This window comes from Pseudoalteromonas sp. MMG007, assembly GCF_018100985.1.
In the GTDB taxonomy this organism is placed as follows: Bacteria; Pseudomonadota; Gammaproteobacteria; order Enterobacterales; family Alteromonadaceae; genus Pseudoalteromonas.
This window is the reverse complement of record NZ_JAGJEI010000001.1, coordinates 345,368-403,038: the sequence shown is the minus strand read 5'-3', so window position 1 is coordinate 403,038 and position 57,671 is coordinate 345,368. Positions and strand designations below refer to the sequence as shown.

At 40.2% G+C, this 57,671-nt stretch carries 54 protein-coding genes (2 of these 54 running past the window's edge); 19 read left to right on the top strand and 35 right to left on the bottom strand.

Annotated features, from left to right (window positions below):
• On the top strand, nucleotides 1-234 hold the 3' portion of the coding sequence (locus J8L71_RS01915) for a hypothetical protein (protein WP_210999022.1). Its footprint begins 915 nt before the window's first position; 234 of the gene's 1,149 nt are visible here — the last part of the coding sequence; its start codon lies off the left edge, out of view; the stop codon is at nucleotides 232-234.
• 705 nt (nucleotides 235-939) lie between these two features.
• On the opposite strand, the gene J8L71_RS01910 is transcribed toward J8L71_RS01915, so the two are convergent.
• The 7 genes from J8L71_RS01910 to J8L71_RS01880 form a co-directional block, all read right to left on the bottom strand.
• Nucleotides 940-1,836 carry a hypothetical protein gene (locus tag J8L71_RS01910; RefSeq protein ID WP_210999021.1) on the bottom strand — a complete coding sequence of 299 codons (897 nt, stop codon included), beginning with the start codon at nucleotides 1,834-1,836 and terminating at the stop codon, nucleotides 940-942.
• A 3-nt stretch (nucleotides 1,837-1,839) separates the two neighbouring features.
• Nucleotides 1,840-2,745, bottom strand: coding sequence for a hypothetical protein (locus J8L71_RS01905; RefSeq protein WP_149593548.1), 906 nt, complete (start codon nucleotides 2,743-2,745; stop codon nucleotides 1,840-1,842).
• 722 nt (nucleotides 2,746-3,467) lie between these two features.
• Nucleotides 3,468-3,752: an addiction module antidote protein gene (locus J8L71_RS01900; RefSeq protein WP_007579952.1), complete on the bottom strand. Its 285-nt coding sequence runs from the start codon at nucleotides 3,750-3,752 to the stop codon at nucleotides 3,468-3,470.
• 305 nt (nucleotides 3,753-4,057) lie between these two features.
• On the bottom strand, nucleotides 4,058-6,949 hold the full coding sequence (gene gcvP, locus J8L71_RS01895) for an aminomethyl-transferring glycine dehydrogenase (protein ID WP_210999020.1): 2,892 nt from the start codon (nucleotides 6,947-6,949) through the stop codon (nucleotides 4,058-4,060).
• A 153-nt stretch (nucleotides 6,950-7,102) separates the two neighbouring features.
• Complete coding sequence (gene gcvH / locus J8L71_RS01890) at nucleotides 7,103-7,492, bottom strand: glycine cleavage system protein GcvH (protein WP_138684047.1); 390 nt, start codon at nucleotides 7,490-7,492, stop codon at nucleotides 7,103-7,105.
• A 73-nt stretch (nucleotides 7,493-7,565) separates the two neighbouring features.
• Entirely contained in the window at nucleotides 7,566-8,648 is a 1,083-nt protein-coding gene (gene gcvT, locus J8L71_RS01885) for a glycine cleavage system aminomethyltransferase GcvT (protein ID WP_210999019.1), read from the bottom strand.
• 98 nt (nucleotides 8,649-8,746) lie between these two features.
• Nucleotides 8,747-9,346 (bottom strand): hypothetical protein, encoded by a 600-nt coding sequence (locus tag J8L71_RS01880; RefSeq protein ID WP_210999018.1) that lies wholly within the window; start codon nucleotides 9,344-9,346, stop codon nucleotides 8,747-8,749.
• Nucleotides 9,347-9,472: 126 nt separating this feature from the next.
• Between J8L71_RS01880 and J8L71_RS01875 the strand changes: the two genes are divergently transcribed.
• Together J8L71_RS01875 and J8L71_RS01870 are read left to right on the top strand one after the other, a co-directional pair.
• Nucleotides 9,473-10,318, top strand: a complete 846-nt coding sequence (locus tag J8L71_RS01875) for a LysR family transcriptional regulator (RefSeq protein WP_210999017.1) — start codon at nucleotides 9,473-9,475, stop codon at nucleotides 10,316-10,318.
• 203 nt (nucleotides 10,319-10,521) lie between these two features.
• Nucleotides 10,522-12,678 (top strand): TonB-dependent receptor, encoded by a 2,157-nt coding sequence (locus J8L71_RS01870; protein WP_210999016.1) that lies wholly within the window; start codon nucleotides 10,522-10,524, stop codon nucleotides 12,676-12,678.
• Nucleotides 12,679-13,086: 408 nt separating this feature from the next.
• On the opposite strand, the gene rlmB is transcribed toward J8L71_RS01870, so the two are convergent.
• The 5 genes from rlmB to J8L71_RS01845 form a co-directional block, all read right to left on the bottom strand.
• A complete protein-coding gene (rlmB, locus tag J8L71_RS01865; protein ID WP_210999015.1) occupies nucleotides 13,087-13,830 on the bottom strand; it encodes a 23S rRNA (guanosine(2251)-2'-O)-methyltransferase RlmB in 744 nt (247 codons plus the stop codon).
• Nucleotides 13,827-16,286 carry a ribonuclease R gene (rnr, locus tag J8L71_RS01860; RefSeq protein WP_210999014.1) on the bottom strand — a complete coding sequence of 820 codons (2,460 nt, stop codon included), beginning with the start codon at nucleotides 16,284-16,286 and terminating at the stop codon, nucleotides 13,827-13,829. Before rnr ends, rlmB begins: the two co-directional genes overlap by 4 nt.
• A gap of 185 nt (nucleotides 16,287-16,471) precedes the next feature.
• Nucleotides 16,472-17,206: an enoyl-CoA hydratase/isomerase family protein gene (locus J8L71_RS01855; protein WP_210999013.1), complete on the bottom strand. Its 735-nt coding sequence runs from the start codon at nucleotides 17,204-17,206 to the stop codon at nucleotides 16,472-16,474.
• Between the two features lie 203 nt (nucleotides 17,207-17,409).
• Entirely contained in the window at nucleotides 17,410-18,024 is a 615-nt protein-coding gene (locus tag J8L71_RS01850) for a response regulator transcription factor (RefSeq protein WP_210999012.1), read from the bottom strand.
• Nucleotides 18,021-19,124, bottom strand: coding sequence for a histidine kinase (locus J8L71_RS01845; RefSeq protein WP_210999011.1), 1,104 nt, complete (start codon nucleotides 19,122-19,124; stop codon nucleotides 18,021-18,023). Before J8L71_RS01845 ends, J8L71_RS01850 begins: the two co-directional genes overlap by 4 nt.
• Before the next feature lie 324 nt (nucleotides 19,125-19,448).
• Here J8L71_RS01845 and J8L71_RS01840 point away from each other — a divergent pair, with 324 nt between their 5' ends.
• The 4 genes from J8L71_RS01840 (at nucleotide 19,449) to queG (ending at nucleotide 23,476) form a co-directional block, all read left to right on the top strand.
• Nucleotides 19,449-20,315, top strand: coding sequence for a DMT family transporter (locus J8L71_RS01840; protein WP_210999010.1), 867 nt, complete (start codon nucleotides 19,449-19,451; stop codon nucleotides 20,313-20,315).
• On the top strand, nucleotides 20,312-21,007 hold the full coding sequence (locus J8L71_RS01835; protein WP_210999009.1) for a glycerophosphodiester phosphodiesterase family protein: 696 nt from the start codon (nucleotides 20,312-20,314) through the stop codon (nucleotides 21,005-21,007). The genes J8L71_RS01840 and J8L71_RS01835 overlap by 4 nt, the downstream gene beginning before the upstream one ends.
• Before the next feature lie 48 nt (nucleotides 21,008-21,055).
• On the top strand, nucleotides 21,056-22,276 hold the full coding sequence (locus J8L71_RS01830) for a methyl-accepting chemotaxis protein (RefSeq protein ID WP_210999008.1): 1,221 nt from the start codon (nucleotides 21,056-21,058) through the stop codon (nucleotides 22,274-22,276).
• Nucleotides 22,277-22,342: 66 nt separating this feature from the next.
• The gene (queG, locus tag J8L71_RS01825) at nucleotides 22,343-23,476 is read left to right on the top strand and encodes a tRNA epoxyqueuosine(34) reductase QueG (protein ID WP_210999007.1); all 1,134 of its coding nucleotides are present in this window, start codon (nucleotides 22,343-22,345) and stop codon (nucleotides 23,474-23,476) included.
• A 34-nt stretch (nucleotides 23,477-23,510) separates the two neighbouring features.
• Here the strand turns inward: queG and J8L71_RS01820 are convergent, their stop codons facing one another.
• The 3 genes from J8L71_RS01820 to J8L71_RS01810 form a co-directional block, all read right to left on the bottom strand.
• Complete coding sequence (locus tag J8L71_RS01820; RefSeq protein ID WP_210999006.1) at nucleotides 23,511-24,638, bottom strand: response regulator; 1,128 nt, start codon at nucleotides 24,636-24,638, stop codon at nucleotides 23,511-23,513.
• Nucleotides 24,639-24,692: 54 nt separating this feature from the next.
• Nucleotides 24,693-26,687: an ATP-binding protein gene (locus J8L71_RS01815; protein WP_210999005.1), complete on the bottom strand. Its 1,995-nt coding sequence runs from the start codon at nucleotides 26,685-26,687 to the stop codon at nucleotides 24,693-24,695.
• A 124-nt stretch (nucleotides 26,688-26,811) separates the two neighbouring features.
• A complete protein-coding gene (locus tag J8L71_RS01810; RefSeq protein ID WP_210999004.1) occupies nucleotides 26,812-27,297 on the bottom strand; it encodes a GNAT family N-acetyltransferase in 486 nt (161 codons plus the stop codon).
• An 81-nt stretch (nucleotides 27,298-27,378) separates the two neighbouring features.
• Here J8L71_RS01810 and J8L71_RS01805 point away from each other — a divergent pair, with 81 nt between their 5' ends.
• The 6 genes from J8L71_RS01805 (at nucleotide 27,379) to J8L71_RS01780 (ending at nucleotide 32,883) form a co-directional block, all read left to right on the top strand.
• Nucleotides 27,379-27,945, top strand: a complete 567-nt coding sequence (locus J8L71_RS01805) for a glutathione peroxidase (RefSeq protein WP_210999003.1) — start codon at nucleotides 27,379-27,381, stop codon at nucleotides 27,943-27,945.
• Nucleotides 27,946-28,023: 78 nt separating this feature from the next.
• Entirely contained in the window at nucleotides 28,024-28,305 is a 282-nt protein-coding gene (locus tag J8L71_RS01800) for a peptidylprolyl isomerase (protein WP_058547036.1), read from the top strand.
• Between the two features lie 57 nt (nucleotides 28,306-28,362).
• Nucleotides 28,363-28,941, top strand: coding sequence for a glutathione S-transferase family protein (locus J8L71_RS01795; RefSeq protein WP_210999002.1), 579 nt, complete (start codon nucleotides 28,363-28,365; stop codon nucleotides 28,939-28,941).
• Between the two features lie 17 nt (nucleotides 28,942-28,958).
• Nucleotides 28,959-29,309 carry a DUF2750 domain-containing protein gene (locus tag J8L71_RS01790; RefSeq protein WP_058547034.1) on the top strand — a complete coding sequence of 117 codons (351 nt, stop codon included), beginning with the start codon at nucleotides 28,959-28,961 and terminating at the stop codon, nucleotides 29,307-29,309.
• A 160-nt stretch (nucleotides 29,310-29,469) separates the two neighbouring features.
• Nucleotides 29,470-30,150 (top strand): hypothetical protein, encoded by a 681-nt coding sequence (locus tag J8L71_RS01785; protein ID WP_210999001.1) that lies wholly within the window; start codon nucleotides 29,470-29,472, stop codon nucleotides 30,148-30,150.
• 159 nt (nucleotides 30,151-30,309) lie between these two features.
• Nucleotides 30,310-32,883 (top strand): M1 family metallopeptidase, encoded by a 2,574-nt coding sequence (locus J8L71_RS01780; RefSeq protein ID WP_210999000.1) that lies wholly within the window; start codon nucleotides 30,310-30,312, stop codon nucleotides 32,881-32,883.
• Between the two features lie 105 nt (nucleotides 32,884-32,988).
• On the opposite strand, the gene J8L71_RS01775 is transcribed toward J8L71_RS01780, so the two are convergent.
• Nucleotides 32,989-33,354 (bottom strand): hypothetical protein, encoded by a 366-nt coding sequence (locus J8L71_RS01775; protein WP_210998999.1) that lies wholly within the window; start codon nucleotides 33,352-33,354, stop codon nucleotides 32,989-32,991.
• A 64-nt stretch (nucleotides 33,355-33,418) separates the two neighbouring features.
• Nucleotides 33,419-34,291, bottom strand: a complete 873-nt coding sequence (locus J8L71_RS01770; RefSeq protein WP_210998998.1) for a hypothetical protein — start codon at nucleotides 34,289-34,291, stop codon at nucleotides 33,419-33,421.
• 117 nt (nucleotides 34,292-34,408) lie between these two features.
• On the opposite strand from J8L71_RS01770, the gene J8L71_RS01765 reads away from it, so the two are divergent.
• The 3 genes from J8L71_RS01765 (at nucleotide 34,409) to yjjG (ending at nucleotide 36,605) form a co-directional block, all read left to right on the top strand.
• Complete coding sequence (locus tag J8L71_RS01765) at nucleotides 34,409-35,308, top strand: phosphoribulokinase (RefSeq protein ID WP_210998997.1); 900 nt, start codon at nucleotides 34,409-34,411, stop codon at nucleotides 35,306-35,308.
• 64 nt (nucleotides 35,309-35,372) lie between these two features.
• The gene (yjjX, locus tag J8L71_RS01760) at nucleotides 35,373-35,912 is read left to right on the top strand and encodes an inosine/xanthosine triphosphatase (protein WP_210998996.1); all 540 of its coding nucleotides are present in this window, start codon (nucleotides 35,373-35,375) and stop codon (nucleotides 35,910-35,912) included.
• Between the two features lie 18 nt (nucleotides 35,913-35,930).
• Complete coding sequence (yjjG, locus tag J8L71_RS01755; RefSeq protein WP_210998995.1) at nucleotides 35,931-36,605, top strand: pyrimidine 5'-nucleotidase; 675 nt, start codon at nucleotides 35,931-35,933, stop codon at nucleotides 36,603-36,605.
• 83 nt (nucleotides 36,606-36,688) lie between these two features.
• Here the strand turns inward: yjjG and lpxC are convergent, their stop codons facing one another.
• The 16 genes from lpxC to mraZ all read right to left on the bottom strand — a co-directional run bounded on the left by lpxC (nucleotide 36,689) and on the right by mraZ (nucleotide 54,429).
• Entirely contained in the window at nucleotides 36,689-37,600 is a 912-nt protein-coding gene (gene lpxC, locus J8L71_RS01750; protein WP_058547027.1) for a UDP-3-O-acyl-N-acetylglucosamine deacetylase, read from the bottom strand.
• A 106-nt stretch (nucleotides 37,601-37,706) separates the two neighbouring features.
• The gene (gene ftsZ, locus J8L71_RS01745; RefSeq protein ID WP_210998994.1) at nucleotides 37,707-38,954 is read right to left on the bottom strand and encodes a cell division protein FtsZ; all 1,248 of its coding nucleotides are present in this window, start codon (nucleotides 38,952-38,954) and stop codon (nucleotides 37,707-37,709) included.
• Nucleotides 38,955-38,975: 21 nt separating this feature from the next.
• The gene (ftsA, locus tag J8L71_RS01740; protein ID WP_058547025.1) at nucleotides 38,976-40,208 is read right to left on the bottom strand and encodes a cell division protein FtsA; all 1,233 of its coding nucleotides are present in this window, start codon (nucleotides 40,206-40,208) and stop codon (nucleotides 38,976-38,978) included.
• Nucleotides 40,205-40,981, bottom strand: a complete 777-nt coding sequence (locus J8L71_RS01735; protein WP_210998993.1) for a cell division protein FtsQ/DivIB — start codon at nucleotides 40,979-40,981, stop codon at nucleotides 40,205-40,207. The genes ftsA and J8L71_RS01735 overlap by 4 nt, the downstream gene beginning before the upstream one ends.
• A 1-nt stretch (nucleotide 40,982) precedes the next feature.
• On the bottom strand, nucleotides 40,983-41,903 hold the full coding sequence (locus J8L71_RS01730; protein WP_210998992.1) for a D-alanine--D-alanine ligase: 921 nt from the start codon (nucleotides 41,901-41,903) through the stop codon (nucleotides 40,983-40,985).
• Nucleotides 41,900-43,351 (bottom strand): UDP-N-acetylmuramate--L-alanine ligase, encoded by a 1,452-nt coding sequence (gene murC, locus J8L71_RS01725; protein WP_210998991.1) that lies wholly within the window; start codon nucleotides 43,349-43,351, stop codon nucleotides 41,900-41,902. The genes J8L71_RS01730 and murC overlap by 4 nt, the downstream gene beginning before the upstream one ends.
• A complete protein-coding gene (gene murG, locus J8L71_RS01720; RefSeq protein ID WP_210998990.1) occupies nucleotides 43,352-44,428 on the bottom strand; it encodes an undecaprenyldiphospho-muramoylpentapeptide beta-N-acetylglucosaminyltransferase in 1,077 nt (358 codons plus the stop codon).
• Entirely contained in the window at nucleotides 44,425-45,600 is a 1,176-nt protein-coding gene (ftsW, locus tag J8L71_RS01715) for a cell division protein FtsW (protein WP_210998989.1), read from the bottom strand. Before ftsW ends, murG begins: the two co-directional genes overlap by 4 nt.
• Nucleotides 45,597-46,931, bottom strand: a complete 1,335-nt coding sequence (murD, locus tag J8L71_RS01710) for a UDP-N-acetylmuramoyl-L-alanine--D-glutamate ligase (protein WP_210998988.1) — start codon at nucleotides 46,929-46,931, stop codon at nucleotides 45,597-45,599. Before murD ends, ftsW begins: the two co-directional genes overlap by 4 nt.
• Nucleotides 46,932-48,014 (bottom strand): phospho-N-acetylmuramoyl-pentapeptide-transferase, encoded by a 1,083-nt coding sequence (gene mraY, locus J8L71_RS01705; protein WP_210998987.1) that lies wholly within the window; start codon nucleotides 48,012-48,014, stop codon nucleotides 46,932-46,934. It lies immediately after the preceding gene.
• Nucleotides 48,008-49,396, bottom strand: coding sequence for a UDP-N-acetylmuramoyl-tripeptide--D-alanyl-D-alanine ligase (gene murF, locus J8L71_RS01700; protein WP_210998986.1), 1,389 nt, complete (start codon nucleotides 49,394-49,396; stop codon nucleotides 48,008-48,010). Before murF ends, mraY begins: the two co-directional genes overlap by 7 nt.
• A complete protein-coding gene (gene murE / locus J8L71_RS01695) occupies nucleotides 49,393-50,871 on the bottom strand; it encodes a UDP-N-acetylmuramoyl-L-alanyl-D-glutamate--2,6-diaminopimelate ligase (RefSeq protein WP_210998985.1) in 1,479 nt (492 codons plus the stop codon). The genes murF and murE overlap by 4 nt, the downstream gene beginning before the upstream one ends.
• The gene (locus tag J8L71_RS01690) at nucleotides 50,864-52,684 is read right to left on the bottom strand and encodes a penicillin-binding transpeptidase domain-containing protein (protein ID WP_210998984.1); all 1,821 of its coding nucleotides are present in this window, start codon (nucleotides 52,682-52,684) and stop codon (nucleotides 50,864-50,866) included. The genes murE and J8L71_RS01690 overlap by 8 nt, the downstream gene beginning before the upstream one ends.
• Complete coding sequence (ftsL, locus tag J8L71_RS01685) at nucleotides 52,681-53,007, bottom strand: cell division protein FtsL (RefSeq protein ID WP_058547014.1); 327 nt, start codon at nucleotides 53,005-53,007, stop codon at nucleotides 52,681-52,683. The genes J8L71_RS01690 and ftsL overlap by 4 nt, the downstream gene beginning before the upstream one ends.
• Nucleotides 53,004-53,942, bottom strand: coding sequence for a 16S rRNA (cytosine(1402)-N(4))-methyltransferase RsmH (rsmH, locus tag J8L71_RS01680; protein WP_210998983.1), 939 nt, complete (start codon nucleotides 53,940-53,942; stop codon nucleotides 53,004-53,006). Before rsmH ends, ftsL begins: the two co-directional genes overlap by 4 nt.
• 28 nt (nucleotides 53,943-53,970) lie before the next feature.
• Complete coding sequence (gene mraZ / locus J8L71_RS01675; protein WP_210998982.1) at nucleotides 53,971-54,429, bottom strand: division/cell wall cluster transcriptional repressor MraZ; 459 nt, start codon at nucleotides 54,427-54,429, stop codon at nucleotides 53,971-53,973.
• 858 nt (nucleotides 54,430-55,287) lie between these two features.
• Here mraZ and J8L71_RS01670 point away from each other — a divergent pair.
• Genes J8L71_RS01670 through J8L71_RS01660 form a run of 3 tightly spaced genes read left to right on the top strand, consistent with a single transcriptional unit; the run spans nucleotide 55,288 to nucleotide 56,347 of the window.
• The gene (locus J8L71_RS01670) at nucleotides 55,288-55,638 is read left to right on the top strand and encodes a DUF883 C-terminal domain-containing protein (protein ID WP_210998981.1); all 351 of its coding nucleotides are present in this window, start codon (nucleotides 55,288-55,290) and stop codon (nucleotides 55,636-55,638) included.
• 6 nt (nucleotides 55,639-55,644) lie between these two features.
• Entirely contained in the window at nucleotides 55,645-56,094 is a 450-nt protein-coding gene (locus J8L71_RS01665; protein ID WP_210998980.1) for a hypothetical protein, read from the top strand.
• Nucleotides 56,095-56,104: 10 nt separating this feature from the next.
• Nucleotides 56,105-56,347 carry a hypothetical protein gene (locus J8L71_RS01660; RefSeq protein WP_210998979.1) on the top strand — a complete coding sequence of 81 codons (243 nt, stop codon included), beginning with the start codon at nucleotides 56,105-56,107 and terminating at the stop codon, nucleotides 56,345-56,347.
• A 5-nt stretch (nucleotides 56,348-56,352) separates the two neighbouring features.
• On the opposite strand, the gene J8L71_RS01655 is transcribed toward J8L71_RS01660, so the two are convergent.
• Together J8L71_RS01655 and J8L71_RS01650 are read right to left on the bottom strand one after the other, a co-directional pair.
• Complete coding sequence (locus tag J8L71_RS01655) at nucleotides 56,353-57,333, bottom strand: glutathione S-transferase family protein (RefSeq protein WP_210998978.1); 981 nt, start codon at nucleotides 57,331-57,333, stop codon at nucleotides 56,353-56,355.
• 10 nt (nucleotides 57,334-57,343) lie between these two features.
• Nucleotides 57,344-57,671, bottom strand: partial view of a pirin family protein gene (locus J8L71_RS01650; RefSeq protein WP_210998977.1) — the 3' end only. Its footprint extends 515 nt past the window's final position; only the last 328 of its 843 coding nucleotides appear in the window; the start codon falls outside the window, past its right edge; it ends in the stop codon at nucleotides 57,344-57,346.

Sequence of the window (57,671 nt, the reverse complement as noted above, 5' to 3'; positions counted from 1 at the left end):
AAAGCGCCTTCGTACGGCGATCTTAAAAATAGTATTGCGGTTAATGGCGGCGGCGGTGGCTACTTATCTAACGAAATATCGTACCGAAGTATTCGCCTGCGCGATGCGCTTAATTCAAGTATACCTACAGGGCATATTCATACCCCACGTATACAACAATTCGAACCTGAAACAGAAGCTAAAATAGTAAAACAAATAAAAGCAATGCTAGCGCAAAGCTTAGTCGCGCTATAGTTCAGAGCTACTAGTTTAAGCATGTAATAAAGGGCAATAACATTGCCCTTTTTTCTCATGCACTCTCCCACTGTTAATCACATGGTAAACGCATTCTTAAGCTTTATTCGTCGTGGTCTAGACAGAGTAATTGACTCTATAAGCAATTAACTAAAAAGCTAGGTAATTGGTATGTAGTCAAAATTTACTGCCTTTGGTTCCACTAGAAAGTCGACTTGCTGCACAAATGTTATGGGGCTTTGGGGATCTGCATGAAGGCTAAATCCTTTTACCATACTATAGAAATAATTAACCCCTCGCAGGGCGCTGAGCTTACGGGTAGCGGGAGGGGTGTTGTTACGGGTAATTATAGGGCTTAAAAGTATAACTTCAAGATATTTGTAGCTTGGCTGATATTGGCACTAAACGATGAGTGAGAGGTAAGCCAATGACCTTAATTAATCATCAATAATGCTTAATTAAACTGCCTAAATTCATATGGCGCTCTTTATTCAAGCCACGGTGAATATTCACACCAATCGACGTCATTACTCGCTGTATAAGGTACAGTGCGTAGTCATATTTACATTGAGTTTAAATAATAAAAACACTTGGTTTTTGAATAAAAAAGATCAAGAAAATATAGCTTCCAACTTGATCGGAACTTTCTAATGGGTGACCCTTTTGATTCACATTTATTGTATATTTCTTGTATTGTTAGTTTATCTATTCAAATTTAAAAGCAATAAATTCACTCGCTTTTTCATATAAACCTATATACGGTTTGTTATTTTTAGAGCTGTTGTAATAACCATACACTAAGAAGCTTGCTCCATGTAATAGTGGATAAGTATTTTCATTCTCTTCAAGCTGAGGGTGGCGAGATTTCAAACTTTCCAAAACTGTTTTAGGTATCATGATGGATAGCTCATTTTTGTTATCTCCAATGTTTAACCATATAGCACCGTCATGTATTACTTTAGTTGATACGATCATGCCGTAAAAAAAAGCTGGGATAGATTTTGGCTTGAGATATTTAACGACTCTTTTTGCATGATAGAATGCTTTATTTATAGGTTTAACGTATCCCATAACTTTTATTTTGTCATTACTCTTAACGAAATCATCACTTTCACATAGAGTTCTAAGTATCGTACTTAGCCTTCTTGACCATTCACTTTTACCTATTTGATTAGCTTCGCCAAATTTACGATATGTACCAGGCTTTTTTCTATAAAGCTTTTCAACATCTTTACTAGATTTAGCTGGTTTTACAACTTGTTCAGATGCTCCAAAATTGAAATCAACAACAAAAATGTTATCATCATTTTTTAATTCATTAACTGATTTATATGTATTTGGATCAATATGAATTGTATCGGCACTCTTTCGATCACAATCTTTACCATTTACCTGCCTATGAACACTTTTAAAATGTGGAGCTCTCCCGTCTTTACCTCTTGACACAAAAGCGGCTTGAGAAAAGCAACCAGGACAAAAAATATGATGCCTAACTTTTTGAAATTGAATTTCAGGTAAATCTTCTAGTCGAGTAGCTCGATAATAGTTTTCACTCGGCTCAACTTCAGGCGTATTGTCTTCTGAGTAAATTACAACTTCCATTTTTTATCCTTTATTCCTAAATTTAGAACTGCTTTCTTTAGCTAAGTTTGCGTAACATTCTAATTTGTCATCTTGGTTTTCACGGATTATCATTTTAATTAAATCATTTAAAGTATCATCTTTTGACAACGTATAAATTTCAGATAATGAAGCAACTAACCGTTTATATCTACCGCCACCAAGAAAACAACCATTTATATTCATGAGATCGAATGTAAGCATAATAAATTCATGTAAATAGGTCGTTTTTAAAGATTTAACACTACATTCAGCCATTAAAATTTTCATTATTTCTGCATAATGTAAAGCGCAGGTTTCTACTGAGTGTGCTCTTAGTTTTATTTCATGAGGGAGGGGTCTGTTCATGAAGTAAAATACTTCAATGGATACTAATAGGGAAAACGTACGGGAATCTCGAACAGATAACGGCTGTTTATGAAGTAACTCAATTAACTTGCTGTTCTGCCGTTCGACTAAATCACAAACAACCTTATTATTCTCTTGTGTTAAAAGGTGCTCTAGCTGTTTCTTTGCTATTTTAGATTGCTCAGCAGCATGACTTTCTGTTTTACTAAGAGCTGCAGAAGATTTAGCTAATTCTTCACGTGTTAATCTTAGCTCTTTTCGTTGGTAAAAAAGAGAGACCAACAAAAGTAAAATTGTTACAAAAGAGAAGATTGGGTTCAATATCCCACCAAAATAATCACCGAGAGCACCAAGACTACCTCTAATCTGGCTCTCATTTGGCGTAAAATCCTGCTGTGGAATTACTGAATCAAATGTACCTGTGTATGCAGTAGTAAATAACCACAAAATTGAACACACTATTAATATGCAAGTTATAATTAGCAATAGCGGAAAATATTTACTTATACCTAGAAGATATTTATTTTCCTTTTTATTTTTCATTAAAAATCCTTTATCTATAAATTACCCACATAAAAAGTAGAGGAACATATTAGAAACGTTTCAAACTCCGCCTCCAGCTTATCTAATACCACACTTGTAACAGTCACGCGACCAAAACACTGCATAAGTGCTTAGGAAGCGTTGGAAAATGCAGAGGTGAGATTTTGCATCTTGCCAAGACCAAGCACCAATATCACGTTTAACACCCCTCCCCGTCATCACGCCCTGAAAATAAGCAATTGATAAGTAATGCATTTCATGGATGAAATGAAAGCCATGCTTGCACATGGATGTGCTTTCATGGCGTTTACGTTCACATCAATTGTGGTTTGAAGGATTAAGCGTGATGCTCGGGTGCGCTGAGAGGTGACGAATAACCGAAGCGCAGCTTCGCAGTATGAGGAAGTGAAGGCATGGATGCCGACAGTAACCCAGCTTCAAGGATGAATTACTTGCAGCAGAGTTAAGTTTGAAAATCTATAGCCGCCCCTTGGTTGCCGCCAGCAATCTGGCAAAAAACCTTGAATAAGGTTTCTAATTTCTAGAAGTATCAAACGTATTCGCGTTATCGTTGATGATAACCTCACCCCCCTATTCAAATACTTATTCGAGCTGCCCGCGCGTCAGCAAGCTAAACCCCTACAACTAATAGCACATACTCTTGGCTTTTAAGCGAGTAAGTATATTTGGAGTTTGTTGGGTTTCATTGCATACTACCTAGCCTATGCAACTTGTGTTGTAAGGCGAAAGTTAAGTGCTTTCATCACTTTAAAAATAGTTTCCCAACGTGGCTTGGTTTTACCGTTAACTGCCTTATATAAGCTTTCACGGTTTAACCCCGTTGCTTTAGCAATATCACTCACGCCATGTTTTTTAACTAATAAGCCAAGTGCTTCAATAAAGGTATTTGGATCATCATCAGCTAAACACTCTTCTAAAAATGTATTAATTTCTTGTTGTGTTTCCATATAGTCAAACGGGTTAAAATCTGATGTTTGTAGCGCCATAATAATTACTCTAATTTATTCAACTTGCTAAATTAATGTAGCCTAAAAGCTACAGTCGCACAATGTTATTTATAGCTTTAAGGCTGCCGCCAGCGCGTCAGCAAGCTTAACGCCTACAACAATTAAACACCTTTTGGGCTGCGCCCAACACGCCAGCAAGCTGTGCGTCTACAATGTTTAAACACACACAAAAAAGCCGTTGCATTGCTGCAACGGCTTTTATAATTTTGATAAATTCCCAAACTATAATGGAACTTACTACCCATTGAAGGTCAAAAATTAGTCTCAGCTCTTAGTCTCAGCTCTTAGTCGCGGTAAGTCTCAACCGCTGGGCATGAACATACTAAGTTACGGTCGCCGTATACGTCATCTATTCGTGTAACGGTTGGCCAAAACTTGTCTTTAGCAACGCTTGGTACTGGGAAGGCTGCGTAAAAACGGTCGTACGCACGGTCCCACTCGTTACCTAACACGTCAGCTTGTGTATGCGGTGCAAATACAAGTGGGTTGTTTTCGATAGACCATTCGCCAGAGATTACTTTGTCGATTTCGCCTTTAATTGACACCATTGCTTCGATAAAGCGGTCAATCTCGCCTTTTGATTCAGACTCAGTTGGCTCAATCATCAATGTGCCCGCTACTGGGAACGACATAGTGGGTGAATGGAAGCCGTAATCTTGTAGGCGCTTAGCGACGTCCATTTCAGTAATGCCTGACGCTTCTTTTAATGGGCGCAAGTCAACAATACATTCGTGAGCAACGCGGTTGTTGCGGCCACGGTATAAAATTGGAAAGTGCTGGCTTAACTCGTGTGTTAAGTAGTTAGCATTAACGATTGCCATTTCGGTGGCTTGTTTTAAGCCCTCGCTCCCCATCATGGTAATGTAAGCCCATGAAATAGGTAAAATAGCCGCTGAACCGTAAGGCGCTGCCGATACGGCACCGTTATTAACGTTTGTACCTGGTACGTTAATTACGCTGTGGTTTGGCATAAATGGCGCAAGGTGCGATTTAACACCAATTGGGCCTACACCTGGGCCGCCGCCTCCGTGTGGAATACAAAACGTTTTATGCAAGTTTAAGTGCGATACGTCTGAGCCAATAAAGCCCGGGCTTGTTACGCCTACTTGCGCGTTCATGTTTGCGCCGTCCATGTAAACTTGGCCGCCGTGCTCATGAATAATGTCACAAATTTCGCGAATTGTTTCTTCGTAAACACCGTGTGTAGATGGGTATGTGATCATAATACACGATAGGTTTTCAGACACTTCCTCAGCTTTCGCTTTAAGATCTGCCATGTCTACGTTACCGTTTTTGTCGCAGTTAACTACCACAATTTTCATGCTGGCCATTTGCGCTGATGCAGGGTTAGTACCGTGCGCAGAGCTTGGGATCAAACATACATTACGGTGCGCATCGCCGCGTGACTCGTGGTATTTACGAATCGCGATTAAGCCTGCGTATTCACCTTGTGCACCCGAGTTTGGCTGAAGTGAAACCGCATCGTAACCGGTAATGTTAACTAGCCAGTCGTGCAGCTCGTTAATCATTATTTGGTAACCTTCTGCTTGGTCTAGCGGGCAGAATGGGTGAAGGTTTGCAAATTCAGGCCATGTAATTGGGATCATCTCAGCGGTCGCATTTAGTTTCATAGTACATGAACCTAATGAGATCATTGAGTGGTTAAGCGCTAAATCTTTGTTTTCAAGGCGCTTAATATAGCGAAGCATGTCTGTTTCGCTGTGGTAGCTGTTAAAGTTTGGATGCGTTAGTACTTCGTCATCACGTACTAAACTTGCAGGAATTGACTCGCTGCCATTTGCTTCAATATCGGCTGCAATAGCATCAACACTTAGGCCGTGGCCTTCGCCTAGTACAATATCAAATAACTGCGCTACGTCTTCACGTGTGGTGGTTTCTGATACTGAAATTGAGTATTCGCCATCGTGGTTTGTAGCGAAGTTAACGCCTTGTGCAATAGCACGTGCAATTACGTCGTCTTTACTGTCGCCAACGATTGTTAGCGTATCAAACCAAGTGCTGTGCTTAAGTGCGATACCTTTAGCTTTTAGGCCTGTTGCTAAAATATCAGCAAAGCGATGTATACGCTGCGCGATAGTTTTTAAGCCTTGTGGGCCGTGGTACACCGCGTAAAACGCGGCCATGTTGGCAAGTAATACCTGCGCTGTACAAATGTTTGAGTTGGCTTTGTCGCGGCGAATGTGTTGTTCGCGCGTTTGCATTGCCATACGAAGTGCGTCGTTACCTAAACGGTCTTTAGATACACCAATAATACGCCCTGGTAATGAACGTTTGTATGCGTCACGTGTTGCAAAAAATGCAGCGTGTGGACCGCCGTAACCCATAGGTACACCAAAACGCTGAGCCGAACCAAGTACTACGTCTGCGCCTAGTTTACCCGGTGCTTTTAATAGTAATAAACTCATTATGTCGGCAGCAACACAGGCAATGGCCTTTTTGCTTTGTACGCCTGCAATTAGGTCGGTTACATCAACTACTTCACCCGATGTTGATGGATATTGGAAAAGCGCACCAAAAATGTCGTGGTTAACTGCATCGGTGGCTTTACCTACAATTATGTCAAAACCAAACTGCTCAGCACGGGTGCTTACTACGTCAATAGTTTGTGTGTGTACGTCGTCGGCGATAAAAAAGGCATTGGCTTTTTTAGCTTTAGATACGCGTTTTGCAAGGCCCATTGCCTCTGCAGCAGCGGTTGATTCGTCAAGTAGTGACGCACTTGCTAAATCAAGGCCTGTTAAATCTAGGGTCATAGTTTGAAAATTTAATAACGACTCTAAACGCCCTTGCGCAATTTCTGGCTGGTACGGCGTGTACGCAGTATACCAACCTGGGTTTTCTAGTACGTTACGTAAAATTACGTGCGGTACGTGCGTTGGGTGGTAGCCTTGGCCAATGTACGATTTGAAAACTTTATTTTTGCTTGCTACCGATTTTAAGTAGCTTAGTGTTTCAACTTCCGTACGGCTTTCGCCAACTGTTAATGGCTGCTCTAAGCGAATGCTTGCAGGTACAGTTTGGTCGATCAGCTCTTGCACACTTGATACTTCTAAAGCACTTAGCATATCGCTTACTTGTGCTGGGCTAGGCCCAATATGGCGGCGAATAAAATCTTGCTTTTGCTCTAGTTGTTCAAGAGATTTGGCGTTTGACATGAGTCTAGATTCCTATGATCCTAAATACTAATGGGTAATTAGTATGATTAAAATATGTGATGATTTAATAACTTACTTTGTATGGGGGTAAGCTGTTAAATCATAAAAGCCCCATAAATACTCAGTGGGGCTTTTGTTATCTGCTAAGAGTGATTACTCTTCGTCGATAGTGTTAGCGTAATCTTCTGCGCTAAGTAGGTTTTCAAGCTCTGACTCGTCAGATGCTTTAATACGGAATAACCAACCGTCGCCGTAAGCGTCGTTGTTTACCGTCTCTGGTGCGTCTTCTAGCTCTTCGTTAATAGCAACAATTTCGCCTGCAATTGGCGCGTAAATGTCTGATGCTGCTTTAACCGACTCAGCTACTGCACAGTCTTCGCCCGCGTCTACTTCATCGCCAACTTCTGGTAATTCAACAAATACCATGTCGCCAAGTAGCTCTTGCGCATGCTCTGAAATACCAACAGTAAATGTACCGTCGCCTTCGTTACGAACCCACTCGTGTGAAGAGGCGTATTTTAAATCGCTAGGGATATTGCTCATTATTTTGTTCCTTTGGTTTATATTGGGAGGATACCAATCACAATAATTATTGTGATTGGTATAACCAAATTTTTTAAATTATTGATTTGCCGTTACGTACAAAGCTAGGCTTTACTACTTTAACGTTAACTAATTTTTTGCGCATTTCTACTTGGGCTGTATCCCCTATTGAACGCGGTACACGTGCAAGGGCTACACTAAAACCAAGCGTTGGTGAGAAAGTACCTGAGGTAATGACCCCTTCACCACCATCAACAATTACTTTTGAGCCGCTACGCAATACGCCTTTTTCTTCAAGCACTAGGCCAACAAGTTTGTCAGTGCTTTTTTCAGCGCGTTGCTTAACAAGTACGTCACGACCAATAAAGTCACGATCTTCTGGTTCCCATGCAATGGTCCATGCCATGTTAGCAGCAAGTGGCGATACGCTTTCGTCCATATCTAGGCCATAAAGGTTCATACCTGCTTCTAAACGTAGCGTGTCGCGTGCACCTAAACCAGCAGGCGCAACGCCTGCATCTAGCAGTTGTTGCCATAAATCGGCAGCTTGCTCGTTCGGTACTACAATTTCGTAACCGTCTTCGCCAGTATAACCCGTTGTGGCAATAAATAAATCACCTACTTGAACACCAAAAAACGGCTTCATGCCTTCAACGGCTGCTTGTTGCTCAGCATTTAAAAGTGTGGCTGTTTTTGCTTTAGCGTTAGGGCCTTGCACTGCAATCATTGCAAACTCAGGGCGCTCAGTAACAGTTACATCAAAGTCGCTCGATACGTTGGCTAGGTGCGCTAAATCTTTTTCGCGTGTTGCTGAGTTAACAACTAGGCGATAAAAGGTTTCGCTAAAGTAGTAAATAATTAAGTCGTCAATTACGCCGCCTTGCTCGTTAAGCATGCCTGTGTAAAGTGCTTTACCAGGGACTGTTAATTTAGCTACGTCGTTTGCTACTAACTTGCGTAAAAATGCTTTTGCTTGAGGGCCTGCAATATCAACAATAGTCATGTGTGATACGTCAAACATACCTGCATCGGTACGCACAGCATTGTGTTCTTCTATTTGTGAGCCGTAGTTGATTGGCATTTCCCAGCCATGAAAATCAACCATTTTTGCGCCTGCTTCAAGGTGCTTAGCATGTAGTACAGTTTTAGCAGTCATAACATTCCTTCACGTTTTAAATTAACCCTGTGCGGGCGTGGCTTAAATAGATCTAAAAACAGGTAAACATAAAATGTTTACCTGTTTGTTGTTTGTGTTTAAGCAGCTTCGTTTTGCATTAGCGCAAAACCTTGTGCTTGTAAGTGTTGTTGCCATTTTTGTAGTTCTTGCTGTTTGGCGACTAACACAAAATGTTGTTCGTCGTTTTTGTCTATTGCAGTAATAAATACATCGCCGCTTTGTGCACCGTAACATAATTGCGGATTTGATAAGCGCAGCCCCGGCGTTAATTTAAACGCGTCGATTAATGCATCAAATGCGTTGTTTCCGCTTAAGGTAAATGTAGAAAGGTCGGTACGTATTACGTAGTCAATATCAAAACGAAGTTGTTGCTCGTTTATAAGCGCTTGTAATTGCAGGCTTGCGCTGTGAGGTAATACAAATCTGTATGCAGTTTCACTAAAGTAATAAACAGCAAAGCTGTAGTCAGAATTATAGTCGCCATCGAGCGTGCCTTTTAAGCCAATACCACTGGCGGTTAGCTTAGTTAAATCTAGGCCTAAAATAGTGCTTAAAAATACACTGGTTTCGGTACCGCTAAAATCCATTACAACGTGAGCGTTGTTAGTTTGTAAAGCGTTAGTAACCGCACTACTTGCATTGCTGTGGCGGGCAAACATTATTGGGTTAAAAGTCATAACAAACACCTGTGTATTTTTAATGGTAAAAGTATATTGCGCACATCTATTAACAACAAATTGTAATTATTTATCAATTGATAAATAATACTTATATATATAGCCGTATAAATTGTAATTTTAAATATGAAAAATATATCAACCGATGGTTTGCGCACGTTTGTAATGGTAGTTGAGGTAGGTGGTTTTGCTAAAGCGGGTGATTTACTGGGTCTTTCGCAACCTGCTGTGAGCCTACAAATTAAGCGCCTCGAGGATATGATTGGCTATAAGCTATTTAAAAAACAAGGGCAACGCCAAGTGCTTAATCAGTACGGTGAGCTATTACTGCCTATGGCTAAACAAATGATGCAACATAACGATGCTATTTTGCAGCAGTTCACCTCTGAAAACATTGCCGGTAAAGTGCGCTTAGGTATACCAAGCGAATTTGCGGCGCGCATACTACCTTCTATTATTGGCGACTTTGTAGCGTTTTATCCTGAAGTGTCGTTAGAGGTTAAATCGCGCTTGAGTAAGCATTTGCTTTCGGCTTCAAGGCAAGATCAGTTTGATTTAGTGCTTGCCCTTAATGAGCGACTCAACTCTGATAAATTTCCAATTTTTATGCAAGACGAACTTGTATGGGTAGGCGACCTTTCACTTGCAAAAAATGCAGTAGTGACCTTAGTTACAGCGCCCGAGGGCTGTATTTATCGTCGTAGAGCCATTGATGCATTAAAAAATGCAAGCATAAAATACCGTATTGTTTACAGCAACGCCGATTTAACCGGCCTTATTGCCGCTTTAAAAGAAGGGTTGGGTATTACAGTACTTGCTAAAAGTACTGTGCCTAACGATCTTAACTTTCAAATTCAAACAAAACACTTACCAAGCTTAGGCAGTATAGGTATTAGCTTAATTAAAAGCGGTGGCGAATCGGAGCACGCTGTAGATAAACTGGCTGAATTTATAGCGCTGAGGCTTGGTTAACTAAGTATACAAAACCGATACTTAAGAATGAACGTTAAACTGACACTGTCATACAAAAGAAACAATTTAGTTAACAAAGTAGCATAAGTGAGTGATTTTAATTCTAAAAAACTGAACTATTAAACAGTTAATAACATTGATTCGTATTCGTTAACGTGTTCAAATTACGCCAATTAAAATAATTGACATGATCAGGACACACAATGACCTCTAAGTTTTTAGTATCTACCCTTGCAACTGCGGTTGCTTTGTCTTTTAGTGCTACTGCAATAGCACAAGGCAGTTCTAACCAAGATCAGCGTTTTGAACAAATTACCGTTATTGGCTCACAGCAAGCTATTAACGATATTCCTGGTTCTGCGACGTTTATTACTGACGAAGAACTACAAAAATTTGAATACACCGATATCTCACGTGTTTTAGCTTCTGTTCCGGGTGTATACGTGCAAGAAGAAGACGGCTACGGCCTTCGTCCTAATATTGGTATGCGCGGTACAGGTACTGGCCGTAACGATAAAATATCAGTAATGGAAGACGGTGTATTAGTTGCACCCGCTCCTTACTCTGCACCTTCAGCTTACTACTTCCCTACTATGGGCCGTATGGAGTCTATTGAAGTATTAAAAGGTGCAGCCTCTGTTAAGTACGGCCCGCGTACTACGGGTGGTGTTTTAAATTTACTTTCTCGCAGTTTACCCACTGAGGCAAATAGCTCAAAAGCAATGGTAGATGCAGCGCTTGGCGGCGACGGTTACTACAAAGGCCACGCTTACTTTGGTAAAGAAAAAAACAACACAGCGGGCTTAATTGAAGTATTTACTTATGGCGCCGACGGATTTAAAGAGCTGCCAGTAGGTAGCGACAACACTGGCTTTGAAAAAACAGATGTACTATTAAAGTTTGGCCACACGTTTGGTAAAAACGATGCGCATAGCTTAGAGCTAAAAGTAAAATACTCTGATGAAACATCTGATGAAACGTACATGGGTTTAACCGAAGAAGATTACAACTCAAACCCTTACCGCCGTTATGCAGCATCGCAAAACGATGAAATGAACACTCGCCATAATGCATACCAGCTTAACTATGCTTACCAATTTGGTGAAGGTTATGAGCTACTAGCAACGGCTTACTTAAACGATTTTCATCGTAACTGGTATAAAGCAAGCAGTGTAGGTACAAGCACGCTTGAGCAGTACAGTGAGTTTGAAGCAAACCCAACGAGTGAAGGCATTGAAGGTATTGGCGTAAAAGCAAATAACCGTGATTACCAAGCTAAAGGCATTCAATCAGAATTACACATTCCTGCAGGCGATCACTACGTGACTGTTGGCGTACGTTACCACGAAGACGAAATGGACCGTTTTCAGTGGCAAGATACGTACACGTTAAATCAAGATTTAAGCATGACATTAACGTCGCAAGGTATCCCAGGGTCTGACAGCAACCGCGTAGATAGCGCTAAAGCAAAAACCTTATTTGTTCAAGACGAGTGGACAATAGATGCATTAGTAGTAAGTGCTGGCCTTCGTTATGAAGACATTACGATTACACGTGAAGAGTGGTCTAAAACAGATCCAACACGCAGTGAAGGATTAACTAAAGATGTATCGAACGATACTGAAATTTTAGTTCCGTCACTTGGCGCAACCTATACACTTAACGAAAACGTGACGTTACTTGCGGGCATTCAAAAAGGGTATGCACCAGCAGCACCTGGTAATGCAGACCAAGACGAAGAAGAAAGTGTAAATATTGAGTTTGGTTCGCGCTTCAACGCCGCTGGTTTTACAGGTGAAGTGATTGCGTTTTTCTCAGATTACGACAACATGCACGGTAACTGTACTGCTGCTGTTGGCTGTAGCGATGAAAACATTGGCGACCAGTACAACTACGGTGAAGTAGAAGTATCAGGCTTTGAATTTAGTGCTGCACGTACGTTTGCCACTGACACGGCGATCTTCCCTGTAAAACTAACTTACACTTACACAGATTCAGAGTTCCAAAACGATTTTGATTCTGAAATTTGGGGTTCGGTAGAAAAAGGCGATGCAATGCCATACGTACCAGAAAACCAAGTAGCCCTTTCGTTAGGTGCTGAGTTTTCAGCTTTTGTTATTAACAGCCAAGTGCGTTATGTATCAAGTGCGCATGCTGATTTAACTGACTCAGGCTTAGATGCCATTGATAGCCGTGTAGTATGGGATTTAGCCGCTAAATACTTAATTGATGAAAAACAAAAAGTTTACCTAACCGTAGATAATCTGTTTGATAAAACCTATATCGCTAACCGCGCTAATGGTGGTATTCAGCCAGGTAAGCCACGTACAGTTCAAGTAGGCTACACATATAGTTTTTAAGTTTTAAAGCTGGTTAAACGGTTCACTAACAGCGTTAATAATTTTTTATGTAAGAGTACTACACATCTAAATTATTGCCTTGTTATTAAACCGTTTACCTGCGCTTTGTATAAGATAAACGGTTCACTACCAGCGTTAATAATTTTTTATGTAAGAGCACTACACATCTAAATTATTGCCTTGTTATTAAACCGTTTACCTGCGCTTTGTATGGGATAAACGGTTCACTAGCTACGTTAAAAATAACTAATATAAGAACACTGTATTTCGTTATTTTTGCCTTGCTATAAAGCTATTTTCCTATCGCTATAATAAAGCATCAATTGATATAAAATTAAAAGCGTAAATTACAGATACAAAAAAGCCGAGATTGAATTTCAACCTCGGCTTTTTTAATACATTAAACTATTAGTTATTTGCGTTACGCTGGCGTAATACTTCAAATAAACAAATACCTGTAGCAACCGATACGTTTAAGCTTGAAACTGTGCCTGCCATTGGAATTTTAACAAGTACATCGCAATGCTCACGTGTTAAACGGCGCATCCCCTCGCCTTCAGCACCCATAACAATAGCCATCGGGCCCGTTAGGTTGGCTTCAAATACATGTGTATCTGTCTCGCCGGCCGTGCCTACAACCCATACACCTGCATCTTTAATTTCACGTAGTGTACGCGCAAGGTTAGTAACTTGAATAAGCGGTACTGTTTCAGCTGCGCCACAGGCCACTTTACGTGCAGTACCGTTAAGCTTAGCCGACTTATCTTTAGGTACAATCACAGCGTGTACGCCTGCAGCATCTGCACTGCGCAGGCATGCACCTAAGTTATGCGGATCGGTTATACCATCAAGCACAAGTAAAAACGGTGTGTCTTCGCGTGCAATGATCTCATCTAGATCTTTTTCATTAAACGTTGGCGCTGCTTTAACGTTTGCAATAATGCCCTGATGTTGCTCGCCTTTTGATTTGCTATCAAGCGCTTTACGCTGCATAAATTGCACTGAAATACCAAACTTACGTGCTTCATCAATAATCGGGGTTGAGCGTTTGTCGTCACGGCCTTTAAGCGCGTAAATCTCTATAAAACGCTCAGGCTCACTTTCTAAAATTGCTTCAACAGAATGAAAGCCAAAAATTAATTCATTACTCACGTATTATCTGCTCCTGGGCTATTACGTTTACGGGCATTTTTGCCTGGTCTTTTAGGCTTTTTAGCTGCCTTTTTCTTTGGTTTTTTCTTAGGTGTGCCATCAGCGGCTTTTACTGCCTTTTTACTTTTACCCGCTGGCTTTTTTTTACCTTTAGGTTTTTCATCCGTAGCAGATGACTTGCCAGGTATTTTACCTGCTTTTAATTGCGAGCGAACACTTGCTGGTGCATGGCCAGATTTACCCGCGCCTTTTGCACCACGGCGGCGTGAATATCTATCTTGTGCTACATCGCCTTTAAGCATTAAGTTTATACGGCGCTCATCTAAGCTAACCGATGCAACTTGCACAGTTACTTTATCGCCAAGGCGATAAACTTTATGTGTGTGCTCACCTATTAGGGTGTGTTTTGCAGCATCATGCTGGAAGTATTCATCACCTAAATTAGTAACATGAATAAGCCCATCAATTTGTAAATCGTCTAGGCGTATAAACAAACCAAAATTAGTGACCGATGAAATAACCCCATTGAACTCATCGCCAACGTGATCTTGCATAAACTCACATTTAAGCCAGTCGGCAACTTCACGCGTTGCGTCGTCTGCGCGGCGCTCTGTTGTTGAACATTGCTCGCCTAATTGATCTACCTCATCGTCGGTATAAGCATATGCGCCTGATGTTTGCTGACCTTGTGCTTTTATTACCGCTTTAATTGCGCGGTGCACTACTAAATCTGGGTAACGACGAATTGGCGATGTAAAGTGTGCATAAGCCGAAAGCGCTAAACCAAAGTGGCCTATGTTATCTGGCTGATATACAGCCTGCTTCATTGAACGAAGTAACATAGTTTGAATAAGCTCAGCTTCTGGGCGGTCGCCTAAGCGAGCTAATACTTGGGTTATTTCTTTTGGTGTTGGCTCATCACTTAACGTGCTTTGAATACCAAGCTCAGTTAAAAACTTAGTAAAGTTACCTAGCTTTTCTTGATCTGGTTCGTCGTGCACACGATAAAGCGCGCTAGCTTCGTGTTTTTCGAGTAATTTAGCCGCCGAAACGTTGGCCAAAATCATACATTCTTCAATGAGTTTGTGCGCGTCATTACGAATAACAGGCACTATTGATTCTATTTTGCGTTGCGCGTTAAATACAAAACGTGTTTCGAGTGTTTCAAACTCGATGGCACCGCGCTCTTGGCGGGCAGCTTTAAGTGCCATGTACATTTGCTGTAGGTCAGTTAAATGTGGCACTACGGCTGAGTATTCATCGCGTAGTTTTTCATCACCTTTTAAAATAGCGTTTACTTTGGTGTAAGTTAAACGTGCGTGAGAGTTCATCACGGCTTCGTAAAACTTATAACCCGAAAGCTTACCCGCATCCGATACGGTCATTTCGGCAACCATACATAAACGATCTACTTTAGGATTAAGTGAACATAAACCGTTAGAAAGCACTTTTGGCAGCATAGGAATTACTTGCTCAGGAAAATACACTGAGTTACCACGCGCTATGGCTTCTTTATTAAGCGGCGTGTTCATGCCTACATAATGCGATACGTCGGCAATGGCAACCCATAAGCGCCAACCACCCGATTTTTTACGTTCACAATATACTGCATCATCAAAGTCGCGTGCATCTTCGCCATCAATAGTTACAAGCGGAAGGTCACGTAAATCTACACGGCCTTCTTTATCAGTATCTTCTACAAATTCGCCAAGGTGAGCCACTTGTGCTTCTACTTCTTCTGGCCAAACATGAGGAATATCGTGATTACGAAGCGCTACTTCAATTTCCATACCTGGGGCTAAATGCTCGCCAAGTACGTCTATAACTTTACCCACGGCGTTCATATTACGACTTGGATTTTGAGTGATTTTTACCTGCACCATTTGATTATGGCGGGCACCGTTTTCGTTGCCTGGTAAAATCATTATATCTTGGGTAATGCGCGGATCTTCAGCGACTACAACGGCTATGCCGTGTTCAACAAAGTAACGCCCTACTATAGGTGCGCGCTCGTTGGTAAGCACTTTAATAATGCGGGCATCACATTTTGAGCCAGAGCCACGCTTTGTGCCTTTAGCTAGTACAATGTCGCCATGTAGCACCATGTTCATTTGGTGCTTAGCTATAAACCAATCTTTGCTCTCGCCTTCAACTTCTAAAAAGCCAAAACCGTCTCTGTGGCCTATTACTTTGCCTTTAGTTAGACCGGCTTCGTCTATTAAGGCGTAACATTTAAACTTATTGAAATACAATTGCCCGTCGCGCTCCATAGCACGAAGGCGGCGTTTAAATGCTATTTGGCGCTCTTCATCGTTTACCGCAAGCTCTTCGCATAATTGTGCGTAGTTAGCTGGTTTTGAACGCTCTTGAAGGTGAGTAAGTATAAACTCACGGCTAGGGACTGGGTTTTCGTACTTTTCTTGTTCTCGACTGAGATTTGGATCTTGGTTTGACATTCACTATCTTGTTAGTTGGTTATGTAGGTATTTTAACCCATATACGTAAAATGAGACAGGTAAAAGCTATTAAACTTTTACCAACTTAATTTTGTGTTTAAAAATATAAGATAACAGGACTTAACACGTCCTTAATTATGCTGCGTGTTTGTTTCAATTATAAGTTAAACACGCAGGATTTAAGTCTACTTTTTCTGTAGGTTTTTCCAGAGCAGTTTACTAATATTTTCTATAAATGCTGGGTCTTCTTGTTTTATTGTTTGTAAAATATGTTTGTTTATTTGTGTTTTATTTTGAGCATAAATCCAGCGATTTTTATTAAATTGCTGTGCAAATTCAAGTACACCAGCTTGTAGCTCTTCGTTATTAGTAAACACTTCTTCTATTACATTGTTTGTTAAAAGTTCGCTCGCACCAACACGCTGCCCAGACATAGCTAAGCGGTTAAAGTAGGTGTGAGGAATTGCTTTATGAATAATAGGGATCATAGAAGGCACAAACGGGACGAGTACATCAACCTCAGGAAAACAGAAAAAGCCTTTGTCTGATTTCATAAATCTAAAATCACACGCACACGCAAGTACAGCACCATTACCATAAGTATGGCCGTTTAACGCTGCTATAATAGGCATTGGAAAGGTAACAATACGCTTTAATAGCTGGGTTATTTCAAGCATAAAGTTAGCGATATCTGTAGGTGTGTTACTTGAGTTAGCCATCCATTGTAAGTCGATTCCAAGTGACCAGTTTTTATCACTCGATGATGTTAATACTACCGATGTAATGGCTTGGTTACTTTCAGTGTTATCTAGGTGTTGGTTAAGCTGCGCTAAAAATGCGGGGTTGTGGCGGTTTTCAGCGGTGTTCATCGTTAATATAGCGGTGTTATTTTCGTTTTTAAACTCTATTAATGCTGTCATTAAACTCTCACTTGTTGTTTTTTAGCATAACTTTAAGCGCTGTTCGTTACTTTTATAAGTAACATAGTAATACTTTACTTATAATTTATAAACCCAGAGCAAGTTAAGAAGCCCTCCTGCGTTAATTGTGTGGTTTATGGCTATCGCGTTAAATTAGTGAGTTATTTAACGCGATACCGAATTTGTTTTTAATAAAAAGGATACTAAAGCCAGCCTTTTTGCCTTGCAATACGCGCTGCATCTACGCGGTTTGTAGCGTTTAGCTTTGCGATTGCATCAGACAAATAGTTACGCGTAGTGCCTTCGCTTATAAAAAGCAGCTTAGCAATCTCACTTGTTTTAAGACCATCGCTTGCAAGCTTGAGTGCTTTGCGTTCTTTGTCGGTCAGTGGATCGGCATCATCTAGGGCGTTAATGGCAAGCTCTGGGTCAATTACTTTTTGCCCTTGCATTACTTTTTTAAGCGCGTTGATAAGCTCATCGCTCGGGGCTTCTTTTAATATAAATCCTTTAACACCCGCACTTAATGAGCGCCTTATATAACCCGCTCGTGAAAACGTGGTCATTATTACCACTTTTATATCAGGAAATTTTACCGCTATTTGCTCACTCAGCTCTATGCCATTCATATTTGGCATTTCGATATCGGTTAAAATAATATCAGGCATGCTGTCGTATGTAAGGCTAGTTATTGCTGTTAGCGCATCTTGGCCGTTACTTGCTTGGCCTATTACCTCAATATTAAAATCAAGGCTTAGCAAAGCAGCAACTGCGTCGCGAACCAGTGCTTGATCTTCCACTAAATATACTTTGATCATTGTAAATCCTTAGCTGTAATTGGCAGTATTACATTTAAAGTAAAGCGCTCGCCACATGTAAAACTAGCACTACCATTAAGTTGCTCTGCGCGCTCTTTTATACCGTTTAAGCCATTACCTGCGTTTAACGTGCTGCAAGGTGCATGATCGATAACCGTTATAAGTAATTGCTGCGCTGTTTGCTCTATATTTATTTCGCTGTTTTTTGTACTGCTATGGCGCAGTAAATTAGTAACGGCTTCTTTAATTATAAGGCCTGCTAACCCCTCTACTTTAGCGGGCAAAGTATTTAAAACCACGTTAAATGTAACGTTAAACTCTTGCTCTATAAGCCTTTGTTTAAGCTGCGCCAGCTGACTAACTAAATTAAGCTGTTTTAAATCACTTACGGCGTTTCTCACGTCGCTTAACAGTTGCCTTGCAAGATCAGCAACTTGTGCTATTTCGTTATTTGCCTGCTCATATCGCTCACCCTGATTCAACTTATTGGCAAGCTCTGCTTTTAACGCAATTGATGAAAGTGAATGACCTAAAATATCGTGCAGGTCGCGCGCTATTCGTTCACGCTCAGCAATGGCAGCTAATTGCTCTAATTGGTTAGCGCTTTCTTGCTCGCGCATTTTGTGCAGCCGCTCTTTTTGACTAGCTATACCAAAGGCAAATAATGCGGCTGAAATTAATAATGTGCCTGCTAAAAAATATTTTACATTTTCCATATCAGCTAAGTAGGCGCTTAATAATACCGCAAAAGCAATACCAAATACTGCGTATACCCTGTGCCTTTTACTATACGATTCACCCGCTATAAAAGTGATAAATCCGTATAAGGTAGACGTGCCTGTGGTATAAAATGTAGCGCTAAAACAAACCACTAACATCATTATAAACAGTTTAGAGATAGCTTTTGTTTCACAGTTCATGGCTTTTATATAAAGCAAAATAAATACAATATAAAACGCCACACTCATTACAATTGTGTTTACTGGCAAATGCGATAAGTTAAAAAGAGTGGGTAATAAATAAAACCCCGTAAAAATTAATGGCACGTACTTCCAAAAATTTTTATCTGCTGGTTTTGAAAGTGTGTTAGCTTCACTCATACACATACCTCTAAGTTATTATTTTTATTTAAAGCACTATTTTTATTAATAAATATAAATAACACAAAAACACTAATGAGTATAAAGTAATCATTTATTGAAACACTAAAGCTAATTGATTCCAAAAACTCGCTAATCGCCAAGCTTATTAAAACGAATGTATTCATAGCAACCTCCAAGTAAGTAAGGTAACTATGCCAAACCCTAAAATTAATAAGAGTGTGAAATGTCATTAACTTTGCTGACAATTGTCATGTTTTATAAATTTCATCCTGTAGGCGCTCGCCCAGTGATAACATATTAAAAAAAGGAGATGATGTTTAAATGCAGCCACAACAGCAAAGTTTAATTTACTTACATATTGCCGTATTACTTTTTGGGGGCACTGCCCTTTTTGCAAAACTAATTGGTTTAAATGCGCTTGATATTACTGTTTACAGAACCGCCATTGCTGGTATGGCACTTTTGGCGATGCTGTATTTTCAAAAAAAACAAATAAAACTAAATAAACCTAAAGACTATTTAATAGCACTATTTTTAGGTGTAGCAGTAGGCTTACATTGGGTAACTTATTTTGCAGGCATGCAAATGGCCGGTGTTACTATTGGTATGCTGGCTTTTTTTAGCTACCCCGTTATGACGGTTTTTTTAGAGCCGGTGTTTAATAAAAGTAGGCCCCAAGCGAAAGATATAATAAGTGCAGCTATTGTAGTAGTTGGCATATATTTACTCGTGCCAAGTGCCGATTTAGGTGACGATGTAACCTTTGGTGTCATTACGGGAATTGTATCGGCTTTGTTTTTTTCAATTAGAAACATCATCCACAAGCGCTACTTTAGCCAGTACGGCGGCCCACAGACTATGTTTTATCAAACCTTGGTGGCAAGTTTAATGTTATGCGCATTTATTGAAGTTCCTGTGTATGAGGTTAGTAACCACGACCTTATTTTAATTGCTGTGGCGGGTATTATTTTTACCGCTACACCACACTCGTTATTTGCAGCCAGTTTAAAGCATTTATCTGCAGCAACTGCGGGGTTAATTTCTTGCTTACAGCCACTTTATGGCACAATACTGGCTATAGTAATTATTCATGAACGCCCTACTTTAATGACACTTATTGGCGGTGCGCTTATTGTTAGTGCTGCATGTTTTGAAACCTGGTCAATCACTAAAAAGGCTCGACAATGAAAGTATTCGCACACAGAGGTGCCAGTGGCGATTTTCCTGAAAACACTAAAAGCGCAATTTTAGAAGCACTAAAAGCCAACATTGATGGCATTGAAGTTGATGTTCAGAGTACGCTTGATGATTACATGATTATTCATGATTCGTGGCTTGATAGAACCACCAGCGGCACAGGTAAGGTAAGGGACTTTACTGCCCAAGACTTGTCTAAACTAAATGCGGGTAACGGCGAAAAAATACCAACGCTTCAGCAGCTAATTGATTGGAATAACAATAAAACATTATTAAATTTAGAGCTTAAACATACCTTTGAACTTGAAAAGTTTACAACGGTGCTTGAGTGTAATATTGCAGCAGGCAAAATATCAAAAGAAAACATTTTAGTGTCGTCGTTTGATCATCATCAATTGCAGTACCTTAAAAAAATACTACCATGGCTTAAAATAGGCGCATTAACATCATCGATCCCGCTTCACTACGCAAAATTTGCTCAAGAGCTAAATGCATTTAGTGTCCATGTAGATAAAAACTTTGTAAATAAAGAATTTGCAGATGATGCTAAAAAACGAGGCCTAAAGATTTATGCTTATACGGTCGATAAAGAGCAAGATATATCACTGATGCTTGAATATGGTGTAGAGGGAATTTTTACCAACTATCCAGCCCACACTAAAGCTTATTTAGCATCGTTATAGTAAAGGTAGCTTACCTATTGCTAATCAAAATTACAGGACTTGAGTTCAATGAGTGGTTTTATGAAAATTTATGATTATGTAGAACAAACATTCTTTTTTACACTAACCCGTAAAATAGTGGGTAATTTGAGTTTTGTATTTTTGTTTCAAGCAATTACATTATTTTGGTTATATCAAACCTTAAGCGAACAACAGCAAAGTACAGGGTTATTTTGGTTGCTAACTTTCGTTATTGTAGCTGGCTTTGTTTTTACTCTTTTTTATATGCGCTTTCTAATTGTACGTCCTGTAACTGCAATGCGAGACACTTTAATACAAATAAACCAGCAAGATGCCAATTTAGCAGCAAAACTCCCTCATTTTTCTTATGATGAATTTAAAGATTTAAGTACGCAGTACAATATATTCACCACTCATTTAAGTGAGTTATTAAGCACTACGCACAATAGCGCTCAAGCTAGTGCGCACAGTAACACTCAAGTGACTGAGTCTATGCATAGTACTGAGCAATCAAGTGAGCAGCAAATAAACTTAAGCCGCAGTATTATTAATGCCAGTATGCAAATAACGCAAAGCTTACAAAACATAGTAAGCAACACAGACAGCGTGCATGAGGTAAATAATGAACACCTTAATTTTGTAAAGCTCTCTGCATCCGAACTTTTAGCCTTAGTTGAGCAAGTTGGTTTGATTACTAATATGCTGGGTAGCTTTTCAAACACGGTAGCAGGGCTTAAAGAAAACAGCGAAAATATTCGCAGCATATTAAAAATGGTTGAAGAGTTTTCTGATCAAACTAATTTATTGGCGCTCAATGCTGCAATTGAAGCGGCTAGAGCCGGTGACGCAGGTAGAGGCTTTGCTGTTGTTGCCGATGAAGTACGTACGCTGTCAATAAAAGTAAGCGGTGCAACTAGGCAAATTAGCGACTTTATTAACCAAATGAACGAGCTAGTAAATGAAACAAACAAAGAGTCAGAGCAATTAATTACCCATTCTAATAATGCGCAAAGCGCGATAAGTAATACATCCGATGGCTTTACTAAAATGCTGAATGAGTTTGAACAAAACCAACAACAGCTCCAACAAATAGTAAATGCTGTACATACGTTAGAAAACACTCAAACACAGACCCATCAATCGGTAGAGCAGATAGTAGCTTTAGGCGAGCAAGCCAAACAACAAATAGATACTGCCCTTAACGATTGCCAACAATCTCAGCAATTAAGCTTACAAACCCAGCAACAGTTAAAGCGATTTGTGCTCTGACAGGCGTTTTCGCCCACCAGCAAATATGTTAAATTACGCGGCTATTAATTTAAGCGTGAAATGTGTGTGAGCAACCCTACTCCAAATTATGAACAACTAGCCCAACAAATTAAAGTATGGGGGCAAGAGCTTGGCTTTAGCGAAGTTGGCATAACCGACATTGATTTATCTAAGCACGAAGCACAATTACAGCGCTGGCTTGATGCAGGTTATCACGGGTCAATGGATTATATGGCGGCACATGGCATGAAACGCGCTCGCCCTGCTGAATTAGTTCCTGGTACTCAGCGCGTTATTTCGGTAAAAATGAATTACCTCCCCCCTGATGCAAGCTTTGCTAAAACACTTAAAAATACCGAAAAAGCCTACATTAGCCGCTATGCTTTAGGGCGTGATTACCATAAATTAATGCGTAATAGGTTAAAAAAACTAGGCCAAAAAATAGAGCAAGAAATTGGCGATTATGGCTTTAGGCCGTTTGTAGACTCAGCGCCGGTGCTTGAGCGCCAACTTGCTGAAAAAGCAGGTTTAGGCTGGCGTGGCAAACATTCATTGTTAATAAACCAAGAAGCTGGCTCATGGTTTTTTTTAGGTGAGTTATTTGTTGATTTACCCCTACCGATTGATGATGAAAACACCTTCGAAGGCTGCGGAAAATGTGTAGCCTGCATTACGCTTTGCCCTACAGGTGCAATTGTAGAGCCTTATGTAGTTGATGCACGCAAATGCATATCGTACTTAACTATTGAGCATCAAGGCGCTATACCTGAGCAATATAGAGCTTTATTAGGTAATCGTATTTATGGCTGCGATGACTGCCAACTGGTATGCCCATGGAACCGATATGGACAAATAACTGATGAAAATGACTTTCACCCTCGCACACAATTAAAAGATAAAGACTTACTTGAGTTATTTGCTTGGGATGAAGCAACGTTTTTAAAAAACACTGAAGGCAGCCCTATTCGCCGTATTGGCCATGAGCGATGGCTACGTAATTTAGCGGTGGGTTTAGGAAATGCCGATTTTAGCCCTAAGATAGTTTTTGCCCTTGAAGATAAAGCTCTGAATTGCAGCGAGCTTGTTTTAGAGCATATTAATTGGGCACTTACACAGCAAAACGACAAACAGCGTGTGCAACTTCGAAAAACCCTAAGACTGATTAGAATTGTTGAAAAAGGTTTACCCCGAGATGCTTAAATACCCGAAAGTAAACCTCAAAATTTAAAACATACTAGCTTTTTAATAACAACGAAAGATGTTGCTCAATTTCAGCAAAGGCTGCTTTTACCTGTTTTACAGACTCCTCTCTAGCAATTGAATTTTGGATTGTTTTATCTACTTTTTTATAAATAAACACCTCCTGATCTTCATCTAACCCCATTGTAGGAATACGCTCTTCAAGCTCTTCTTGTAATTGTTTAAATACTCTTTCGTTACTTTGGCGGTTCTCATTTAATAAGCTAATTAGCCCATGAAATTTGCTGTGTACCGCACTTGCAACAGCATTAAGTTTCGCCTGTTGCGACTCAAGCATTTTTTTGGTCATGATTGCGCGTAATTGTTGTTCGGTCACGCTTACAATAAAACACACGTGATCGCGTATGCGCCCGTGTTTATCTGGATCGTGATCTGGCATGTTTAAAATAAGCAGGCTAATCAGTTCATAATTAACTAAAATTCGGTGCGAAAACTCATGTAAACGCCCTTTATTTTTAAGCATTTCAAATAGCTCAACGACTATTGGCGAACATACACCATTTAGCGCAAAATGGCTTATTTCATCGCCCTGCCTAAATTCAACATTACTTTGTAAGTCAAATGATTTAAGGCAATCTATAAGTGCTTTACCTAGCTCTTCTGGTTCATTAATAAAACCTATGTTTTCAACATAGTTAACTATTTCGCCCATTTCACTACTGTTGGCCATCGCATTAAATGCTGTAGAAGTCGCGTCTTCAACTTGCTTTTCGAGGCTTTGTTTTTCAATAAGTACTTGGTTTAAGTTTTTGAGTTTTGATTTAAGTTCATCGTGTCCAAATGGCTTTACAATATAATCCTCTGCACCTACTGAATAGCCTTCCATTCGCTCTTCAACAGTACCGCGTGCTGAAACAAACATAACAATTATATGCGCTGTATTAGGGTTAGCCTTAAGTGCTTTACACACCTCATAACCGTTCATTTGCGGCATACTTACGTCGAGTAATATAACCTGAGGCATATAATCTTCAACCATGCCTAAGCATTCTGGGCCGCTGGTTGCTACTTGCAATTCAAAATCAAGTTCTTCTAAAATTTCTTCAATTATTTCAAGGTTAAACGGCTCGTCATCGACGGCAAGAATTTTAGTTAAGGCCATAATTTATCATCCATTCAAATTCTTAAAAAAAGTTACTTGGCTTGCCAAAAATAATTAGTGGTTTTGCTGCTCTAATTGCTCTTCGGCCAAATGTTCATCTAGGTTTATTTCCAGTGGTACTTGTATGCATACTGTTGCACCACCGTTTTCGTTATTTTGCGCGGTTATTTCACCTTGGTGTAAAGACACAAACTCCCTACATAAGGCAAGGCCTAAACCGGTACCGCCTGCACCACTATTTGTTTTACTACTTTGTGCAAACTTAGTAAAAATATGTTCGAGCTCATCCTCAGGTATACCAATGCCGTTATCAATCACTTCTATTATGGCAAGCTCATTGTTTGACTCAAGAGTTACTTTAATTTTGCTTTTTGGCTCACTAAATTTTAAGGCGTTGCCGAGTACATTTCGTAATAACTGATTTATTTGTTCTTCATCGCACTGTGCAATAACGGGTAGTGGTTGGGCAATAAAAGCTATTTCTATTTCTTTTTCCATAGCAGTACCCGATACATCATCAATGCTTGTTTTTATAATATTTGCTAAGTTGTATGGTCGAGGGTTAAAGGGAAATTTACCCACGTCGAGTTTAGATAAATCGAGCAAGTTATTAAGTAACGAAAGTAGGCGCTCACCACTACTTTCAATGCGAGATAAATATTTTACGAGTTTTTCTTTAGCAAAATCGCCAGCAGCTAATTTGCTCAAGCCAAAGCGCGAAAAGCTTAATATTGAATGCATTGGTGTACGTAACTCATGCGACATGTTGGCCAAAAACTCTGATTTACTAAGATTGGCAGCTTCAGCGACATTTTTAGCATGCTCAAGTTGCGAGGTACGCGCTCTTACTTGTTCCTCAAGTACATCTTTTGCTTCTAACAGTAAATCTTCTTTTTGCTTAAGGTGCGTTACATTTTTAAAAATAACAGCAAGGGCTATATCACCATGGTGATCTATTTCGTTAAAAGAACCCACCAGCGGAATGTAACCCCCCGTCGTTTTAGCTAAACGCAAATCACAACTAAATTGACGATTACTATTTAGCGTTGAAATTTTATCTTTAATACCGCTAATAGAATCCTCATCTAAAAAGCTAAATACAGATTTACCTTCCAGTTCATTAAACGGTAAATTAAACAGCTTTAAACATGCATCATTAGCTTCTATTACTTTACCACCGCGCTGAAACAGCATGATGGCATCGGGTGTATGTTTATAAATAACTTGAAGTAGGCTGTCTTTTTCGATTAATGCATCTACGGTATCTTGAAGCCTTTCAACAAGCTCTGCGTTGTCGCGTTTTAGTAGCTCTGTTTGCCATAGTTTATGTACCGACTGAAGTAAAACACTGTCATTTAAAGGTTTAATGAGTACATCTTCTACGCCTTGGCGAATAGCCTCTATCATCGAAACTTGATCAGGACGAGAGGTAAATAACAAACAGCGGCAATGTGATTGCGAAACTTTTAAGCGTGAAAAAATATCTAACCCAGTACCATCATTTAAAATAAAATCGCTTATGAGTATGTCTATGTGCTTATCTTTACTTATTTCTAATGCTTGGGTGCTATCAGTGGCTGTATAAGTTTCTATGTGCGCACCAACCAAACTGGTTTTCATTTTTTCAAGGCGCTCAGGGATATGGTCAACTAATAAAATGGTTGGCAGTTTTAATATATGATTTGAGCCAAGTTCAAGTAGGCTCTCTAGCAGTGAAGTGATTTCTTTATTGGAAAAAAATGGGTAAACCACCGTTGCATTAGGTGCAACATGGTTTAGCTCACTAAAGGCAGTTAATTGCTCACCGTTCTCAGCTTTAGGTGCAAGCAGCATAAAGCGCTCTTGCACAACTTCATTCGCAAGCGGTTTTATAGCATCTACAGGCACACCATGAGCGACTATAACAAGGTCATAGTCAGCGATCCGAGTGTACATTTCTAGCATGCTAAAGTGAATTAATTCGACTTCACATCCTATTAATTCTAAAAGCACCTTCACCCTCATGGCGATGATACTGCTACTATCAACAATTAATATTTTTCGAACCATCAAGCTACACTTAAAATTAATAAACTTAATATGTTAATAGCGTAGTCCATTTTTATTTAATTAGCATAAGTCCTTGTACTTATTTTGTAAAAAAAATATAACTCAGATTTAAAACATCATTCTATTATAGGTGTTTTCCAAAAATAGTTAGGCTATATGGTGTATCGTCCATAATGGCAACATTAGGTAATTCGCCCCATACATCAAACTCAAAATGTTTAAATAACTTTATGCTTGGCACGTTATGACTAAAAATAAAACCTAGTAATACTTTAATACCTAACTGCTTAGCTTTTGTTTGAGCAAATTCCATTAACTTTTTACCTAAACCTTTACCTTGCGCTTTGCTGGTAATATAAATACTTATTTCTACTGTGCCATCGTAAGCTGGGCGGCCATAAAACGACTTATAACTAAGCCAAGCCAGTACTTTTTCTTCTTCGCAGTAAACATAGATGGGGCGATTTGCAGTATGGCTATTAAACCACTCACGCTTTTGCTCCACGCTCACTTCTTCGGTATCAGCGGTCACCATTCGAGACGCAATTGTTTCGTTATAAATGGAGACTATTTCATTTAAATCATTAATATTTGCAAGGCGAGTTGTCATAGTAACTTGAAGGGTTGATCAATTTTGTTCATATTAGCGTATGTTCCCCCTATCAAACAATCGTAAATGTAGGAGCTAGTTATGCTAAAAAAAATAATTTTAGGGTTAGCTGCTTTATGTATAAATATACCATTGCACGCACACGCGTTAACGAATGAAAGCGCAGAAGCATGCCAAGATTTTACCAATGTAGATATACGAAAGCTGCGTTCTGAGCAAACAATTAACTTGTGTCAGTTTAAAAATAAGCCTTTGCTTATTGTAAACACAGCCAGTAATTGTGGGTTCACCCCACAATTTAGAGGACTAGAGGCACTTTACAAACAATACAAAGACGAAGGGTTAGTAATACTTGGTTTCCCGTCTGACGATTTCTTTCAAGAAGAAAATGACGAAAAGTTAACGGCAAAAGTATGTTTTGTAAATTATGGGGTCACTTTCCCTATGTTTGCCACCAGCGAAGTACGCGGTAGTAATGCTAATGCAATATTTAAACACTTAAATGAGCGGACGAGTTCACCTAATTGGAATTTTTATAAATATTTGGTATCTGCTGATCGTAAAACAATTACTCGCTTTAACTCTAAAACTGAACCTTCGTCAGCACGCTTAGTTAACGCAATTGAAAAAGCACTATCTAATAACTAAACTGGTACAATTAGCGTAACCTGACTAGACTAGTTTCAATTTTATTAAAAAACATTACTTTAAATCCAGGAGATTTTGATGACAGTAGCAAGCGCACGACACATACTTGTAGATAGCGAAGCACAATGCTTAGACCTAAAAACACAAATTGAACAGGGCGAAGATTTTGCTGAATTAGCAAAAGCACATTCTAACTGTCCTTCGGGTCAAGATGGTGGCGCTCTTGGTGAGTTTGGCCCAGGCATGATGGTACCTGAATTTGATAAAGTTGTATTCTCTGCACCTATTAACCAAGTGCAAGGCCCTGTTCAAACACAGTTTGGCTATCATTTACTTGAAGTTACAAGCCGTTCAGAATAACGTTGTGTTACTACAATAAACAAAAAGCCGCTTATGCGGCTTTTTTTAGGAGTATTTATGAAGCTTATTGGTACTGATGCCTCACCTTATGCTCGGCGCATAAGAATGTGGGCTCTTGAAAACAACTGTGATTTAGAATTTGTTACTTTAAATATATTTTCTGAAAAAGGCCGCCCTACCCTTGCTAATAATAACCCTGCACGCAAAGTACCTATTTTGGTTGATGGCGATCTCACGTTAGGCGATTCAAATACAATTTTACGCTACCTTCTTAAAAAAACAGCTAAGCCTGATCTGACATGGCCACAAGAGCAATTACTTACAATCGTTAATGCCTGCAATGATTCACTTGTTGAAATGGTGCTATGCAAACGCTCTGGTTTTGATACTCAAAGCGATAAGCTATTTTTTAATCTGCAAAACGAACGCATTGCTGAAACATTAAGCTATTTAAATACGCATTTAGCCGATGATGAATTTAAAAGCTGTGAATACCTCAACATCAGTTTATACTGCCTGCTTGATTGGATTTGCTTTCGCGAACTGACTGACTTTAGTCAGCACAGTGAGCTTGTTGCTTTTCATGAGCAATATAGCAAGCGCCAAGCAGCAATAAATACCAGTCCTAGTCTCTAATTTAAAAAGGTAAACACATGAGCGATATCGAAATAGAATCACAACTAGTTAGCTTTGTAGAAAAAGTACGTGTAAGCGAGCAAGTATGGGCACTAAGCAGCGATGATGGCGGCTTTGTTGTATGTGAGTCAAATCAGTTTGCAGAAACTGACGTATTACTTTTGTGGGAAAGCGAAGAAGCAGCTAAAGCCCAATGTAAAGACGAATGGGCTGAATATAGCCCAGCAGAAATCAATCTTGATGAGTTTTTAGATGATTGGGTTGAAGATTTAAACGAAGATAGTGCTTTAGTTGGTCTAAATTGGAATGATGACCAAGTATGTGTAGAAATAGAACCTGTAGGTTTAGCACGCGCTTTAAGCGAATAATTTACGCTATAAACTGATAGCGAATAAAAACACCCTGCCTATTTTTATGCAGGGTGTTTTTGTTTAAGCAATTAAATAACCTAAATTCTAGAATCGATACTCGCATCTTTGTATAGTTTGAGTATAAAATAGAACACGTCATTACTTTCAAGGTATTACGTTGAAAACCCATCTTGGTCGTCGCCCTTTTTCAGCTATGGAACTGCATACACTTTATAGTGGATATATATATGGTGATGTTAAAGTTGCACGTGAGCAAGCCAAACATTGGCACTTTTGGCTGCCTTTAATCGCTTATTATAGCGGCGCGTATAGCGACGAAATAGGTTGCTTAACACTTGATGACCTTGTTTATGAGCATGGCAATTTATGTTTTAGCTTTCATACCCACGGAAAAATAAAACCGCGCTTAGTACCTGTGCATCAGGCTTTAATTGATGCAGGCTTTAATGACTACCTTAATTTTATTAAAGCCCGCGACCAGACCCGCTTAATGTTCGACTTACCAGCCAAAACAGGCCGCTATAGCGAAAAAGTACGTATATGGTTTTCCGGTGAAGGGGAGCGCGCTGGGTATTTGCAAAAATGCGCCATTCCTAATGTAGACCAATTAGGAATGAAAACGGCCATTAGCAGTCTGCGTCTTAACTTTGAGCAACAAATTCGTATTTATGCGCTGCAAGCAGGCTCAAAAGATGCCTTTAACTACTTAATGGGCTTTAACGAATATCAGCACGATAAGTTTGACGACATTTCATTATTAAATAATGTGATTCAGCAAATTCGTATCATTAACTCTCACGTGCATTGGACACGTTTTACCCTGCGTGAAAGTCATTGACAAACTTTGTTACTCTTTAGCCTCTTTTTGACTATTTTATCCAAGCTATAATCAATTACTCCATTCTAAAAAGCTGTTAGGATACCCACACTCTAAATAATTAACGCATAAAAAAGCCTATTTAGGGTAGTTTCTAACAACAACAATCTAGGGATTATTATGTTTTTTAAAAGCTTCTTAACGGTGAGCGTTGCTTTAGCAATGAATGCTGCAAACGCTAACGAATTCGTTATCGAAAAACTCGCAAAACCAAGCTCTCAGCAGGTATCGTTAACTCTCGACCCAAGCCAAGATACATTCACAGGGATGACTGAAATAGCCCTAGAAGTACTAAAACCAACAAAATACATTGAGCTAAACGGGGTAGCTTACGCTGTTAAAATGGCGCAACTACTTGGCGAAGAAAACTGTGATTTAAGTAATGAAATGCTTAAAACCGGTAAAGTTAAATTTAGCTGTAATGAGCAAATTCAACCGGGTAAATACACGCTTAAAGTTGATTTTTCTGCGCCTTATAACCGCCAAAGTGTCGGTTTATATAAAACGTTAGACCAAGGCACACCTTATTTATTTACCCAATTTGAAATGAATGATGCGCGTCGTGCGTTTCCTGTTTTTGATGAACCAAATTATAAAATTCCATTTCAACTGACAATTACCGCGCCTACATCTCAAAAAGTATATGCTAATACGCCAGAGTTAAAAACAACCGTTAACGGCGATATGACCACTCACTATTTTGATAAAACGCCGCCAATTCCTTCATACCTTGTAGCGATGGCTGTTGGCCCGTTTGAAGAGTTAAACATTGAAGGCATGCCTATTCCTGGTCGTGTTATTACGCCACAAGGCAAAATTCACTTAGCCCAATACGCTAAAGAAAATATGCCAAAAGTACTGAGCGCACTTGAAGCCTACTTTGGTATTCCTTATGTTTATAAAAAACTAGACTCTGTTGCTGTTCCAGAATTCCCGTTTGGCGCAATGGAAAATTCAGGTCTGGTAACTTACCGTGAAGATATTTTACTAGTTGATTTAGCCGCTGCAACTCGCAGTAAAAAGCAGCGCAACGTGTCTATTATTGCTCACGAACTTGCTCACCAATGGTACGGTAACTTGGTAACCATGAAGTGGTGGAACGACTTATGGTTAAATGAAGCGTTTGCAAGCTGGATGGCGGCTAAAATTACTAAGCAGCTTAACCCTGAGTTTGAATCACACCTTGATTTACCGCAAAACAACGTAATGGCACTTGATGCTCGCCTAAGTACTAAACCTATTCGTAAGCCTATTAAAACCGATGCCGATATTATGGATGGCTTAGGCTTAGCATACTCTAAAGGTAGCTCAGTGCTTGCAATGGTTGAAAACTGGATTGGCGAAGATGCATTCCAAAAAGGTATTCAAAGCTATTTAAAAGCGTTTTCTTTTAAAAATGCCGAAGCTGCAGATTTATGGGAAGCGTTAGGTAAAGCGTCAAATAAAGATGTAGCAAGTGTTTTAAAATCGTTTATTGAGCAATCGTCTTTCCCACTAGTAAATGTTAAGCAGCAAGGTAAAAAGCTTACTATTTCGCAAAGCCGTTTTGCAAACGCCGGAGTTGATGCCCCTGCACAACTTTGGAATGTACCTGTAGCTATAAAATATGGCGCCGGCGATAAAGTAAAAACAGCTAATATTTTACTAAATAAACAAAGCCAAACGCTTGATCTAGATTTTGAACCTGAGTGGATTTACCCTGACCAAGGTGCTTTAGGCTACTACCGCTGGGTAATGGATGATGCACAATTTAGCGCACTTATTAAAAAAGCCCCTAGCGTACTAAGCGATCGTGAGCGCCTAGCACTGCTTTCAGCTACTGATGCATTACTTGATGCAGGTGTTATATCTGCAGCAAAATTAATGCAAACGCTTGAAGTATTTGTAAGCGATAGCCACCCTCGCGTAGCTAATACTGCACTGGGTTACTTAGTATCGCAGCAGCGCACCTTTAAAGATGAAAGCAATAAAGATCTATGGCCTGAATTTATTCGTGGTGCTGTAACGCCTGCGGCTAAAAAATATGGCCTAGAAGCGAAAGCCGGTGAAGACGGTGCTATTTCACAGTTAAGAGCAGCTGTTGTGTCTCGTTTAGGTTTTGATGGCGAAGATCAAAGTGTAATTAATAAAGCAAAAGAGCAAACACAAGCTTACTTAAAAGATCCGCAAAAAGTAGACCCTTATTTAGCGGGCACCTACTTAACACTTGCCGCTTTTCATGGTGATGAAGCATTACTTGATCAATTCATGACGACGTTTAAAACGACAAAAGATCCACAAGTACGTACGAACATGCTTGCTGCAATGAGCTTTTTTGGCGAGCCAAAACTTCAAAAAGCGGTATTGGCTTATAGCCTAACTGACGAGGTAACGGCTTCTGATATGCGTACTATTTTATCAGGCCAACGTTATACCGATGAGCGCCAAGCGCTATTTATAGATTGGGTATACAACAATTACGATAAAGTAACTGCAAGCTTGCCACCTTTCTTTATTCCTAACTTACCGTACTTTACAACAGCAAGTTGTGACGCACAGAGCTTAGCTAAAACTCAGGCCTTTTTTAACAAAAAAGTAGCTGATGTAGCCGGTTATGCACGTACATTGAGTAAACTAGAAGAAAGCACAAGCGATTGTATCGCTCTTAAAACACGCGAGCTTGAATCGGTTAATAGCTTCTTAAAAAGTAAGTAACTCTTAGATTCATTAAACTATAAAAATACAAAAGCCGCTGAATATTAAATTCAGCGGCTTTTTAATAAATATCTTAACCAAGTTTTTGCTTAACTAAGCCTTTTATTAACCACCAATGATCATAGTTAATTTAGCTACAAAGTCTTTTGCAGCTTGCTCTGAGTTTATTTTAAACGCCACGCCGTAATGAATTGGCTGAGCACTTTTAAATATACGCGTAGGGAAACGGGTCATTTCACTACTGTGAAAATAACCGGGGGCGCGTACAACCCCATCTATATCACTAAAGTCATCGCTAAACACTTCGAATGCTGGGCGAATTACAATTTTACCTTTACCACTTTCGCTGTGAGTGTAAAACGCTTCTTTAGAGTTTACTAACATGTACTCTGCAATGTTCTTAATTTTAAAATTACTTCTGCACTGTAATTTAATGAGCTGCTCTGTAAGCTCTTCTGCGCTGTAAGCCACGTTGTAAATCCTATAATAGTAAGTTGCGCAATACAGTAACGTATACGCACTGCAAAGTCCGAATTTATTTTACATCACACACAAAAGCGAGCTTATCATTGTTATAGCTCATACGAGTGATTGTGGTATCGCAATAAGTAGTTAAATCTAGCCACTGTGAAACCTCATTATTACCTGTAAGTTGACGTTGATACACGCGGTTTTTAATTGCATAAGCAATCGTTGTATCATTTTTTAAAATAAAGTCTTGTACGTTTGCAGGTAACCTTAATAAGTCTTCAACTTGCTTAGTTTGTGCATTAAAGCTCGCTAAAATATGCTGATCGTTTTTAGTGTAACTAAATAAAAATTTAGCCATTGAATGGTTATAAATTAAGGTCCGGCCAATATTACTTGCCGCAATATGCCCTTTAGCAGCCTCTACTGAGGTGTATTGCAGTGTATGAGGCTCACCTAATATAAACATGACTAAATCATTTTGAACACCCCAAACATGGTAGCCTACAGGTTCTATCCAATCAAAAATACGACGTGGGCTTTGCTGTGTATCTAACGGGTACTCCCATAGTTTTTGCTTAGAATCTTCCTCAACCACAATGGCTGATAAACTCTTTTTGTTTGGCATAACTGTTGGAGAGTATTCACTTACAGGTGAGTTTGTAAGATTACTAACTTGTTTTGTAGCGAAATCATAATACGCAATATCTGTTTGGCTTTGCTGATTAGAGATAACTTCATGAGTAAAGTAAATACCAGTATTTGTTAGATAAGGTTGGTTGTTATAGCTCTTTTTATCACTTATCAGCTTAACTTGTACCCCAAAAGGCATATTTAAATCAGCGAGTAATATTTGGCTCTTTGGCATGCTAGCATGCGCCACACTTAGGCTAAGCGCTGCTATTGAGAAGAGTCCGAGTAATGGGTTAATAAGTTTCATGCTTTCTCTCGTTTTAATTTTAAGCACCCCATGATAACGTTATTTGCTGGTGGCGTCACTTGAGCAGAGCCAGTAGACTTTTTATAACTAACGTGGTCCTTAAAAAGAGAAATAAACATGTCAGCTAAACATCCTATCATTGCTATTACAGGTTCTTCTGGTGCCGGTACTACTACCACCACTAATGCTATTAAACATATTTTTCGTAGCTTAAATATAGACGCAGCTTTTGTCGAAGGAGATAGCTTTCACCGTTACACTCGCCCTGAAATGGATAAAAAAATACGCGAAGCCCAACAAGAAAGTAAGCATATTAGTTATTTTGGCCGAGAGGCAAATGACTTTGGTGCACTAGAAACGCTCTTTAGCCAATACAGCGAAACAGGGCAAGGTAAGCTACGTCGTTACTTACATACTTTTGATGAAGCAGTGCCTTATAACCAATTACCGGGTACGTTTACACCGTGGCAAGATCTTGAATCAAGTACCGATTTAATGTTTTACGAAGGTCTGCATGGCGGTGTCGTTGATCAAGATCATGATGTAGCTAAGCACGTTGATTTACTTATAGGCATGGTGCCTATAATTAACCTTGAATGGATCCAAAAGCTGATCCGCGATACCCAAGATCGTGGCCACTCTCGTGAAAAAGTAATGGATTCAATTGTACGCAGTATGGATGACTACATTAATCATATTACGCCGCAGTTTTCGCGTACTCATATTAACTTTCAACGTGTACCAACCGTTGACACTTCTAATCCTTTTAGCGCAAAAGATATTCCATCACTTGATGAAAGCTTTGTCGTTATTCGTTTTAGGGGGATTGATGATGTTGATTTTCCGTATTATTTACAAATGATCGAAGGCAGCTTCATGTCTCGTATAAACACACTTGTGGTCCCTGGTGGGAAAATGGGTTTAGCGATGGAGCTGGTGCTTACCCCACTTATTAAAGATATTATTATTAAAAAACGTGCCTTGGAGAACTTAGCACCTTTGGATATACCAATATAACTAATCTTCTCAGGTCTAGTTTTCTCACGTACACTGCTGATTTATAGTAACAATAAGGGATATTGTGTCGTACTCATTAAAAATTGTTGTAGGTTCTAAAAACCCTGTAAAAATTAACGCTGCTAAACATATTTTTGCAATGTATTTTCCTGAGCATGAGATTGATTGCCAAAGTGTTGATGCCCCCTCCAATGTACCAGATCAACCTATTGGCGAAGAGCAAACGCGCATTGGTGCACAAAACAGAGTAACCTTTTGCAAAAATACCTATAAAGCAGACTACTACTGTGCAATGGAAGGCGGCGCAGAGCAATTTAGTTACGGTGCGGCAACCTTTGCCTATGTAGTAATTAATAACGGTTCAGAGCAATCTGTAGGACGCAGTAGCAACTTACCCTTACCTCAAGTTTTATATAATGCACTGTTAAACGGTGAAGAGCTTGGCGACGTAATGGATAAAGCCTTTAATACTCAAAATATTAAGCAAAAAGGTGGCGCTATTGGGCTTCTTACTAATAACCATGCAACCCGTGAAAGTACTTACACTCAAGCACTTACTTTAGCTATGGCACCATTTTTACACCCTGCTTTATATAGCAAATGAATTAATTTAGGAAGCTTAATGAAATACAGTTATGTACTGTTTGATGCCGATGAAACATTGTTTAGATTTGATATTCTTGCGGGTATGACCCGTATGTTTAAAGCATACGGTATACAGTTTACTAAAGATGATTATGTACATTATCAAAAAACCAATAAGCAGCTGTGGCTAGATTATCAAGATGGAAAAATTAGCGCTGATTACTTGCAGGTAACCCGCTTCAACGAATGGGCTGAAAAACTAGATGTACCAGCCAAAGAATTAAATGATGCTTTTTTAGATTCTATGGCGCAAATTTGCGAGCCTTTACCCGGCGCTATTGAGCTTTTAAATAAACTAAAGCCACACGCTAAATTAGGTATCATAACTAACGGGTTTGCCCGCTTGCAGACTGTGCGTTTAGAGCACACTGGTTTAAAAGATATGTTTGAGTGGTTGGTCATATCAGAGCTCGTGGGAATAGCAAAACCTAATAAAGCTATTTTTGATCATACTTTTGAGTTAATGGGTAACCCCGATAAGAGCCAAATATTAATGGTGGGTGATACTGCCTCAAGCGACGTACTTGGCGGTAGTAACGCTGGTATTGATACGTGTTGGCTACAACATCCAGGGGAGCAGCTGCCGGAAGGTATAACTCCGACTTATACAATAACCACCTTAGATCAATTGCAGTCCATTCTTAAAATTTAGCTAAATTAAAAGCAAAAAAAATGACGCTATTTAGCGTCATTTTTTATAACTGTTTGTGAGCGTGTATTTTTTAAAATACTAAGTTAGGCAGTCGCTAACTCAAGGCCGGGTGCAGGCATCGTAACAGGCGTTTCAAATGTTGCCCACTCCCACGCTGACTCTGTCGCCATAACTTTACGAAGTAACTTATTATTTAAATCGTGACCCGATTTAAATGCCGTCACTTTACCTAAAAGGTTGTGACCTGTCATAAACATGTCACCAACACAGTCTAGTATTTTATGCTTAACGAACTCATCGCTGTAGCGTAAACCATTAGGGTTTAACACTTTAAACTCATCAAGTACTACTGCACTATCCATGCTACCACCTAGCGCTAGGTTGTTAGCATGCATGTATTCTATATCTTTCATAAAACCAAAAGTACGTGCGCGGCTAATTTCTTCAGTAAAGCTTTGTGCCGTAATGTCTAAACCAACACGTTGGCGACTTTCGTTAATTGCCGGATGATCAAAAGCAATTTCAAAGTCGATATGAAAACCATCATATGGTTCTACTTCGGCCCATTTATCGCCTTCTTCAATACGTACTTTTTCTTTAATACGAATAAAGCGTTTTGCGACATTTTGCTCTTCTATGCCGCCTTTTTGTAACAAGTATATAAATGGTAATGCACTACCATCCATAATAGGTACTTCTGAGCTATCTAATTCTACAATTAGATTATCAATACCCATTGCAGCAACCGCTGCAATTAAGTGCTCGGTAGTAGATAAGCGAACGCCATCTTTGTTTATTAAACAGGTACATAACTGCGTATCACCAACGGCTTCAGGTGTTGTTTCAAATTCAACAACCGGATCAAGGTCCACACGACGAAATACAATCCCAGTATTTGCGCTCGCAGGTCGGAGAGTTATTGTGACCTTCTCACCTTTATGAAGTCCAATTCCTATGGCTTTGACTACTTGTGCAATCGTACGCTGTTTAATCATAGGTTCGCTCACTTTAAAATCAGTTACAGTTAGACGGCGGAGTTTAACATAAATCCTTTTGCCTTTCAATATTCGTACATATTTCAAACAAAAGTATTAATTAATGTTAATCAGCCTGCTTACGTAAAAAAGCAGGAATATCAAAATAATCACCGCCTTCTGATTTATCTGCTTTTTTACTGTTTTGCGCCGAAGAGCTAGTTGAACTGCTTGAGCTGGTAGATTCTGTTTGTTCTTTAGTTTCTACTTGTGTGCTAGCAGTGCTTTCTTCAGAGCTTGTACCTTGGCTTGCAAAGCTTGGTACGTACATACTACTTGTTTGGTTTGATGAACTAGTAACATCAGAACCTGACGCCTTTTTAATACCGTTATCGACAATACCAAATTGTGGACGACGATCGCCGCCTAAACCAGTTGCAACAACCGTTACACGTAACTCGTCGCTCATTTCTGGATCAATAACCGCACCAACAACAACCGTTGCATTTTCAGACGCTAGCGCCTTAACGTGGTTACCAACAATTTCAAATTCTTCAATTGCAATGTCCATACCTGCGGTAATGTTAACTAATATGCCTTTAGCACCAGTTAAATCAACGTCTTCTAGTAATGGGCTTGAAATTGCTGCTTCAGCAGCTTCTTGTGCACGATCAGGGCCAGACGCAGAAGCAGTACCCATCATAGCAGTACCCATCGCTGACATTACTGTACGTACATCGGCGAAATCCACGTTAATCAAACCAGAACGTGTAATCAGCTCGGCAATACCTTGTACTGCGCCAAATAATACGTCATTAGCTTTAGCGAAGGCATCTAGAAGTGTAGTCCCTTTTCCTAAAACTTTAAGCAATTTATTGTTCGGAATTGTAATAAGAGAGTCTACAATTTCTGACAATTCATTAATGCCTTGTTCAGCCGCAGATGCACGTTTTTTACCTTCAAAATCAAAAGGACGCGTTACTACTGCAACGGTTAAAATACCTAACTCTTTAGCAATTTTAGCAACCACTGGTGCTGCACCAGTACCTGTACCACCGCCCATACCCGCAGCAATAAATACCATGTCGGCGCCTTCAAGGCTTGCACGGATGGTTTCTTCGTCTTCTTCAGCTGATTGACGGCCTACTTCTGGGTTTGCGCCCGCACCTAACCCAGAGGTTATTTGCGTGCCAAGTTGTACTGTAATGTCTGCTGCTGAATTACGTAATGCTTGTGCATCCGTATTAGCAGCAATAAAACGTACGCCTTCAATTTGTTGTTTTACCATGTGCTCAACAGCGTTACCGCCGCCACCGCCCACGCCAATTACCTTTATTACGGCTTCTTCACCGTGCTGTTCCATCATATCAAACATGTTTACTCTCCGACTTGAGTATTAAAACTCGCCTTGGAACCATTTAGTAATGCGGTTCCACCAATTATTGTTATCCTCTGCTTTCGACTTTTGTGCATTCATCGATTGCATAGTGCGCCCGTATTGTAACAAACCAACAGCGGTTGCGTACGAAGGATCATCTACATAGTCTGTCAAACCAACCATCCCGATTGGTTTGCCTATTCTTACTGGCATTTGAAAAATGTCTTCTGCCACTTCCATAGCGCCAGTCATTTTAGCAGTCCCGCCCGTGATAACGAGGCCTGCCGCAATTTGGTCTTCTAAGCCTGAACGACGAATTTCTTCCATCGCCAACTCAAATAATTCTCTAAAACGAGGCTCAACAACCTCAGATAACGTATGACGCGACATTAATCTTGCAGGTCGCCCACCTACGCTTGGTACTTCAATAGTGTCTTCACTACTGGCCATTTGGCTATTTGCACATGCGTATTGTACTTTGAGTGACTCTGCATGTGATATAGGTGTACGAAATATTTTTGCAATATCACCCGTCACTTGGTTACCTGCCACTGGAATAACAGCTGAATGACGCTGAGCACCATTAATATAAATGGTGATATCCATTGTACCACCACCAATATCAAGTACGGCTACACCTAGCTCTTTTTCGTCATCAGTTAAAACTGAGTAACACGACGCCAGTGCCGTAAATATAAGTTGATCTACTTCTAATCCGCAGCGCTGAACACATTTTTCAATGTTTTTAGCCATGTCGTTCGAACACGTAATTATGTGTGCTCGCGCTTCCATACGCACGCCGCTCATGCCTAGTGGGTTTTTAATCCCTTCTTGCATGTCGATGCTGTACTCTTGCGGTAATGCATGTAGCATTTTTCGCTCTGCAGAAATAGGCACTGAACGCGCAATATGAATGACGTTTTCAATGTCTTCATCTGTCACTTCGGTGTTGTTGATTGCAACTACACCGCTTTCGTTTTGACACTGGATATGTTTGCCAGAAATTCCTAAGTACACTGAGCTAATTCGACAATCAGCCATTAACTCGGCCTCATCAATAGCTCGGCGAATCGACTCAGACACTAAGTTTAAATCGTTAACGCCGCCTTTATCCATACCATGAGATACTTGGCTGCCCACACCAACAATGCTGAGCTTGTTATCTGCGGTGATTTCACCTACCGTGGCAACCACTTTCGAGGTACCAACGTCTAATCCAATCACGAGGTTTCTTTCTGCTGACTTAGTCATGCCTTACTCTTATTTTGTAATTGTTCTTCTTGCAGCGGCTTAAAGCTTACTGCAAGGCCGGTATCATACCGTAAATCGATTGTATCTACTTGTGCATTTGCACGTTGTTCCATTCGCGGGTAAACATCTATAAAACGTTGTACGCGTTTAGCTTTATCTTTACGCCCTAAATCTAAGCGTATTCCGTTATCTAACCATAACTGCCACGAAAACCGCTCAGACAGTGCAAGGCTTGAAAGCGTCAGGTTATTTACCTTTAGCATTTCATCAAATTGCTTAAACGCAACCCATGCTTCTTCTTCACTGCCTTCAGGGCCATATAATTGCGGCAGGTCGTGTAACTTATCACTACTTGCTTGAAACGCTTGGCCACCTTGGTTAAGTAACAAATCACTATTCCAATGAGCTACAGCCTTATGCTCAACAACATATACTTGAACTGTATCGGGCCATTGCTTTCGTACTGAAACAGTAGCAACCCAAGGCAAGTCTTGAACTAGCTGCTGCACATGCTTTACATCTAATTCAAAAAAGCTACTTAAGTCAGCCTGCTTTATTGCTTTTATAATTGCTGTTTCTTCAGTGTACTTTGGTTGGCCTTGTACAATTAAGTGCTTTATCTGCGCATCTTTGTTCTCTACAAGCCAATCTGATACACCCGTAGTAATTTGCACAAGGCCGATGACTACTATCAGAAAAAAACTCACCCCAAAAACCAGCGACCAATTTAGGTTCAGCTTGATTTGTTGGGCTTTTTCTAAAAGGGGGTGCATATTAAAGCGTTTGCTCTAAAATGCGAACAACTAATTGCTCAAAAGTTGCCCCATTCGCTTTTGCCGCCATTGGCACGAGCGATTTTTCGGTCATACCCGGTACTGTATTTACTTCTAATAAATAAAAATTACCTTGCTCGTCTTGCATAGCATCTACTCGCCCCCAGCCACTTGCCCCTACTAAATCAAAAGCATCAAGCGACATTGCTTGTAAGTGCTGTGTATCTTGCGCCGATAAATCGGCTGGGCAATGATACTGCGTTGTATTTGATTGATACTTAGCTTGATAATCATAAAAACCGTTAGGTGTAGTCATTTCAATAACAGGCTGCACTTCGCCGCCAAGCACTGTAACGGTAAATTCTCGCCCTGTTATCCACTGCTCCACTAGCACTTGATTATCGAACTTAAATGCGTGAGCCAAAGCTTCATCTAGCTCTTGTGCTGTGCTTGCTTGCGCCATACCAATGCTTGAGCCTTCATGTGATGGCTTAACCATTACTTTTTTAAACTCATCCATAATGGCTTTAGCATCAAAACCTTTTTTAGCATCGACGACTGCATAAGGTGCTGTACTTAAACCAGCAGATTTAAATAGATGCTTACAACGAACTTTATCCATAGCCAGCGCAGAGCCAAGCACATTACTACCTGTGTAAGGTAGATTCATAAACTCAAGCGCACCTTGCACAGTGCCATCTTCACCACCACGGCCGTGAAGAGCAATAAAAACACGATCTACATTTAATTCTTTTAAATCCCACAGCGAGCGATTTTGAGGGTCGAATGCAATTGCATCTACGCCACTATTTTGTAGCGCGTTTAAAACAGCCTGACCCGAGCGTAAAGACACTTCACGTTCTGCTGAGTTTCCACCTAGCAGTACCGCTACTTTACCAAATTGTGTATTTACCTGAGTCATACTTCACCCTGTTTAAGTTTTTCTATCGACATACCCGTGGCAGCTAATGTTTTAACTAGTTGGCCTATGTTACCAGCACCTTGGGTTAATACTAAATCATTATTTTGTAAGTTTGCTGCTAGCACACCTGCAAGTTCAGCATTGGTAGCTACGTGCAGAGGCTCTTTGCCGCGTTGACGCAAACTACGACACAGACTTTTACTATCAGCTCCTACAATGGGGTCTTCTCCAGCGCTGTACACATCAAGTAAAAGTAATTGATCAACATCGGCTAATACTTTTATAAAGTCTTCGTATAAGTCACGAGTACGGCTAAATCTATGTGGTTGATAAACCATTACCAAGCGCTTATCTGGCCACCCATCACGAACAGCCGCTATGGTAGCCGCTACTTCTGACGGGTGATGACCATAATCATCAACAAGCATTACATTACCGCGCTCGTTCTCAAATTCACCGTAATGCTGAAAACGACGACCAATTCCTTCAAACTTTTGCAGTGCTTCTAAAATCGCATAATTAGCAATGTTTTGATCTTTAGCTACAGCAATTGCAGCAGTTGCATTTAATGCATTGTGCTTACCAGGCATATTAAGCGTGGCCGTTAAGCTATCGCCATTTTTACTTGTTACGGTAAACGTACACGTATTGGCAGATTGACTAAAGTCGCTCATGCGATAATCTGCATCGCGCGCTTCGCCATAAGTAATGACAGGACGAGCAAAACGCGGAATTAGCTCGCTAGCTACTTCTGAGTCAATGCACACCACAGCTAAGCCATAAAACGGTAGGTTATGGATAAAATCTACATAGGTGTCTTTCATTTTCTCAAGACTACCACCGTAGGTATCCATGTGATCCTCTTCAATATTAGTGATCACCGAGACCATTGGCTGTAAATGTAAAAACGACGCATCACTTTCATCTGCTTCTGCAATTAAAAAGTCGCTTTTACCAACCTTTGCATTACTACCTGCACTATTTAATAAACCACCAATGATAAAGGTAGGATCAAGCCCAGCTTGGGCATAAATACTGGCAATTAAACTCGTTGTTGTTGTTTTACCATGAGTACCCGCAATAGCAATACCATGGCGAAAACGCATTAACTCGGCAAGCATTTCTGCACGGCGAACTACTGGTATACGCGCCGCTTTTGCAGCTATAATTTCTGGGTTTGTTTCATCTATTGCGCTTGAGACAACCACTACGTTGGCATCTTTTACGTTATTTTCATGATGGCCAATAAAGACTTCTGCACCGGCTTTTATCAGGCGCTCTGTCATTGCACTGTGTGCAATATCAGACCCTGTAATACGGTAACCTTCAAAAGCAAGCACTTCTGCAATACCGCCCATACCAGCACCACCAATACCTATAAAGTGTATAGTGTCTATTCGACGCATTGCTGGTCGTGAATATTTTTCTTGTAATGACGTTTCTTTCACTTATTTTCTCTTATTTGTTACTTGCTCACAGTGCGCAGCTACGCTTGCTGTGGCATCTAAAATGGCTTGCTTTTTAGCATTATTAGCCATTTCATCAATTAATTTTGGTTGCGCTAAATAAGGACTCAACAGCGCAACAATAGACTGATTATTAAATTGCCCTTGTGGCATCAATAAAGCGCCATTAGCCATTACTAAATACTGTGCGTTAGCAGTTTGATGATCGTCAACGGCATGCGGAAATGGTACAAATACGGCCATTTTACCCGCTGCGGCAATTTCGCTTACCGTTAGTGCTCCCGCTCGGCAAATTACGATGTCGGCCCAACTATACGCTGCATCCATATCATCAATAAATTGTGCTACTTTTACTTGCTGCTCAGTAAATTGATGTAGTTTATAAGCAGCTTTAACGCTCTCTAAGTGCCCTTTACCCGTTTGGTGCCACACATTTAAATCACATGTGTTTGCCATAACTTTAAATGCTTCAGGTAAGGTCTGATTAAGTACTTGAGCACCTAACGATCCACCTACAACGAGTACATTTATAGGGTTTGAAACTTCTCGCTTAGGCACATCAGCCACACTTTGGCGAACAGGATTACCTACAAGCTCAGCTTGGCCTTTATCAAAAGCACTTGGAAAAGCAGCGAGTACTTTATTAGCAAATTTAGCCAACCATCTATTACTCATTCCAGCAACCGCATTTTGCTCATGAATAACCAGTGGAATACCTAAACTTTTAGCCGCAATACCGGTTGGCCCGGTTACATAGCCACCCATAGCAAGTACTACATCAGGTTGTTGAGATTTCAATACCTTACGCGCCTGCAATATTGCATTAAGTACCATGAATGGGGCTTTAATAAGACGCTTTAAGCCATTACCGCGTACGCCCTTTACATTAATAAAATCAATCTCAATATTGTGCTTTGGCACAACCTCGGCTTCCATTCTGTCTGGTGTGCCTATCCAGCTGACTACCCAGCCTTGGTTTTTTAAATAATCAGCTACAGCGATCCCCGGAAATATATGCCCGCCAGTTCCGCCTGCTACTACTACTAATTTTTTACTCATCGCTTACCTCCACGTGAGGTGGCTTGCTTGGTGGCCATTTTAGTTTCAAAATCAACACGCAATAAAATACCAGTGGCAATCGTCATCATTAATAAGCTTGAGCCACCATACGAAATAAACGGAAGCGTTAACCCTTTAGTGGGTAATATTCCCGCACTGGCACCAACATTAACCATGGTTTGAAACGCAAACCAAATGCCAATTGCTAACGCTAAATAGCCCTCATATTCTTTACCGTTTTTAAGTGCTGTTTGGCCAATTAATAAAGCCCTAAACACCAAAGTACCTAACACCATTAAAATGCTTAGTACGCCTACAAAACCAAGTTCTTCTGCGATAACAGCAAAAATAAAGTCGGTATGAGCTTCTGGTAAGTACTGTAATTTTTGTACACTATTTCCAAGCCCTTGACCAAACCAATCACCTTGACTGTATGCCATCAATGACTGCACTAACTGATAGCCTTTACCAAATGGATCATCCCAAGGCTCTAAAAAGCCAACAACCCGTGCCATTCGATATGGCTCTAAAACAATTAAGCCAACAACCAGCGCAACGCCTGTTAAAATTAATGCAAAAAACTGCCAAAGCTTTGCGCCAGCTAAAAATAAAAGGCCTACCGTTGTAACAAACATAACAACCACGGTGCCTAAATCGGGCTGTAATAAAATAAGTAATGCGTATACAGCAAACACTGCTATTGGCTTTGCAAAGCCTTTAATATTTTCTTGTACTTCTTCTCGTTTACGTACCAAATAACCGGCTATATAACTAAAAAAGAATAACTTAGCTAACTCAGATGCTTGTATATTAAAAGGCCCTACAGGTATCCAACGCGTTGAACCATTTACCTCACGGCCAACTATTAGCACAACAAGTAGCAGCACTAAACCTATTAGCAATAAATAAGGGTTGGCTTTTTTCCACCAACTCATAGGCACTAACGTGGTTATCCAAAATAAACAAAACGACAACGCTAAAAAAATACCGTGTCGAATTGTAAAATGGTAAATATCACCAAACAGCCTATCTGCAGTAGGCATTGAGGCGCTGGTCACCATTATAAAACCCACCCCAATAAGCATTAACATGCAATAAAGCAAAGGCACATCATAAAGCTGGGCCGATGGTTTAGGCGTTAGGGCTTCTTTTAAATCAGCAAAAGCAATCATAATTGCCCTTCCATTACACACTGCACAAAGTCATCACCACGTTGCATATAATTGTTATACATATCAATGCTGGCACACGCAGGAGCAAGCAAAACAATATCACCACGTTTGCTAAGTACTTGTGCAAGTGCCACAGCTTCTTGCATATTATTTACTAAATGAGATTTACTAGTAAGTGCCGCAAGTTTATTTGCATCTTTACCAAAGCAAACGAGCGCTTTTACATGATTTTTTATATATGGTTTTAGCGCACTTAAATCAGCACCTTTAGCATCGCCACCCGCTATTACAATCAGGTTTTCGTACTCTGAGGCTAAACTATCGATTGCCGCTATAGTTGCGCCAACATTAGTGGCTTTAGAATCGTTAAAGTACTTAACGCCATTTTTATCGCTTACAAATTGACAGCGGTGCGCTAAACCATGAAATTGGCTAAGTGCTGTTGCGTACTGATCTTTGGTAATATTAAACGGGCTCAATAACGCCATAACGGACAGGGTATTTAAGTAATTGTGCTTACCTACTACCGCAAGTGTACTAACAGGTAGAAATGCCTCGCCCTTCGCTATAAAGTGCAGCTCACTATTATGCTCAGCTAAGTGATAATCACCTTGGTCAGTGCCAAAACTCATTTGCGGCGCTAAAGAGCGGCTAATAGGCTTAGTTTGAATATCATCTGCGTTTATTACTACAAGCTCAGCATTGTTATAAATGCTTAATTTTGAGTCGATATAAGCTTGGTAGCTGTCGTAACGATCTAGGTGATCTTCAGATACATTTAATACCGTCGCGCTAATAGGTTTTAAGCTCGAGCTGGTATCAAGCTGAAAACTTGAAAGCTCCAGCACATAAACGTCAAAATCATCGCTTAATAAATCTAATACCGCAGTACCAATATTACCGCCAAGCGCGACTTTATAACCTGCCGCTTTTAGTACTTCATAGGCAAGGGTTACAACGGTTGATTTACCATTTGAACCCGTTACCGCTACAACCGGTTTAGTATTTATGCGAGCAAATAGCTCAACGTCACCAATTACTTCAACGCCTGACTCAATAGCCTTTGCGATAGCGGGTATTTTTAAGCTTAGCCCTGGGCTAATAATGATCATGTCACTTTTACAAAGTGCTGCACCGTCCAAGTTACCAAAGTGAGTACTTAGCTGTGGCGCATGCTCTTTTAGCCAATCAATCCCGGGGGGATTTTTGCGGCTATCTATAACCTTTGGCGAAAAGCCATGAGATAATAAAAAACGCACAATGCCCAGACCGGTTACACCGAGTCCGAGCACTGTTATTTGTTTGTTTTTTATCTCGTTTAAATACTGCATTTATCGAATCTTTAATGTCGCAAGGCCTGCAAGCACAAGCACAATAGAAATAATCCAAAAGCGCACAATAACGCGTGGCTCAGGCCACCCCTTTAGTTCGTAATGATGATGAATGGGTGCCATTCTGAAAATTCGTTGTCCCCGTAATTTGTATGAGCCTACTTGTAATATTACCGACACAGCTTCCATCACAAACACGCCACCCATAATAATAAGCAGCAACTCCTGGCGAACTAAAATAGCAATAATGCCCAGCGCACCACCAAGTGCAAGCGAACCTACATCGCCCATAAATACTTGTGCCGGATAAGTGTTAAACCATAAGAAGCCTAATCCAGCGCCAACAATAGCGGTACACACCACTACAAGCTCACTAGCAAGTGGTAAATGCGGAATATGTAAGTAAGCCGAAAAGTTAATGTTACCCGTTAAGTAAGCAATTATGGCAAGTGCTGCCGCGACTAAAATAGTAGGTACTATAGCTAAGCCATCTAGGCCATCGGTTAAGTTTACGGCGTTTGAGGTACCGACTAATGCAAAGTAGGTAATTACAATGTAGAACAGGCCTAACTGCGGTAATACGTCTTTAAAAAATGGCACAACGAGAGAGGTTTCAGCCGCTTGTGTGCTGGTTGCGTAAAGCGCTGTGGCAACCACTAATGCAATTACCGATTGCCAAAAATACTTCCACTTTGCAATTAGACCTTTTGGGTCTTTACGAATAACCTTACGGTAATCATCTATAAAGCCCACCACACCTAATGAGCCAATTACAAATAAAGTAGCCCACACATATTTATTTGATAAATCAGCCCACAGCAAGGTACTTGTAAAAATAGCGCCTAAAATTAATATGCCGCCCATAGTAGGCGTGCCTCTTTTAGACAAATGCGATTCAGGGCCATCGTGGCGAACAACTTGGCCTATTTGCATGCGTTGTAATGCACGAATCAGCTTTGGGCCAAAATATAACGACATCATTAACGCAGTCAAAATACCTAAAATGGCACGCAGCGTTAGATACGAAAAAACATGAAAACCACTAAAATACTGAGTTAAATACTCTGCCAGCCAAACTAACATGATGATACTCCATTGATGGCATGTTGCTGGCCATTTACTAAATCGGTTACTAATAATTCCATACGAGAACTGCGCGATCCTTTCACTACTATTGTGGTTTTACTATCTACTTTACTAAGACTTAATTGAATTTGTTTGAGCATCTCATCACGATTTGAAAAATGACGATTAGGCTTTTCAAATACATCACTGGCTGACTTGCTAAGCACACCGAGGGTAAATAGCTCATCAATCCCTTGCTCTAATGCATACTCGCCAACCTCTTGATGATACATACGAGCATCTTCACCAAGCTCTCCCATATCACCAAGCGCTAAAATACGGTGACCTTTAATATCACCAAGCAAATCAATAGCGGCTTTTACCGACTTAACGTTTGCGTTATAACTGTCATCAATTACCGTTAATACGTCACTGACTTTAATTAGATTTACGCGGCCTTTAACATCTCCCATAGTGGCAAGTGCATTAGCAATTTCTTCAAGAGATACGTCAAATTCGCTGGTAAGTGCTGCGGCAATTAGTGCGTTACTAATATTATGTTTACCCGGAAGCGCCAAAGTTACAGGCACTTGTTTGTTGTTGGTACACAGGGTAAAGCTTGCTCTAGCGTTTTCGTCTAGGCTAATATTTTCAGCCCAAATATCGAGTTTTTCTGTACTTGATAAGCGCTTAACATTTTTACCTGTTAGTTTATCAAGCCAATATTGGCTAAATTCACTATCGCAATTAACAATGGCAACGCCATCATCTTTTAGGCCATCAAAAATCTCACCCTTTGCTTTAGCAACACCCATTAAGCTGCCAAAACCTTCTAAATGAGCAGCCGCCACATTACATACAACAGCTACATCGGGTTTAGCCATTGCTGTTGTATAAGCAATTTCACCTAAATGGTTTGCTCCAAGCTCTATTACAGCAAAGCGATGCTGTGGCTCTAAACGCAATAAAGTAAGTGGTACACCAATGTCGTTATTAAAATTACCTTTAGTGGCAAGTACATCACCATGCACAGATAAAATAGCAGCGCACATTTCTTTTACAGTGGTTTTACCCACACTGCCGGTAATAGCAATTGTTTTAGGAGCAACTTGCGCCATTACCGCTGCACCAATATCACCTAATGCAATGCGCGTATCGCCAACAACAAATTGTGCAATATCAACAGCTACTTTATGTTGAACAATGACACCAATAGCGCCTTTTTGTTTTGCTTGTTCTATAAATTTATGGCCATCAAAATTAGGGCCTTTAAGTGCTAAAAACACGTCACCTTCGCAAATGCTGCGGGTATCAGTATTTATATTAATCACTTTTTGATTATCACCTTGATAATCGGTTGCTAGCACATTAGCCAGCCAATCAAAATCCATTGGGATCATTGAGTTATCCCTCTTACTGCTTTTTTTAGTTGTTCTTGTACATAACGGCGATCACAAAAGTCTATGCGCGTATCGCCAATTATTTGATAATCTTCATGTCCTTTGCCAGCAATTAAAATAACGTCGCCGGCTGCCGCATTATTTATTGCGTAACTAATTGCGGTTGCTCTGTCGGCCTCTAAATGAGCCTTTTCAGGATGCGTTAAACCTGCTGCCACATCTGCAATAATGGCGTCTGGGTTTTCTGAACGTGGGTTATCGCTAGTAATAATAACCTTGTTAGCATTTTGCTCTGCAGCTTGCGCCATTAAAGCACGCTTGCCTTTATCTCTATCACCACCACAGCCAAATACACAGCTTACACCGCCTGGCACATGTTTTTGCAGCGCTTGTAATGCAAGTGCTAACGCCTCAGGTGTATGTGCATAATCAACAACACATGTTGGCTTGTCTGCTTCGCTAAATGCTTGCATACGCCCAGCAACAGGCTGTAAATGCGCACAACCTGCAACAAGTTGCTCCAGCGGATAACCTAAACTAAGTAATGTAGCGAGCGCGGCAGTTAAATTATATAAATTAAATTCGCCAAACAGCGGTGATTTTATCTTAACATCACCCCAACTTGTGATTAATTGCGCCGAAATACCATTGTTAGAATATTCAACGTCAGAAAAATACACAAATTTGGCATTAGCAGGGGCTAAATTTTTACGCCCATAACATACTAAGTGATTAAAACTGTATTTTTCTAGCCACTGCTCTGCTTGCCCATCATCTTGATTGAGGACTACATGCTGTGGTTCAAAATCGCGAAACAACATCAGTTTTGCATCGCCATAACTTGCCATATCACCATGGTAATCTAAGTGGTCACGCGATAAATTAGTAAACACCGCCGCTTTAAATTGGCACTGTGCTACACGCTGCTGCACTAAACCATGCGATGAGACTTCCATAGCAATCAGTGCTTTATGCTGTTGGTTTAAGTCGCTTAGTATATGCTGTAAATCAACAGTCGAAGGCGTGGTATTAATAAGGGGCGTAAGTGTATCAGGATGACCATACCCTAACGTGCCTATAATGGCCGAATCTGTACTGCAAAATTGCGCTAAATGAGCAATCATTGCTGTTGTGGTTGATTTGCCGTTAGTACCCGTTACACCAATTAAATCTAAATCGTGACTAGGTTGGTCATAGAAACGACTTGCTAGTTCTGGCAGTTTTTTATCAAGCTCTGTTACTAAATAAAGAGGTTCAAAGCTTACGTCAAATTCACATAATCTGTCTGCAATAATAGCTGTAGCGCCGTTCTCTATTGCTTTTTCAATAAACTGTCCACCATCTAATTGGTGACCTTTTATAGCAACAAACACATCTCCGGGGGTAACATCACGGCTATCGAGTCGTAGATGTTTAACTACCTGCGAAGGTGCATCTATTTCGATGTATTTTAAAATCGCCTTTAAATCACGCATCGTTATCTTTACCTTTTACGTACGCAACCTCTTCCTTGTCTGGTGCAACGTTTAATATTCTTAATGCGTTAGAGATGATTTCTGCAAATGCAGGGCCAGCAGTGGCACCTCCATAGTACACATCACCACCAGGCTCGTTAATCATAACTACCACAGCCAAACGTGGGTTACTCGCAGGTGCAACACCCGCAAAATAACCTACGTATTCATCACCATAACCACCAGCAACAGCCTTTTTAGAAGTCCCTGTTTTACCAGCAGCGCGGTATCCATCAACTTTTACATTACGCGCAGTGCCATCTTTTTCAAACACGCTTTCCATCATGTGTACTACGGCTTCTACGTCTTTTTGCTTAAAGATACGCTCGCCTTCAGGTACATTATCTTGCTTTAAAATAGTAAGAGGACGATTTACACCACCGGCCCCTAACATGGTATAAAAACGCGCCATTTGTGCGGTACTTACCGAAATAGCATAACCAAACGACAGCGTTGCAATTTCAAAGTCCGACCAACGACGATTTGGATAAAATAAACCACTGCTTTCACCCACCATGCCAGTGCCGGTATCGCTGCCAAAGCCTACTTTTTGGTATAGCCCTACAAGGTAATCTTTTGGCACTTGTTGCGTTACTTTAGCTACGCCCATGTTTGATGAGTATTTTAGGATTTCGCGAAGAGTCATTTCACCATGGTTACGGGTATCTCTTACTAAGCTTCCACCTAAACGCATCCAACCTGGGTAGGTATCAATCGTGTCGTCAGCTTTAATTGCGCCGTAGTCTAGCCCAGCCAAAATGGCTAGTGGCTTAACGGTTGAGCCAGGTTCAAACAAATCGGTAATTGCACGGTTACGACGCTTATGTGGCGCTGCGTCATTTAAGTTATTGGGATTGAATGAAGGGCTGTTCACCATGGCAAGAACTTCACCGGTTTTAACATCAACCACCATGGCCGATCCCGATGTTGCTTTATAGGTGAGTACTGCAGATTTTACTGCTTTATAAGCTATGGCTTGAATACGTTGGTCAATACTTAGTTGAATGCTTTCTGGCTCTACACGCTCACGTTCATCTAGTACTTCAACCTCACGACCTTGGGCATCTTTACGAATAGTACGGCGACCCTCTTCGCCTGTAAGTGCATTTTCGTAGAGCTTTTCAATGCCCTCAATGCCTTTACCATCAATGTTTGTAAAGCCAATAATATGGGCTGTTACTTCACCTGCTGGGTAATAACGTTTAGATTCATCAAGTAAATGAATGCCTGGCAAGCGTAGATCGCCAATATAATTTGCAACAGCTGGCGTAACTTGACGCTTTAAATACACAAAACGACGGCTAGGATCGTTCAAAAGTCTTGAATTGATCTTTTTAGGGTCAATCCGCAGTACATCAGCAAGCTCGCGCCAGCGTAAATCGTTTTTATAATATAAGCTGGTACGTTTATCTAGCTCTGCGGTATTTTCAGCAAGTGCTAGGTGCTCTTCACCATCTTTACGCGCTTGTTTAACTACTTTAGCAACAAGTGATTTATGCAGCGCTTTTGGATCTGCATACACACTCACCACAGGTACACTGACAGCCAGTTCTTTACCGTGTCGGTCAAATATCATCCCACGTTGTACATGCAGTTTTTCTACTCGTACAGTACGTTTATCGCTTTCTGAGCGCGCTTTATCAGGCTCAATTACTTGCAAATAAGCAGCGCGAGACACCAGTGTAACAAACACCATAAACACCACACCACACACTAACATAAAGCGCCATGTGATTAAGTTTGCTGCTGGTTTTTTGCCTCTACTTGTTCTCATTGTACTATTATTACCTGCTCATCTTGACTGGTAGGTCGTTTCATTTTTAATTGCGATGTAGCTACTTCTTCAATACGTGCATGCTGTGAGTAAAACTCTTCTTCTACAAGTAAATAGCGCCATTCTAAATCAAGTTCATCACGCTCTTGTAGCAGCGTATCTTGCTTAATGAGCTGTCCACGGGCTAAGTGAGTTACCTGCACAACAGCTAAGCTTGATGCGAATATCACAACCAACAAGGCCGAGGTTAGCTTGTTAGCTCCTAGGCCTTTTAATATTTCTAAAAATAAATTGGGTTGGCGATAATTCGCTTTTTTACTCATCCCAGCCTCTGTGCAATCCTAAGTACTGAACTACGCGAACGAGGATTACGTTCTATTTCTGCAGCACTTGGCTTGATAGCTTTACCCACTGCTTTTAACGTCAGATTTTTATTTATTTGTGCATCGGTTAAAGGCAGACCTCTGGGTAATGCTTCTCCCTTACTCTGTTTTCTAATAAATTGTTTAACAATTCTATCTTCAAGAGAATGAAACGAAATAACCACTAGACGCCCACCTGGTTTAAGCACTTTAACGGCAGACTGTAATGCAGTTTGAATCTCTTCAAGCTCACTGTTTATATAAATTCTGATTGCTTGGAAGGTACGTGTCGCTGGGTGCTTAAACTTATCTTTTACCGGCACAGCTTCATCAACCAAATCAGCAAGCTGCTTAGTGGTCGTAATTGGTGTATGTTCACGTACCTCGAGTACTTTATGCGCAATACGTTTACCAAACTTTTCTTCACCGTAGGTTTTAATTACATGGGTAATGTCTTCAAGCTCTGCTTCTGCAAGCCACTGCGCTGCGCTTCTTCCACTGGTTGGATCCATACGCATATCCAGCGGGCCGTCTTTCATAAAGCTAAAACCACGCTCCGCGTCATCAAGCTGAGGTGACGACACCCCTATATCAAGCAAAATGCCATCTACTTTACCTAACAGATCGTTTTGCTCTGCTACGTCGTATAGGTTTGAAAAGCGGGTGTGTGCAATCGCAAAACGAGAGTCGTCTGCAAATTTTTCAGCTGATTTTATAGCTTGTGGATCTTGATCTATCGCTTGTAAGCGACCTTCATTACCAAGGCGTGCTAAAATTTGTCCAGAGTGACCGCCACGTCCAAAAGTACCATCCATGTATATACCGTCTGGCTTAATTGCAAGGGCATCGATGGTTTCGTCCATAAGTACGGATACGTGTTCAAATTGCGCTGTCATTAGCTATTGTTTGCCTTTTTTTGTGCCGTTAGAGTGTGAAATTATCTAAATCTTGGTTAGGTTCAAAATTACCAAGCCTCTCAAGCTCAGTGTCCTGCTGCATTTGCTCGTGCCAACGCGCCTCGTCCCAAATTTCAAATTTATTCATCAAACCAACCAGCATTATTTTTTTGCCAAGTGATGCATGCGACCGCAATGACGGCGCTAGCAAAATTCGACCATTTTTATCAAGTTGATACTCTGTGGCGTTACCAAGCAACATACGCTGCATGCGACGAGCGCGAGGATTCATATTAGAGATTTTGGCCAAACGGCTTTCAATTTCAAGCCACTCAGCAAGTGGATACAACCATAAGCACGGCTCATTTAATGCGACGGTACATATAACCGTTCCCTGATCTTCAGATAGCAGCGTATCTCGGTACTTGGTAGGTACCGCAAAACGTCCTTTATCGTCCAAACTCAGTGAACTCGCGCCACGAAACATGAAAAGCCTACTTTTAAATTGTGTAATCGACTTTCGATTAATTTGATCCAGTTAGATCCACTAAAAACCACTTTTTACCACAGTGCTCCAGTTTAGGGCTTGACAAGCTCATTTGTCAAGTAAGCTGACCAGCTTTAACGACTCTCAAAGCTAATAAAAATAAGGGTTCAAGCAAAGCGGTTGAATTAAGTGGGAAAAAGTGGAATTAAAGGATAAAAATTATTTACCATCCATTTGGTAACTTTCTGTTTACACTCTTTGCTTGCTGAATAACCAGTGAATAATTACAAATAATTAAACCTTAATTATTAGGGCAAGTTGACCTTTCAGGATTGAAATTTATTAAATTTGGGGACAATTTAATCACGGCGTTAAGTTTATAACCTAATGGGGTCGGTAACTGCTCCTGCGTTACCCTACAGGCTTACATCCATGTAAGAATAAATAAAACCAAACAAAGCTTCCGCTTGCTGCTCTCGCACCCTGATACATCCATGTAGATAACAAAGAATAAATTGCCTCTAGGCAGAACTCTTTGGGCAGCACATGTTTGGATTTGATTCTATGCTATCGCTTATTTATAGGGAATAACCACACTACATAAGTGCTGCCTGCCTGAACACTAAACATGCTGCTGCGAATTTAACCTCAAAGATAAGCAGGCCCTAGTATGTAAAATTTACTCAAAGAAGTAGAAATTGTTACTTCATGATACTAGCTCGATAATTACAAGGGGAATAAAAATTAAAAATAAATCCATATAAATCATAACGTTAATTTTATTTTAACTATTGGTTTGAACGTTGCATTAGTAAAACTACCAGTTAAATTTTTTTATTTACTTATTAAGGATTGATTATGGCTACTGCAACAAACACTAAAGCGAATACTGATACAAATACTCAGACGAATATTAAACCTGAGCTTAAACAAACCGAAAGCGAAGCACCATTTACAGAAAAGGCAACTTCTGTAGCGCATGAAGCAGTTGATGCTCTTTCAAGTAAAGCATCTGTAGCTGAGTCAAGTGTACGCAAAGGTGCCTCAAGTTCAGCGGAAGCACTAAGTGAGAAACAACTTATAGCTCGTGAAAAGCTTTCTGAATGTACTACCAAAACACGTGCATTTGCTTCAGAAAATCCGTTAGCAACTGCCGGAATTGCATTTGCAGCAGGTATGTTACTTACTTCATTATTACGTCGTAAGTAATAAACAATGAATAGCTCAAATACAGAAGCAGCCCGCAAGGATGAGGCTGCTCAAGACCAAACCACTGACGAACAAAGCCAAAAGGACGATTGGCAGGATCATATAGCTAAGATCATTGAATACTCTAAGCAACTCAAGGAGGATTACCATACTCAAGGAAAGATCACCCACCAACTTGCTAAAGCTGAGTGGAAATTATCGCTTAGATCGATGGCTTTAATTACTATATTTTTAGGCTGTTTTGCCAGTGGTTTGATTTTATTATGGGCTGGTTTATTAGGGGCCATTGGCTATGGCATGTACGACTTGTTTGGCTCAGTGTGGCTAAGTATTGCAACGGCCGCCTTGGCGCAAATTATTTGTCTTGTATGGCTGTGGAGAAATACGGTGTATTTAGGTAATAAGATTGGTTTTAGTAGAACAATCAAAAGCTTAAAACAGTTATTTAATTTATAAGGAAGTTGATATGTTAGTTAACTATTTAATTAAAGCACCCAATGAAAACGTTGAAGCTCTTTCAAAGCAAATGGATATGCGCGATGAGCTAAAGCGTCAGCATCACGCAGCGTTCAAGTATCGTATTAAACGGTTTGCCGCCACCAAGGTAGGACTAACATCAGCCTTTATGGCGGGAGTTACCGTACAAGCAGGTAAGAGCGATACAAGCTTCATAAGGAAATATGGTTGGCTTGCGAAGTTATTGGCTTAAAGTAATTATTTGATCCCCTCCCTGTTATGGGCCCTTTTATAGTTAATTTGTGGCCCTTTGGGCACTATCTGCGTTGGGTTTATCATAGCGTGGCTAAAATAGTAGTGGCGTTTGATATGATAAAAATTAGTTGTTTTACTAATGCCTTTAAATTGATAAAGCTCACGCAGGTACTCTCGTAGAAAGGGATAACTTTCAATCGAGCGTAAGTTACATTTAAAGTGCCCTACATAAACACTGTCAAAACGTATTAGAGTGGTAAATAAACGCCAATCAGCTTCGGTCAAACTACTACCCGTCAAATAACGATTAGTCCTTAAAACCTTCTCGATTTCATCAAGCGCAGTAAATAGCGCATCAAATGACTCTTCATAGGCTGCTTGAGTTGTTGCAAACCCCGTTTTATACACGCCATTATTTATATTTGGATATACGAGTGCATTTATTTCATCTATTGAAGTACGCAGATCTTTGGGATAATAATCATTAATATTGCCCGTTACCTCATTGAACGCGCTATTAAACATACGGATAATATCGGCCGACTCGTTACTAACTATTTTATTTTGCTGTTTATCCCATAGCACAGGTACAGTTACTCGCCCTGTGTAGCTAGAATTATTTCTTGTGTAAATTTGGTGTAAGTATTCACTGTCAAATAAATCATCACCTGTACTGTGGTTGTTTTTATCAAAGCTCCAACCATTATTGAGCATATCAGGGCTTACAACCGAAATAGAGATTATACTTTCAAGCTGCTTCAGTACTCTAAAAATTAGCGCTCTGTGAGCCCATGGGCATGCGAGTGATACATATAAATGATAGCGATTTGGCTGTGCTTTAAAACCCCCTTCTCCTGTGATTCCTGCACTGCCATCACTCGTTATCCAGTTACGAAGCTGTGCATCTTCGCGTTTAAATTTTCCGTTATTTGAATCGGTGTCATACCATTTATCTTGCCATTGGCCATCTACTAATAAACCCATTTCTTTCTCCCTAAATTTTGCCAAATTCACCATTTTGAAAATCACGAACAGCTTGTTTAATCTCATCTTGCGTGGTCATTACAAATGGCCCCATATGCGCTATTGACTGATTCAATGGCTGCCCAGCAAGTATTAATACACCAGCGCCCTCTTTTGATTTTAAGCTTATGTCGCTATTGCGCTCTAAAATAATCAGCTTTCCTGTAGTAAAATCTTGCTCATCACTGGTACTTATTGAACCGCTGTGTACATAAATCATCACCTTTTGTTGTACTAATGGCGCTAACTGAATACTTTTTCCCGCAGGTATCTGTATATCAGCTAATGCAGCACTGGCG

Coding starts and splice junctions, on each gene's coding strand:
- J8L71_RS01910 (WP_210999021.1), bottom strand. CDS start 1,836: ATGGAAGTTGTAATTTACTCAGAAGACAATACGCCTGAAGTTGAGCCG.
- J8L71_RS01905 (WP_149593548.1), bottom strand. CDS start 2,745: ATGAAAAATAAAAAGGAAAATAAATATCTTCTAGGTATAAGTAAATAT.
- J8L71_RS01900 (WP_007579952.1), bottom strand. CDS start 3,752: ATGGCGCTACAAACATCAGATTTTAACCCGTTTGACTATATGGAAACA.
- gcvP (WP_210999020.1), bottom strand. CDS start 6,949: ATGTCAAACGCCAAATCTCTTGAACAACTAGAGCAAAAGCAAGATTTT.
- gcvH (WP_138684047.1), bottom strand. CDS start 7,492: ATGAGCAATATCCCTAGCGATTTAAAATACGCCTCTTCACACGAGTGG.
- gcvT (WP_210999019.1), bottom strand. CDS start 8,648: ATGACTGCTAAAACTGTACTACATGCTAAGCACCTTGAAGCAGGCGCA.
- J8L71_RS01880 (WP_210999018.1), bottom strand. CDS start 9,346: ATGACTTTTAACCCAATAATGTTTGCCCGCCACAGCAATGCAAGTAGT.
- J8L71_RS01875 (WP_210999017.1), top strand. CDS start 9,473: ATGAAAAATATATCAACCGATGGTTTGCGCACGTTTGTAATGGTAGTT.
- J8L71_RS01870 (WP_210999016.1), top strand. CDS start 10,522: ATGACCTCTAAGTTTTTAGTATCTACCCTTGCAACTGCGGTTGCTTTG.
- rnr (WP_210999014.1), bottom strand. CDS start 16,286: ATGTCAAACCAAGATCCAAATCTCAGTCGAGAACAAGAAAAGTACGAA.
- J8L71_RS01855 (WP_210999013.1), bottom strand. CDS start 17,206: ATGACAGCATTAATAGAGTTTAAAAACGAAAATAACACCGCTATATTA.
- J8L71_RS01850 (WP_210999012.1), bottom strand. CDS start 18,024: ATGATCAAAGTATATTTAGTGGAAGATCAAGCACTGGTTCGCGACGCA.
- J8L71_RS01845 (WP_210999011.1), bottom strand. CDS start 19,124: ATGAGTGAAGCTAACACACTTTCAAAACCAGCAGATAAAAATTTTTGG.
- J8L71_RS01840 (WP_210999010.1), top strand. CDS start 19,449: ATGCAGCCACAACAGCAAAGTTTAATTTACTTACATATTGCCGTATTA.
- J8L71_RS01835 (WP_210999009.1), top strand. CDS start 20,312: ATGAAAGTATTCGCACACAGAGGTGCCAGTGGCGATTTTCCTGAAAAC.
- J8L71_RS01830 (WP_210999008.1), top strand. CDS start 21,056: ATGAGTGGTTTTATGAAAATTTATGATTATGTAGAACAAACATTCTTT.
- J8L71_RS01820 (WP_210999006.1), bottom strand. CDS start 24,638: ATGGCCTTAACTAAAATTCTTGCCGTCGATGACGAGCCGTTTAACCTT.
- J8L71_RS01815 (WP_210999005.1), bottom strand. CDS start 26,687: ATGGTTCGAAAAATATTAATTGTTGATAGTAGCAGTATCATCGCCATG.
- J8L71_RS01810 (WP_210999004.1), bottom strand. CDS start 27,297: ATGACAACTCGCCTTGCAAATATTAATGATTTAAATGAAATAGTCTCC.
- J8L71_RS01805 (WP_210999003.1), top strand. CDS start 27,379: ATGCTAAAAAAAATAATTTTAGGGTTAGCTGCTTTATGTATAAATATA.
- J8L71_RS01800 (WP_058547036.1), top strand. CDS start 28,024: ATGACAGTAGCAAGCGCACGACACATACTTGTAGATAGCGAAGCACAA.
- J8L71_RS01795 (WP_210999002.1), top strand. CDS start 28,363: ATGAAGCTTATTGGTACTGATGCCTCACCTTATGCTCGGCGCATAAGA.
- J8L71_RS01790 (WP_058547034.1), top strand. CDS start 28,959: ATGAGCGATATCGAAATAGAATCACAACTAGTTAGCTTTGTAGAAAAA.
- J8L71_RS01780 (WP_210999000.1), top strand. CDS start 30,310: ATGTTTTTTAAAAGCTTCTTAACGGTGAGCGTTGCTTTAGCAATGAAT.
- J8L71_RS01770 (WP_210998998.1), bottom strand. CDS start 34,291: ATGAAACTTATTAACCCATTACTCGGACTCTTCTCAATAGCAGCGCTT.
- J8L71_RS01765 (WP_210998997.1), top strand. CDS start 34,409: ATGTCAGCTAAACATCCTATCATTGCTATTACAGGTTCTTCTGGTGCC.
- yjjG (WP_210998995.1), top strand. CDS start 35,931: ATGAAATACAGTTATGTACTGTTTGATGCCGATGAAACATTGTTTAGA.
- lpxC (WP_058547027.1), bottom strand. CDS start 37,600: ATGATTAAACAGCGTACGATTGCACAAGTAGTCAAAGCCATAGGAATT.
- ftsZ (WP_210998994.1), bottom strand. CDS start 38,954: ATGTTTGATATGATGGAACAGCACGGTGAAGAAGCCGTAATAAAGGTA.
- ftsA (WP_058547025.1), bottom strand. CDS start 40,208: ATGACTAAGTCAGCAGAAAGAAACCTCGTGATTGGATTAGACGTTGGT.
- J8L71_RS01735 (WP_210998993.1), bottom strand. CDS start 40,981: ATGCACCCCCTTTTAGAAAAAGCCCAACAAATCAAGCTGAACCTAAAT.
- J8L71_RS01730 (WP_210998992.1), bottom strand. CDS start 41,903: ATGACTCAGGTAAATACACAATTTGGTAAAGTAGCGGTACTGCTAGGT.
- murG (WP_210998990.1), bottom strand. CDS start 44,428: ATGAGTAAAAAATTAGTAGTAGTAGCAGGCGGAACTGGCGGGCATATA.
- ftsW (WP_210998989.1), bottom strand. CDS start 45,600: ATGATTGCTTTTGCTGATTTAAAAGAAGCCCTAACGCCTAAACCATCG.
- murD (WP_210998988.1), bottom strand. CDS start 46,931: ATGCAGTATTTAAACGAGATAAAAAACAAACAAATAACAGTGCTCGGA.
- mraY (WP_210998987.1), bottom strand. CDS start 48,014: ATGTTAGTTTGGCTGGCAGAGTATTTAACTCAGTATTTTAGTGGTTTT.
- murF (WP_210998986.1), bottom strand. CDS start 49,396: ATGATCCCAATGGATTTTGATTGGCTGGCTAATGTGCTAGCAACCGAT.
- murE (WP_210998985.1), bottom strand. CDS start 50,871: ATGCGTGATTTAAAGGCGATTTTAAAATACATCGAAATAGATGCACCT.
- J8L71_RS01690 (WP_210998984.1), bottom strand. CDS start 52,684: ATGAGAACAAGTAGAGGCAAAAAACCAGCAGCAAACTTAATCACATGG.
- ftsL (WP_058547014.1), bottom strand. CDS start 53,007: ATGAGTAAAAAAGCGAATTATCGCCAACCCAATTTATTTTTAGAAATA.
- rsmH (WP_210998983.1), bottom strand. CDS start 53,942: ATGACAGCGCAATTTGAACACGTATCCGTACTTATGGACGAAACCATC.
- mraZ (WP_210998982.1), bottom strand. CDS start 54,429: ATGTTTCGTGGCGCGAGTTCACTGAGTTTGGACGATAAAGGACGTTTT.
- J8L71_RS01670 (WP_210998981.1), top strand. CDS start 55,288: ATGGCTACTGCAACAAACACTAAAGCGAATACTGATACAAATACTCAG.
- J8L71_RS01665 (WP_210998980.1), top strand. CDS start 55,645: ATGAATAGCTCAAATACAGAAGCAGCCCGCAAGGATGAGGCTGCTCAA.
- J8L71_RS01660 (WP_210998979.1), top strand. CDS start 56,105: ATGTTAGTTAACTATTTAATTAAAGCACCCAATGAAAACGTTGAAGCT.
- J8L71_RS01655 (WP_210998978.1), bottom strand. CDS start 57,333: ATGGGTTTATTAGTAGATGGCCAATGGCAAGATAAATGGTATGACACC.